The organism is Loktanella salsilacus, assembly GCF_024206795.1.
GTDB classification, from domain to species: domain Bacteria; phylum Pseudomonadota; class Alphaproteobacteria; order Rhodobacterales; family Rhodobacteraceae; genus Loktanella; species Loktanella salsilacus.
The window spans coordinates 1,677,105-1,734,775 of record NZ_CP072994.1 but is presented as its reverse complement, the minus strand read 5'-3'; the positions used below and the strand labels follow the sequence as shown (position 1 = coordinate 1,734,775).

The following is a 57,671-nucleotide window of genomic DNA, read 5'->3' as shown; positions in this document are numbered from 1 at the left end:
CCAGCATAGGACAGCGGCAACAGGACCGAACGGATCGCATTGACCCGCGCGCGGCGTTTATCATCGGCGCGAATCACGGTCCAAGGCGCCGCTTGGGTGTGGGTGCGGTCCAAAGTTTCATTGATCGCGGCGGTGTAGGCGTCCCATTTGCGCAAGCCGTCGACGTCAATTTGGCTCAGCTTCCATTGCTTGAGCGGATCGCTTTCGCGGTCCAAAAAGCGTTGAAGCTGGGTCGCCCGGCCAACGTTCAGCCACAACTTGAATAGCTTGATGCCATCATCCACCAGCAGCTTTTCAAATGCGGTGACTTGATTGAACCAGGCCTCACGCTCTGCCGGGGTGCAAAAGCCGAAAACATGTTCGACAACGCCGCGATTGTACCAGCTGCGGTCAAAGAAAACGACTTCGCCCGCTGCTGGCAGGTGTTTGATATAACGCTGAAAATACCACTCTGTCGCTTCTGTTTCTGTCGGTTTGGACAGAGCGACGACGCGGGCGTGGCGCGGGTTCATGTTTTCGCGAAAGCGCTTGATCGTGCCGCCCTTGCCTGCGGCGTCGCGGCCTTCAAACAAGACGACGATACGCTGGCCGTCAGATTGGGCCGCGGCTTGCAACTTTGCCAGTTCGATCTGCAGGTTTTCCAGCGCGTCCTCATAAGGCTCTTTGCCCCACTTTTCCGTATAGGGAAAACTCGGCTGCAAAATCTCGCCCTTTTTAGAGTCGCGGATGGCGTCGCGCACGGATGGCGTCGCGTGCTGTTCGAAATAGCGGCTGATGCCACCGTCAAAGGGTTTGGGCATGAAGTCCTCCGGCTTTGGGGGCACTATGGCCCCGGCATAAGATCAGCGCAATCCGGCCCGCGCGGCCGCACGGTCAATCGCGTCAATCGCAGCGGCGGGGTCAACGTGGTGCGGCATATGGCCGACCCCGTCCAACCGGGTCAAATGCGCTGATTTCACCAGCGCCGCGACCTTTTCGGAATGGATATCAATTGGAACCGTCGTATCCGCCGTGCCGTGCAGTATTTCGATGGGGAGTGTTAAATCCGGGTAAAGTTTCGCCATTTCGACCGCATAGGGGCGCAAACTATTCACTTGGCGCACATTTGCGCGAAATGCTTCAGGCCGCAGGGCCAGCGCTGCACCGATATAGTCGGCGTAGCCTGCGGGGGCGGGTTGCGGGGCGAAGGCACCCTCGATCGCGTCCTCGACCTTGGATGTCGGCACAAGAGCCGAGATGAGGGGAATCGTCACCGCCCCGCCAAGGGCGCTGGCATTGACGGTGTAATACGGCCCCAGCCCGCCGGGCCAAGGCATGGCCACGCCTGCAAAGCTGACCATCGCAGCCGCGTTAACGTCGTTGTCACCTTGTAGCCCCATCAGCGCCCATTCATAGGCAACGATACCGCCCATGGAATGACCGACGACTACGGGCTGGGTGATGCCAAGCTGGCTTGCAGCCTCGCGCAGCATGGTGGCTTGCTGCAGCGGGCTTTCGCCGGCGGTGGCCAGCGCACCGGTGTCGATGCCGGGGAAGCGGTCTGTATAGCCAAGGCCGGGACGGTCGAAGGCGGTGACGCGGTAGTGGTCGGTCAGTTTGTCAAACAGGTCGAATTTAAAATCGCGCAGGTTGCCGCCCGCGCCGTGGATCAGCACCACGTCGGGGCCGGACCCGGCCTGAATATAGTGGACTTTCGCGCCGCCTTGCACCGTGACGAACTGGCCGATGGGCGGAAAGGCCTGCTCTGCTGCTTGGTCGCGGTAGGTGTCGGTACAGCCGGTTATGATCGCCCCCAAACCAAGGGTCAGGGCGGTCAGGGTGAGCGCTTTAAGTGCCAATTTCATTCAGGTCATACTTCGTCGTCTGGTAGATCTCATTGATCCAATTGCCATATAGAAGGTGCGCGTGACTTCTCCACCTATTTTGGGGGGCGTTCGCGGGATCGTCATGAGGGTAGTAGTTGCAGGGCACGTTGATCGGCGTGCCTTCGGCTACGTCGCGGTCGTATTCTTGTTTCAGCGTGCCGCTGTCATATTCGAAGTGGTTAAAGACATAGAGCGCGCGGTGCTGGGTGTCCTCGACCAAGCAAGGGCCGGACTCGGCACTGGTGATCAGCGTGTGCAGCGCGGGGCGGGCGTCGATTTCGGCCTGCTTCATCTCGGTCCAGCGGCTGACGGGGACGACGATATCGTCGGAAAACCCGCGCAAATAGGGCGAGGCCGGGGCGGTCACCGTGTGGCGAAAGCAGCCAAAGGCCTTGTGGTCCAGCAGATGCTTTTGCACCCCGTGGAAGTGGTTAATCATCGCCATGCCGCCCCAGCACACGCCAAAGGTGGAATGCACATGGGTTTGGGTCCAGGCAAAGACCTGTTCCAACTCCTGCCAATAGGTCACGTCTTGGAACGGCAAATGCTCGATCGGGGCGCCGGTGATGATCAGACCGTCGAACTTCTCTCCGCTTGCCACCACGTCGGCAAAGGGGCGGTAAAACTCCTCCATATGCTCGGCGGCGGTGTTGCGGGTCTGATGTTCGGTCATGCGAATAAGGCTCAGCTCGATCTGCAGCGGCGTCGCGCCGATCAGACGGGCAAACTGGTTTTCCGTCTGGATCTTCTTGGGCATCAGGTTCAGCAGCGCGATCCGCAGCGGGCGGATATCCTGACGGTCGGCGGCATCCTCGGCCAGCACCATGACACCTTCGCGCGACAAGACGGCATAGGCGGGCAGGGTAGAGGGCAGTTTGATCGGCATGGCTTTGATCCTTGATCGCGGGGGATGACAGATAGGCGCGTTAGGCCTGCATCTCAACCCGTTGCAAGGCGCGTGCGACTAATGCGTCAAAATCAGCGGCGGTGCGCACAGCGCCGATGTCGCTGGCGGGAATCGTCAGGCCCCAGCGGTCTGCCATTGCGCGGTAGCGCGGCTGACGGTGGGCAAGCGCGCGCGCATAGGTCCAGCGGATAAAGGCGTCGGGATCGACGTCGTTTTCGGTGCAGTCGTGGGCCCGCAGGTAAGCGGCCCAAGCATCGAGCAGAAAGCCCGGCTGATAGGACATCGGCTTTGGCGCGGCATCAAAGCGGCGCACCAGTTCGGCGGTGTGGGCGTCAGAGCCTTCGATCCAGATCAGCAGGGTGCGCTGCGCCAGATGCTGCATGACGGGATCGTTCGCGTCTTCCGGATCAACCCATTCGCAGATCGACCCGCCTGTGTCGCAGACAAAATGCGGGTAGTTATAAAGGGACGTCGCCCGGTCGATGAAATGACCGGTGTCGAGCAGGGCGGCGACTTCGGCCCGGCGGAACTGGTCCTGACGGCGGGTGTATTCGGCAAAGGGCAGACCGCCAAGCGCCGCGCTGCCGGGTTTGCCAAGGTAGGTCGAGACCGGGTTCAGGTTATCGAAGGTGATGTTCGATCCGATGTAAATGCTGTCCGATAGCAGCAGATCGCGCAGAAAGGGGACCTTCATCGCCTCTGCCTTGGCATTGTCGGCGATCAGCTCGCCCATATACCGCGTGCCGATGCGGTAATCGACAGAGTAATGGAACCAGTCGCCAGTGCGGCGCAGCAGGCTGGCGATATGCGTTTTACCAAGGCCAGACATGCCAAAGAACAAAACACGTTTTTGCGGGGCGGCCAGCCATTCGGCGGAGGATGTATAAATCATACCGCTTGCCTAAGGCGCGGCGTAAAAATCTTCTAGAAGATTTTTGATGCGGGAAAAATTTTAGCTAAAATTTTTCGGATCTGCCGCGATTACTGGCCGCGCCAGATCCAGCCGCCACCCAAGACACGGCTGCTGTCCGGGTCATAGAACACGCAGGCCTGACCGGGGCTGACGCCTTCTTCGGCGACCAGCAATTCGACCTCTGCCTCGGTGTCGGAAATGGGGTGAATCACCGCCTCGACCGGGGGTTTGGTGGACCGGACTTTGACCGCGATATTGCGGGTGCCGCCAGCAAGAAAGCCGCCCTGACCCAGCCAGTTGATTTCGCGGATCGGGACGCGGCGGGTCGCCAGCATTTCCTTTGGGCCGACGATCACATGGCGCGCATCAACGTCCAGCTTGACCACATACAAAGGATCAGCCAATCCGCCGATCCCCAGCCCGCGCCGCTGCCCGATGGTATAGTGCAGCACCCCATTGTGCTGCCCCAAAACCGTGCCGTTCACATCGACGATATCGCCGGGCTCTGCCGCGCCGGGGCGCAGCTTTTGGATCACGGCGGCATAGTTGCCGTTGGGGACAAAGCAGATGTCCTGACTGTCGGGTTTATCCGCCACGGTCAGGCCGAACTTCAGCGCCAGCGCGCGGGTTTCAGCCTTGCTATGCAGGTGTCCCAGCGGAAAGCGCAGGTAATCCAACTGCTCTGACGTGGTCGAGAACAAGAAGTAGCTTTGATCCCGGTTCGCGTCGGCCGCTTGGTGTAATTCGGCCCCATCGGTGCCCATTTTGCGCTGAATATAGTGACCCGTCGCCATGCAATCGGCATCAAGCTCGCGCGCGGTTTGCAGCAGGTCCTTGAACTTGACACGCTCGTTGCAGCGGATGCAGGGCACGGGCGTCGCGCCAGCCAGATAGCTGTCGGCGAACTCGTCAATCACCGCCTCTTTGAACTTGTTTTCGTAGTCGAGGACATAGTGCGGAAAGCCCATCGCCTCGGCCACGCGGGCGGCGTCTTGGATGTCGCGCCCGGCGCAGCACGCGCCTTTTTTCGCCAGCGCCGCGCCGTGATCATACAGCTGCAACGTGACGCCAACGACGTCGTAGCCTTCGCTTGCCAATTGCGCCGCCACAACAGAACTGTCGACGCCGCCGGACATGGCAACCACGACGCGGGTCTGCGCGGGGGGCTTGGCAAAACCAAGGGAATTCAGGGGCTGATCAAGTGACATCGCACACCTTTAGGTCGGCTTAAGCTAATATATAGGAAAATGCCCGATATACCCAAGTGCCGGGGCTTACCAGTCCTTAAAGAATTTGCGCCACCAAGCAGCACGGGGACGCCGAAGGAGGGTGAAGTATGTTTTTGAAGAAAATTGACGGGCCGCGATCCGTGATGCTGCCGGATGGGTCTATTATGACGCGCGCCGATTTACCGCCAGCGCGCACGCGGCGCTGGGTGGCGTCGCGCAAGGCTGCGGTCGTTGCTGCTGTGGCGCATGGGTTAATTGAACGTGAATTGGCACTGAGCACCTATGCACTATCGGACGATGAATTTGATGAATGGGAAAGCGCGGTGCGGCTGCATGGTCAGGACGCATTAAAGACGACAGCGCTACAACGTTATAGACAACTTAAGGGTGAATGATCATAATTTAGTAATCCGGTAACGGAGAGTTAATCATTGGCCGCCAAAGTGACCAGGTCATAACGAAGCGGAGAACCCCGATGCGTGTACTGTTGGTCGAAGACGATCCTACCACCTCGAAAAGCATCGAATTGATGCTGAGCCATGCGAATCTAAACGTCTATTCCACCGACATGGGGGAAGAAGGCATCGATTTGGCGAAACTGTATGATTACGATTTGATTCTTTTGGACCTGAACCTGCCCGATATGAATGGGCATGAAGTGCTGCGCCAGCTGCGTTTGGCGCGCATTGATACACCGATTTTGATTTTGTCGGGCGAGGATGATACCGAAAACAAGCTAAAGGGCTTTGGTTTCGGGGCGGATGATTATTTGACCAAACCTTTTCATCGCGAAGAACTGGTTGCACGAATCCATGCGATTATTCGCCGCTCTAAGGGGCATGCGCAGTCGATCATTAAGACTGGCAGTATCTGTGTGAACCTTGACGCGAAAACGGTCGAAGTCGAAGGCACTGCCGTGCATTTGACCGGCAAGGAATATCAGATGCTGGAACTGCTTAGCCTGCGCAAAGGCACGACGCTGACGAAAGAAATGTTCCTGAACCATCTTTATGGCGGCATGGACGAGCCTGAATTGAAGATCATCGATGTATTCATCTGCAAGCTGCGCAAAAAACTATCCGAAGCCACGGAGGGCGAGAATTTTATCGAAACCGTCTGGGGCCGTGGATATGTGTTGCGCGATCCAGACGCGCAATCGGGCAGGGCACCGCCTCTTGCCGTCGGGGCCTAAGGGTTAGCAATTTGCAGGTTTGACAGCCCAGGCGGGCGTGGCGTCTGGACGTCTGAACGGTGCCGCTTTAGATTTCGGTCGAACCGCACTCGCGGACGAACCCGACCGGAGGCTGCGACATGGCAAGTTCGAAAAGCGCAGGCAAAGCTGCGGCGCATATGGGCGGCGTCGAAGATATGCGCAGCGCGGATCCTGCGACGCTAACCCCGTCGCAGGCGTCCGAGGAATTGTCACGACTGGCAGCTTCGCTAGAGCAGGCGAATGTGGCCTATCATACCGACGACGCGCCGGTCATCAGCGACGCTGACTATGACGCGCTGCGCCGGCGGAATGCGGCAATCGAAGAGGCATTTCCTGCGTTGAAACGCGCAGATTCGCCAAGCGAGCAGGTCGGTGCACCGCTTGCCGACGGCTTTGGCAAAATTGCGCATGCGCAGCGCATGATGTCTTTGGCGAATGCGTTTACGGACGCGGATGTCGACGACTTTGATGCGGGGATTCGGCGGTATCTGGGTCTGCCTAGCGATGCGCCGTTGGCCTATACGGCGGAACCCAAAATCGATGGTCTGTCGCTGTCGCTGCGGTATGAGGGTGGCATCCTGCAACAGGCCGCCACCCGCGGCGATGGCGCAATCGGCGAAAATGTGACGGCGAACGCAAAAACGATCGCCTCTATTCCGCACAGGCTCACCGGCGCGCCTGACATCCTCGAGGTGCGCGGAGAGGTTTACATGCGCCACGATGATTTCGCGGCTTTGAATGCGCGGCAGGAACAGGCTGGGGCAAAGGCCTTTGCCAATCCGCGCAACGCCGCTGCGGGATCGCTGCGGCAACTCGACCCCGGCATCACCGCCGCCCGCACATTGCATTTCTTCGCCTATGCTTGGGGCGAAATTTCCACCCCTTTGGCTGAAACGCAAAGCGGCGCAATTGAACGGCTCGGCGCTTTGGGCTTTGACGTGAACCCGCTCACGCAGCTGTGCGAGAACCCGGCGCAGATGATGGCGCATTACAACCAGATCGCGGCTGATCGCGCATCGCTGGGCTATGACATCGACGGCGTTGTTTATAAATTGGACGATTTGGCGCTGCAACGGCGGCTTGGTTTCCGCTCTACCACGCCGCGGTGGGCCATCGCGCATAAATTTCCGGCGGAACTGGCTTGGACGCAGCTTGATGGGATCGACATTCAGGTCGGCCGCACGGGGGCATTATCGCCTGTCGCGCGGCTTGTCCCGGTGACTGTTGGCGGTGTGGTCGTGTCCAACGCGACCCTGCATAACGAAGACTACATCGCAGGCCGCGCTGGTGACGGCACGGCGATCCGGGGTGGGCGCGATATCCGCGTGGGCGACTGGGTCGAAGTCTACCGCGCGGGCGACGTCATCCCCAAGATCCGCGATATTGACCTTGCGCGCCGGCCTACGGACGCCGTGCCGTTTGCCTTTCCGACGGTTTGTCCAGAGTGTGGATCGGACGCCGTGCGCGAAGATGGCGATTCCGTGCGCCGCTGCACCGGCGGCTTGATTTGTCCCGCGCAAGCCGTTGAAAAATTGCGCCATTTTGTGGGTCGGGCTGCTTTCGATATTGAAGGTCTTGGCGCGAAACAGGTCGAGTATTTCTTTGCCGATCCCAGCCTGCCGATCCGCGAGCCTGCGGATATCTTTACGCTGCAGGCGCGGGATAAGGCGCAGCTTACCAAACTCTCCAACCGCGATGGCTTTGGCGACACCAGCGCCCGTAATCTGTTCCAAGCGATCGACGAAAAACGCGATATCCCCTTGAATCGCCTCATCTTTGCGCTTGGCGTTCGCCACGTCGGCGAAGTCGCCGCTGCCGACCTCGCCCAGCATTTCAGCACGTGGGAGGCATTGGTGGCGAGCATTGATGCCGCCCGTCCAGCGGCGCGCGCGCATCTGGACGCTGACGCGGCCGAGGTAGCAGAGCGGGCCGCCGCTGCGGATGCGGGCCGCCGCGCGCGTATTAAGCCAGTGCGCGATTTGGCATGGCAAGGTACTGATCCGGAAGCAAAATCCGCTTGGGATGCGCTGATCGGGATCGAAGGAATAGGTGCCTCTGTCGCGGTGTCGCTTGTGACGACGTTTCAGCAAGAGGCCGAGCGCGCGTCGATCGATCGCCTTGTCGCCGAGTTGCGCGTGCAGCCAGTCGCCCCGCGTGCGGCGTCGGACAGCCCAGTCGCGGGCAAAACTGTCGTCTTTACCGGCACGCTCGAGAAAATGACCCGCGCCGAAGCCAAAGCCCGCGCCGAGGCGCTGGGAGCCAAGGTTGCAGGCTCTGTCAGCGCCAAAACGGACCTGCTGATCGCGGGGCCGGGGGCGGGGGCAAAGGCGACAAAGGCGGCGGATCTGGGGGTCGAGGTGATCAATGAGGACGACTGGCTCGCCCTGATCGGTGACGCATGACCGGCCGGCCAGAGGTTCTGTTTCCGCTGTTTGGCGCGCTGACCGCGCTAAAAGGGGTGGGCGATAAAACCGCGCAATTACTGGAACATATGGCCATCACCCGGCCCCGCGACATGTTGTTTACCTTGCCGCAGGGCGGTATTGACCGGCAGGTTCGCGCCAGCATCCGCGACGTCGTGCCGCCCTGCACGGTGACCGTCGCCGTGACCATCGGTGCGCATCATGTCCCGGCCAGCAAGAACCGGCCATACCGCGTGACCGTGACCGATAGTGAAACGAGTTTTCAGCTCGTGTTTTTTCACGCCCGCGGTGATTTCCTGCAAAGGCTGCTGCCAGAGGGCGAGCGGCGCATCATCTCTGGCCGGATCGAATTGTTTGACGGGGTCGGCCAGATGGCGCACCCCGACCATGTCGTGACAGAGGATGCGGCGGCGGATATTCCCGCGTTCGAGCCGGTTTATCCGCTGACCGCTGGGGTGACGCAAAAGTTGATGTACCGGGCCACGCGCGGCGCGCTGGAAATGGCACCGCCGCTGGCGGAGTGGATCGACGGCCCTTTGCTGACGCGCGAAGGGTGGCCCGATTGGAAGGCTGCCCTGCAAGCCGCCCATGCGCCGCAAAGCACAAGCGATCTGTCAGCGCTTGCCGTGGCGCGGGTACGCCTGGCCTATGACGAGCTTTTCGCGCATCAACTGACCCTTGCCCTGGCGCGCCAGCAGATGCGGCGCAAACCGGGACGGGCAACGGTCGGGACCGGCGTGTTGCAAGACCGTGTGCTGGGGGCGCTGCCCTATAAACCGACTGCGGCGCAAAGTCGGTCTGTTGCCGAAATCTCTGCCGATTTAGCGGCCCCGCACCGGATGAACCGTTTGCTGCAAGGCGATGTCGGGTCCGGTAAAACTCTTGTTGCCTTGATGGCGCTGCTGATCGCGGTTGAGGGCGGCGGGCAGGGCGTGATGATGGCCCCGACCGAGATTTTGGCGCGGCAACACCTCGAAGGCTTGCAGCCTTTGGCCGCCTTGGCTGGCGTCCGGCTTGAGATTTTGACAGGCCGCGACAAGGGTAAAGAGCGCGCGGCAAAGCTGGCGGCGCTGGCCTCTGGCGAGATACAAATCCTTGTTGGCACCCATGCGGTGTTTCAAAAAGACGTGCATTTTCATGATCTTCGCTTGGCTGTTGTGGACGAACAGCACCGCTTTGGCGTGGCGCAGCGGATGGAGCTTGGGGCCAAGGGGCAGGCCGTCGATGTGCTGGTGATGACCGCGACGCCGATCCCGCGCTCGCTCAGCCTTGCGCAGTTCGGAGAGATGGACCTGTCGGTCTTGGACGAAAAGCCGCCCGGCCGCACCCCCGTCACCACAGCGCTGGTCAGCACCGACCGCGTGGACGAGGTGATTGCAAAACTGCGCGGCGCGATTGCCGAAGGGCGGCAGGCCTATTGGGTTTGCCCCCTGGTCGAGGAATCCGAAACCATCGACATGACCGCTGCCGATCAGCGGTTCAAATCCCTGCGTGCCGCCTTTGGTGAAGGCGTCGTCGGGCTGGTCCACGGCCAGATGCCGCCTGCGGAAAAAGACAGCGCTATGGCGCTTTTCGCAGCGGGTGAAACCAAGGTTCTGGTCGCCACTACGGTGATCGAAGTCGGGGTGAACGTGCCCAATGCCTCGATCATGGTGATCGAGCGGGCCGAGAGTTTTGGCCTTGCGCAGTTGCACCAGCTGCGCGGACGGGTCGGGCGCGGATCGGCGGCCTCTACCTGTTTGCTTCTGTATCAAGCGCCCATGAGCGAGACAGCGCAGCGGCGGCTTGCGATCCTGCGCGAGACCGAGGACGGATTTCGCATCGCAGAAGAGGATCTGGCAATTCGCGGGGCCGGCGACATGATTGGCACAGCGCAATCAGGCCTGCCGCGGTTTCGAATCGCCGATCTGGAACGGCAGGCCGCACTGATGGAAGTCGCGCAATCCGACGCCCGCGCCTTGCTTGCGATGGATCCTGCACTGGAAAGCCCGCGCGGCAAGGCGGCGCGCGTTCTGCTTTGGCTGATGGAACAGGATCGTGCGATCCGTTTAATTTCAGTCGGTTAGAACAGGTCGGAACATTTTGTTCACAAATGTTCTCAAAAAGTTCTTTACAGGCGGTTAATGAAATGGAACAAAGAGGCAACACCACAGCAACCAAAGGAGAGACCCCATGGCCAAGGACATCAAGACCGCGATCCACCGCAGCCGCGATACCATCCTGGCCGACGCAATCGGGGTCGCCGCACTGGTTGTTATGCTGTTTGCCGGATTGTCACTGCCTGCGATGATCTGATCTGTTTGCGCCCCGGCGGCGTTGCGTTTTGCCTGTCCCACACGTCAGACGCTGACTGCCTGTCCTAAGAATGATCAAGGGTTGCCTGCCCCGATCACCGCCGCTGGGATGCATCACTTACCGCCGCCACCTTCCCGGGTGAGCGGCGGTTTTTTTATGCAGGGTCGATTTTAGGCCGGATCAGGCGGTTGCGGTCGCATCGTCCAGTGCGGCAAGGGTGGCGTCAAAGGCCAGCATGATCGACGCATGGCGGTTCTTATAATCGCGCGCAGGCTCTAACACAGCAAGCCCGTCAAAGGGGGCAGTCGGGGCAGGGCCATTGGCGGTCAGCATCGCATGCAACTGATCGCGGCCTGTTTGCACAGCGGTCCGGTCAAGGCCCACAATCGCATCGCCCACGACAGAGGCCGCAGCCTGACCCAGCGCGCAGGCCTTCACGTCTTGGCCGAACGCAGCGATGCGGCCGTCCGCAAGCGTCACATCGACGGTCACCGTTGACCCGCACAGCGGCGAGCGTTTGCGCGCGGTGCCATCCGGCGCATCAAGGCGGGCGGTGTGGGGGATCTGCGAGGCCAGCGCCAAAATGCGCGTGGAATACAGTTTAATCATGTCGGTCTCGGCGCTCACCGGTTTGCCCTTTCACTGGTTGGTCCATAGATAGGGCGCAACAGTTGTTTTGGAAAGGTGACACCCATGTCCTTCGACCCCGCCAGCCTGCGGTTTAACGACGCCGGCTTGATTCCCGTGATCGCGCAGGACGCGCAGTCGGGCGAAGTCTTGATGCTGGCCTGGATGAACGCCGAGGCGATCACGCGCACGCTGGAGACAGGCGATGTGACCTATTGGTCCCGTTCCCGGGCTGAATTCTGGGTCAAGGGCGCGACATCCGGCAATGTGCAAAAGCTGATGGAGTTCCGTTTGGACTGCGACCGCGACTGTTTGTTGGTCGAAGTCGATCAAACCGGGCCTGCCTGTCACACCGGGCGGCGGTCTTGTTTCTATACCAAGGTCGAGGGCGGCGAAGAGGTTGTGACCGACGCGCCGATGGAGAGCTAAGATCGCCTGCAGCGGGCGCGTCTTTAGGAAAAACCGAGGATCAGGCGGATCGCGGGCAGTTTGCCATGCGGCGGGCGGGGTATGAGTTTATTTCGCCAGATGAAGGGGGAGCCCGACCATCTGGCGAATATCAGCGGGCGTCGCGCCGCCCTCCCGATAAGTGGCGATGGCGCGGGCGTCGTCGCGTTTGGCAAGGCGTTTGCCGGCATCGTCGCGGATCAGGCGGTGGTGGTGGTAGGTGGGCGTTGGCAGCTGCAGCAGATGTTGCAGCAGAACGTGGATTGGCGTCGCCTCGCGCAGGTCTGCGCCGCGCACGACGTCGGTGATGTGCTGGGCCGCGTCGTCGATCACGACAGACAGGTGATAGGATGTGCCCATATCCCGCCGAGACAGGACGACGTCGCCGATGTTGTCCGTCATGTGCCGATTGCCTGCGCCATAGAATGTTTCAGTATCAACGGCTTGCAGGGCTTTGTTCATGTCGAGGCGGAGTGCGGTATCCAGTGGGCGCGGGCCAGTGCGGGACTGAACGCGGCAGGTGCCGGGATAGATGATCCCGTCGGGGCCCATGGCCGCGCCTTCCTGCGGGGCGCTGGCGGCGGCGAGGATATCGCGGCGGTTGCAGGTGCAGGGATAGAGCAAGCCGCGGGCCCAAAGCGTGTCGAGGGCGGCGGCGTAGGCGGGCAATCGGTCCGACTGGCGCATCACCGGCGTGGGCCATGTGAGGCCAAGCCAGGCAAGGTCATCGTATATCTGCGATTCCCATTCCGGGCGGGCGCGGGATTGGTCAATGTCTTCGATCCGCAGCAGGAACGTGCCGCCCGCCGCCCGTGCCATGTCATGCGCAAAAAGCGCGGAATAGGCGTGGCCCAAATGCAGCGGGCCAGTGGGCGACGGGGCGAAGCGCGTGATCAAGCGGGGACGGTTTCCGTTTGGGCCAGCCAAGCGGTCCAGTCTTCTTTCGCGCGGTCGGTATAGGCTTTGTAGCGTTCTTTGCGGCCGCGGCGCCCGCCTTTGATGCCGGTGCCTTCGAGCGGGGGAAACAGACCGAAGTTCACGTTCATCGGTTGGAAGGTTTTCGCATCCGCGCCGCCGGTGATATGCGTGACAAGCGCGCCCATTGCCGTGGTGTTCGGCACGGGCGGCAGATCGATGCCATGCGCCTGTGCGATCGCAAGCCGGGCGGCGAGCAGGCCCATGGCGGCACTTTCAACGTAGCCTTCGACGCCGGTGATTTGGCCGGCAAAGCGGATGTTGGGTTGGGATTTCAGCCGCATCTGTCCGTCCAGAAGCGTCGGAGAGTTGATAAATGTGTTCCGGTGAATACCGCCAAGGCGCGCAAACTCCGCGTCCTGCAGGGCAGGAATCGTTTTGAAAACAGCCTTTTGCGCGCCGTACTTCATCTTGGTCTGGAAGCCGACGATATTGTACAGCGTCCCCAGCGCGTTGTCGCGGCGCAGCTGCACCACGGCATAAGCCTTGGTTTCCGGATCGTGCGCGTTTGTCAGGCCAACGGGCTTCATTGGGCCAAAGCGCAGCGTCTCGCGCCCGCGTTCCGCCATGACTTCGATCGGCAGGCAGCCGTCAAAATAACCTGCGGTCTCGCCCTCTTTGAACTCTGTCTTTTCCGCAGCCAGCAGGGCGTCGATAAAGGCCTCGTACTGGTCCTTGGTCATCGGGCAGTTCAGGTAAGCGGTGCGCTCGTCCTCGGTCTCTCCCTTATCATAACGGGACTGCATCCAAGCGACGTCCATATCGACAGTCTCGGCGTAGACGATGGGCGCGATGGCGTCGAAAAACGCAAGCTGGTCGGCGCCGGTTTTGGCGCGGATCGCCTCTGCCAAGGTGCCAGAGGTCAGCGGGCCGGTCGCGATGATCCACTGGCCCTCATCGGGCAGCTCTGTGATTTCTTCGTAGGATACTGTGATGTTCGGATGCGCCTTGAGCGCGGCGGTCACGCTGACGGCAAAGGGATCGCGGTCCACGGCCAATGCGCCGCCTGCGGGCAGGCGGTGCTGCGCTGCGGTCTGCATGATCAGACCGTTCGCCTGACGCATTTCCCAATGCAGCAGGCCAACCGCATTTTGTTCGTGATCGTCAGAGCGGAAGGAATTGGAGCAAACCATTTCCCCCAAATCGCCCGTGCGATGGGCAAAGGTCGCAACCTTGGGCCGCATTTCGTGAATGGTAACCGTAAGGCCCGCGTTCGCGGCCTGCCAGGCTGCCTCTGATCCGGCCATGCCGCCGCCGACGATGTGCAAATGATGTGTCATGCCCGCGATGTAGGACACCGCGGGCTGATTTGCAAAGGGTCAGAAGCGCGGCAGTGATTCAAACGCAGAACGGGTGCCGAATGTTGTGCCGCGTGCGGCGCCAAAGGACACGCTGGCACCAATGCCGATAAAGGTTGAAGTGTCCGTGTTCAGCGCACTTTCTTCACGGGTGGATCCGATTTTGGCGTAGAATTCCGGCCCTTGCTGCATCGCGTATTTCGCGCCGATGCTGACTTGGCTGTTGGTCACGTCGTTGTTGGTCAGCAGATCCAAGCCACCGATCGCCGAGATCCCGCGCGCAAAGGCGTATTCGCCGTCGACGCCCAGCACGGTAAAGGTATCATCACCGTCCAAACGGCCGATATAACCGCCGATATCGCCGCCCATGAAATCGGTGCCAGCTTCGATGCCGATGGTGCTGTTCGTGTAGGTCGCGCCGTCGTCACCTTCTATGCCGTCAGAGGCCGAGAATAGGCCAAAGGACGCGATGTTGCTCATGTGATATGTCAGGTGAAGGGTCGCGTTTGCCGCCGTCGTGTTGATGTTTTCCAGCTTGTAAGCGGACAGGTTCAGCGCGACGCTAAAGTTACGTGCAAAGCCATATTCGACGCCGCCGGTATAGGTCGTGCCGCCGAAATCGCTGCCATCGGTGGGCGCGTTGTATTCGATCCCAAGATCACCGCCAGTGAAGCCTTGGGCGAATGCGGAAAGGGGAAGAGTCGCCAAAAGAATGGCGACGGGAACTGCGCGGTTAATCATGTCTCTGCCTCGTTGTTTTTTGGATGAGGCTTTTTGCCTCTTAGGCGCAAAAATACGGGGAATGTCTGATTTGTGCAAGTTCGGTCATGCCGGGCGGATGTGCCCGGCATGATCTGTGGCGCAAAGGCGTCAGAAGCCAGTGAGCGTGTGGGCGGAATCCCGCGCGCCGAAGGTCGCGCCGCGTTCTGCACCAAAGGTGTAGGTCGCGCCGATATTGGCATAGGTCACGTCGTCGGACTCGCCGGCCAGATCAAGGCTCAGGCGGCCAAGTTCTGCGGACAGGCCGATGTTATTGCCCAGATCGGCGGAAACACCTGCGCCGATACGGTCAAAGGACACAGCGTCGGTGAAGTGAATTTGGTCATAACGACCCATCACGGTGAACATCTCGTTCACGTCATAGCCAACCTGAACGCCAGCTTGGTTCAGCTCGAAATCACCAATGATTGCGCCGTCTGCGGCAAAGTCGGTCCCAGCAAAGGCGTCGCCCAGATCGATTGCGGAAATACCGAAGTAACCTTCGACTTTCAGCTGTGCAGCCTCGTATCCGCCTTCAACACCGTAGTATTTCAGATCGTCCCCGTCAGAGGATTCCTGACCGTAGTACATGCCAAAAGAGGCAAATTCATTCGCGTGATAAATGGCGTGGCCAGTGAACGCGATGGTGTCGCTGCTGAGCAGGCCCAGATCGGTGTCGGTGTAGCTTAGGTCGCCCTGAAGCGCGAAAACCCGGTCAAAACCGATTTCACCGCTGGCGGACAGATTGTAGCCCGAGGCATCGTAATCGCTGTCGGTCAATCCGCCGTAGGTGGCTGTCACGTCGCCGCCAGTCAGGGATTGGGAGGCTGCCGCAGTCGCCGCAACACAAAAGCCAGCAGATAACATAGCCTTGAAAATATTAGTCATTCTAACCCTCAATAAAAGGGCGACTCGTGGTTGGTCGCCCTCTACCTTGGGTAGAGCGGGCCATCCGGAAGGTGAATTGTGTGCGTTAACTTTTTGTTAACAATTCACCTTCCGTGGCACCTAGGTCACGCTTCGGGCTCACCCGCTTCTGGATCGGTCTCTGGCTGTTCGGCGATCCAAGCGACACTGACGACTTCTTCGCCCTTGGCGGTGTCAAACACCTTCACGCCGCCCGCCCCGCGAGAGCGGAAGCTGATGCCGTCGATGGGCACGCGGATCGATTGACCGGTCGAGGTGACCAGCATGATCTGGTCGGACAGATCGACAGGGAAGGACGACACCAGTGGGCCGCCGCGCATCGCCTTGTCCATCGCCGTGACGCCCATGCCGCCGCGTCCGCGCACAGGATAATCGTGGCTAGAGCTGAGCTTACCGGAGCCTTTTGATGTGATCGTCAGGATCAGGTTTTCAGCCGCAGACATTTCCGCGTAGCGTTCCTGGCTGATCGCGCCGGGTGTCACGTCGTCCTCGTCGTCGGACACCTCAGCGTCGTCGGCAAGGCCCGCCATTGCGCGGCGCATTTTCAAATATGCAGCACGTTCAGAGGCTTCCGCCTCGAAGTGGCGGATAATCGACATGGAGACGACCTTGTCGTCGCCGTTCAAACGAATGCCGCGCACACCGACAGAGCCGCGCGAGTTGAACACCCGCACGTCGGTCGCAGGGAAGCGGATGGCACGGCCAGAGTTCGTGACCAGCATAACGTCATCATCGTTTGACGCGATGCGGGCATTGATCAGCGTGTTGTCGGCCTGATCGTCCTCGAACTTCATCGCGATCTTGCCGGCGCGGTTCACATTGGTAAAGTCAGACAGCTTGTTGCGGCGCACAGTGCCCTTGGAGGTGGCAAAGACCACCTGCAGATCGTCCCACTCGGCCTCGTCCCGGTCGACAGGCATGATCGCCGCGATAGAGATGCCGGGCACGATGGGCAGGATGTTGACGATGGCCTTGCCTTTGGCGGTGCGGCTGCCGAGTGGCAACTGCCAGCACTTCAGCTTGTAAGCCATTCCGTCTGTTGTGAAAAACAGCAGCTGGGTATGGGTGTTGGCGACGAAAAGGGTCGTGACGACGTCCTCTTCCTTCGTGGCCATCGACGACAGGCCTTTGCCGCCGCGCCGCTGCTGGCGGAAGTCGGTCAGCGCGGTGCGCTTGATGTAGCCGCCAGAGGTGACGGTGACGACCATCTCTTCGCGCTCGATCAGGTCCTCGTCGTCCATGTCGGCGGCCCAGTCGACGATTTCGGACCGGCGCGGCACGGCGAACTGGGTTTTCACCTCGTTCAGCTCGTCGCGGATGATCTGCATGATGCGGTCGCGAGAGCCGAGGATTTCAAGGTAGTCGCGGATTTTCGTGGCCAGATCTTTCAGCTCGTCGGTGACTTCTTTCACACCGATCTGCGTCAGGCGCTGCAAACGCAGTTCAAGGATCGCGCGGGCTTGCGCCTCTGACAGGTTGTAGGTGCCATCGTCGTTCGCCGTGTGGGTCGGATCGTCGATCAGGGCGATGTATTCCAAAATGTCCTGCGCCGGCCATTTACGCGTCATCAAAGCCTCGCGCGCTTCGCTCGCGTCAGAGGATTTCCGAATAGTGGCAACGATTTCGTCGATGTTCGTCACAGCCACGGCCAGACCGCACAGGATGTGGGACCGTTCCCGCGCCTTGCGCAATTCGAACGCGGTGCGACGGGCGACAACGTCTTCGCGGAAGTCGATAAAGCAGGACAGGAACCGCACCAGCGTCAGCGTTTCCGGGCGGCCGCCGTTCAGCGCCAGCATGTTGCAGGCAAAGTTTGTCTGCATTGGGGTAAAGCGGAACAATTGGTTCAGCACGACTTCTGCGGTGGCGTCGCGCTTCAGCTCCACCACGACGCGCACGCCGTTCCGGTCGGATTCGTCCTGCACGTGGGCGATGCCTTCGATCCGCTTTTCGCGGGCGGCCTCGGCAATGCGGTCGATCATTGACGATTTATTAACTTGATAGGGGACATCGTCGATGACGATGGCCCAGCGGTCCTTGCGGATTTCCTCGGTATGGGTGCGGGCGCGCATGATGACGCTGCCGCGACCCTCTAGGTACGCTTTGCGCGCGCCAGACCGGCCAAGGATGACGCCGCCGGTGGGAAAGTCCGGGGCGGGGATGTATTCGATCAGCTCTTCACTGGTCATGTCGGGGTTGTCGATCAGCGCGAGGGTCGCGTCGATGACTTCGCCCAGGTTATGCGGCGGGATGTTGGTCGCCATGCCGACAGCGATACCGCCAGCGCCGTTGACCAGCATGTTGGGATATTTCGCAGGCAAAACCGTCGGTTCGCGGTCTTTGCCGTCGTAGTTGAACTGAAAATCGACCGTATCTTTGTCGATATCGTCCAGCAGATAGTTCGCAACCTTCTGCATCCGCACTTCGGTATAACGATAGGCCGCGGCCTTGTCGCCATCCATGGAGCCAAAGTTGCCCTGACCGTCGAGCAGTACCAGCGACATCGAGAAATTCTGCGCCATCCGCACCAGTGCGTCATAGATCGCGCTGTCGCCGTGCGGGTGGTATTTACCCATCGTCTCGGCCACGGGGCGCGAGGATTTGCGGTAGGGTTTGTCGTAGGTGTTATTGGTGTCGTGCATTGCGTAAAGAATGCGGCGGTGCACCGGTTTCAGACCGTCACGCAGGTCTGGAATAGCGCGGCTGACGATGACGGACATGGCATAGTCAAGATATGCTGTCTTCAGCTCATGCTCGATCGTGACCTGCGGCCCGTCATACGTCCACTTTGGAGTGGCGTTTTCATCATCGTTTTCAGGAGTTTCCGGGGTATCGTTCACGTGAATGCCTTATCCGATGGGACGTCTATATTTTGATCAGTTGATCTTAGCAGATACCTGATCTGGTGCGCAACGCCTAGCAGGGCGAAACGCAGGATCTGAGCGCTGCTGGGGGCGATTTTTTGCGTGAAAACCAGATTTGGGGGGCCAGCCCCCCAAGCCCCCCGCGGTATTTTTGACCAGAAGAAAAGGACCGTCAGGCGTGGCTGCGCGTTGGCCGATCAAAGACGCGGCGGCCAAGCAGGGAAGCGGTCAAATCCACCATCAGCGAGGCGGTTTTGCCGCGATCATCGAGGAAGGGGTTGAGTTCCACCAGATCGAGCGAGGTCACAAGGCCGCTGTCGCAGAGCATTTCCATGACCAGATGGCCTTCGCGCACGGTGGCACCGCCGGGGACAGTGGTGCCGACGGCGGGCGCGACAGAAGGGTCGAGGAAGTCCACATCAAGGCTGACGTGCAGCATCCCGTCCACGGCGGCCACGCGGTCAAGGAAGGCGGCCAGCGGCGTGCGGATGCCGCTTTCGTCGATCACGCGCATATCGACGACGTCGACGTTGATATCCAGCAGGGCTGCGTGTTCGGCGCTGTCGACTGAGCGCAGGCCGATCATGCAGATGTTGGCCGGATCGACGCGGGCGGGCAGGGCGGGGAAGGCCTCGAACCCGTCGCGGCCGATGACGTAGCCGACGGGCGTGCCGTGCAGGTTGCCGCTGTCGGTGGTATTGGGTGTGTGGATGTCGCTATGCGCGTCAAGCCAGAGGGCAAAGAACGGGCGGCCTGTTGTTTGGGCGTGGGCGGCCATGCCGGCTACAGTGCCTAAGGCCAGCGCGTGATCGCCGCCAAGAAAGATCGGCAAGCCGCGCGGTGCGGCCTGCTGTGCGGCGGCCATCAGGGTTTGCGTCCAGCCGACGTTTTCGGCCAGTGCGTAGACCTTGTCATTGGCGTGGGGCGCGACTTCCACTGCGGCGGGGGCGAGGTTGCCAAGGTCTTCGACCGTGTGCCCAAGGGCGGTGATCGCCTCTGCCAGGCCAGCGGTGCGGTAGGCGTCCGGGCCCATCAGGCAGCCGCGGCGGCGTTTGCCGCAATCGACGGGGGCCCCAATCAGGATGCAATGAGTCTGTGTCATGGTGATACCTTTCAGGTGCGGGCCGGTTCAGGTGCGGGCGCGTGCGGCGGCGATCCAGATCAGTACCAGCGCGGCAGACAGCAGGGCGTTCCACCCGGCCATAGAGATCGTAAACAGCTCCCAGCTGACCTGATCGCACATGATCAGGCGCGGGCCTTCGGTGGACAGCAAATCGCCAGCCAAGCCGCCGCCACCGCCGCCCGTGCAGGACGTGGGGCCGGGCCACCAGCCTTTTTCGACGCCTGCGTGAAAGAAGCCGATGCCGCTGGTGATGGCTGCGGCCACTGCGCCAAGCCATGGCCAGATGCGGTGCGGCACGGTGAGTGCAAGAACGCCGATCAGGGCCGCGGCGGCATGGGGCCAGCGCTGCCAGAGGCACATCTCGCACGGCAGGTAGCCGAAGAATTGAAAGACGAAAGCGCCGGCCAACAATAAGGCAGAGCCGCCAGCGGCGATCAGGATCAGCGTGTTACGCATTAAAGCACCTTTAAGACAGCGAAGCCGCCAACGAGCAGCACCATGAACACGGTAAAGACGAGGCCCAAGCGGCGCTCGATGAAGTCTTGGATCGGCTGGCCGAATTTCCACAGCAAGGCGGCAACAAGAAAGAACCGAAAGGCGCGGGCGATGATAGACGCCACGATGAACACCGGCAGCGATAGGCCCGTGACGCCAGAGGCGATGGTGATGACCTTGAACGGGAAGGGCGTGATGCCTGCGATCAGCACGGCCCATGCGCCCCAGTCATTATACTTGACCGCGAAAGCGTCGAAATATTCGCCCTTGCCGTAGAAATCGAGCACGGGCTGGCCAATCGTGTCGAACAGCGCCGCGCCAATGTAATAGCCCAGCAATGCGCCCAGCACCGAAGCCACCGTCGCGATACCCGCGATCAGGAATGCGCGGGACGGGCGGGCGATAATCATCGGGATCATCAGCACGTCTGGCGGGATCGGAAAGACGCTGCTTTCAATAAAACTAACGATAGCCAGTGCCCGCAGGGCGTGGCGAGAGCGAGACAGGGACATCGTCCAGTCGTAAAGGCGGCGGATCATGATGGCATCCTGTTGGTTTCAGGCGCGGTTAGGCCATGGAACCGGCGCGAAGGTCAAGTCGTCGGCGCGCAAAGCAGGCCTTGCGCATTGCAGCGACGCGATGTCGCACTATTGTTACCGCCAAGTGGCGAAAGGCCAAGGTTTAGAAGGGGTTTGTGATGAAGTGGCAAGGACGGCGGGTCAGCCGCAATATTGAGCGGCGCAGCGGCGGTGGCGGCGGGCGCGCGATTGGTGGCATCGGTGGGATCGGCGGTGTGTTGATCTTGTTGCTGGGCTGGTATTTCGGCGTCGACGTGTCGGGCATCGTCGGCAGCACGGGCGGCAGCAGCACGCAGCAGGTCGATACCGGCCAGATCACCGAAGCCGATCCCGAGGTCGAGCAGTTCGTCGGTGTTGTGCTTGCGGATACCGAAGACGTCTGGGCCGCCATTTTTAATGCGCAGGTTGATGGTGCCTATGTGCCGCCAAAGCTGGTGCTGTTCGACGGGATCACCCGTTCTGCCTGCGGCAATGCCAGCGCGCAGACCGGTCCGTTCTATTGCCCGTCCGATCAGGACGTTTATCTGGACACCGCGTTTTTCCGCACCATGCAGCAGCAGCTGGGCGCGGGCGGTGATTTTGCTGCGGCCTATGTTATTGCCCACGAGGTCGGCCACCACGTGCAGGACGAGCTGGGAATCTTGGGCCAGACCAACAGCATGCGTGCCCGCATGAGCGAGGCAGATTCAAACGCATTGTCGGTGCGGATTGAATTGCAGGCTGACTGCTATGCCGGGATTTGGGCGCAGGGCACGCAGGCAATGAACGGCACGTTGGAACCTGGCGATATTGACGAGGCGATGAATGCGGCTGCCCGGATTGGCGACGATGCCTTGCAGCGCAACGCCGGCCAGGCCGTCAGCCCCGACAACTTTACCCACGGCACCAGCGCGCAGCGCCAGCGGTGGTTTATGCGCGGATATCAGAGCGGTAACATGACCGACTGTGATACGTTTTCAGCGACGCAACTTTAATCAAAAATTACGCGCGGGCCCGATTGACGCGGGCCCGCGCCTTGGATACGTCAGCGTCACTGGCCGGTGTGGCGGAATGGTAGACGCAGGGGATTCAAAATCCCCCGATTGCAAGATCTTGTCGGTTCGAGTCCGACCACCGGTACCAAAAATCTCTGACATATTCGCCCCTTGGGGGCCAAGCGTGCCCTTTACGGGGCACTGTTCGATTCTGGGTGCAGGATGGCTATTGTGTATTGTTGTAAGACAATCAGGTGACTGTCGCGCGCTTGTTGCTGGGATCGCAACAAAGGTGGCGGTAACCATCTTAGATCTGCCACAATTTCCAGCATCAACCTTAAGTGGTTATTGCGTTTCCAAAAATTTCGCCTTGCATGCAGCAATGCAGGGCCCGGAAACCGAACTATACGAAAGAATAGTCAAGTTTTATTAAGAATTAAGCGTATCGCACAGATCGCCACTTGGCCGCACTGTTTTCGTAGATGAAACAATGTCGCGCCTTTCGAGGTATAATTCGTTTCGTATACGACCGTTTGAGGTGCATTTACGCGCGTTTTGTTGCTGGATGACACATTTTCTCCTTTTTTGGCCTCGTAAGGCAGAGTAATGCTTTAGGTGCCCAACTGGGGGGCAAAACCGGTCGATTGGGGCGGCCGGGCCGACATTTATAAGTGTCAGCGAATTTTGGTGTCTGCGGCAAAGGGTTCTTCCCATGCTAAAGATTTTAGTTGCCGCGCATAAGTGCGGTGAGGATTTTGGCACGTAATCCGTCCGGGGTTACGGCCGTCGAGCATGTGAAGACGCGCTGAGCGTCGTTAAGTGGAGATTTAAGATGACGAGTGTCACAACCGTAAATCTGATTTATTTAGGCAATTACGCCGACGTCGATCTGAACGAATGCGACTACAATGCCGAGATGGCGAGCAAGCTTATTGGCGTGTCCAAGGGTGCGGATGATTTGTCGCTGGTGAAGGCCACGCTGACGGACCCGCAGCATGACGGCGTCATTTCTGACAACGAATGCGGTTACGACACGGTTGCGTACAACACCGGCAGTGGCTCTGTCACGAACAAGACCGACAGCACCATGACGGCCAAGCTGAATGTCACGCTGACTGATGGATCTGTCGTTCAGATTGAAGCTGTGATGATCCAGCAGACCAACGGCGACCTTTTTGTCACCGACCTGCTGAACCAAGGCACGCTGGATAACCTGTCGATCGCCAACATCGAAGTGGCCCAGATCACGGGTGCGAATTATTCCGGTTGGTATTCCAACCAGTCCGTCGACAACACGACCTTTGCAAATGTTGTGTCGCTTGATGGCACCGTCGAAGGTACTGCTGGGAACGACGTGATCGGTTCCAACTACACGGGCGACCCCGAGGGCGACCGCATCGACAACAACGATGCCATCGCGTCCGGCGCGCAGCCCAATGACGATCTGGTCTACGGCTACGGCGGCAACGACACCATCTACGCTGGCGCGGGCAATGATGTTGCCTTTGGCGGCACCGGTAACGACCGGATTGATGGCGGTACTGGCGATGACACGCTGCACGGCGATTCTGGCTGCGACGTGATCACAGGCGCAGACGGCAACGACACCATTTATGGCGGCGCTGATGCGGATGCTGTTTACGGCAACGCAGGTAACGACGCGGTTTATGGCGGCTCTGGCGATGACTATGTCTACGGCGGCTCCGGCGATGACAAGGTTTATGGCGGTACTGGCGACGATAAAGTCTATGGCGGCTCCGGCGACGACAAGATCTATGGCGACGACGGCAACGACAAGATCGAAGGCGGCGTGGGCAACGACTACATCGAAGGCGGCGCAGGCAACGATTCTATCGACGGCGGCGCTGGCAACGACGTGATCTATGGCGACAGCGCTGATGGCTCTAACGGGCCGACCTATGTGCGTGAAAGCTTTGAGTGGTCCAAGGCGGCCGATCCAAGCGGCGACGGCACGGCCATCGACGACGGCGACAACCTGAAGGGCGGCTTTAGCCAAGACACAGGCAACGTCACCGTGACGTTCAGCCAGTCCGCCGCGAATGAATATCCCGCGACGACGTTTGAGACAGAGGCCGAAAACGTCTCCGGCATCAATTCCGGCACTGAAACGGTGAACACCCACAGCTCGCTCGACTCTGTCTTGGACAAAGACGGCGAGAAGGTGACGTACAACCTTGGCTTCTCTGATGACGTTCAGAACATCAGCTTCCGTATCAACGACATCGACTACGCCTCCAAAGTGCAGGTCTATGCCTATGACATGGACGGCAACCGCGTTGCGGTCGATATCTCGGCTGGCAGCAACGTCACCGTGCAGGATCTGGACGGCGTCGGAGGCACGGAAACGCTGCTGGCCAGTGGCGGCGGCGGCAGCACTGAGACTGACGGCAACTATTCCGCGCTGGTCAACATCGCGGGCCCGATTTCCCGGATCGAGATCGTGCACACCAAGGTGCAATCGCTGAGCCCGGGCAACAACGCTGGTATCAACGTCACCGACGTCTTCTTTGACGCACCGGTCGAAGGCTCTGGTGTGACGGGTGGCAACGACATCCTGAACGGCGGCCTTGGCGACGACATCATCTATGGCGAAGGTGGCACCGACTCTCTGTATGGCGGCGCTGGCAACGACGCGCTGTATGGCGGCGCGGGCGCTGACAAAGTCTATGGCGGCGATGATCGCGACACCATCTATGGCGGCGCAGGCGACAGCGTCGACGGCGGCGCAGGCGGCGATGATTACGACGTCCTCGTGTTGAACGATGGCGAGATCTACATCACCACTGGCCCAGATGGCACCGGCTCTCCTGTGTTGGACGCGGACGGCAACAGCTTCTCTGGTCGCGTGGTCTTCACCGACGCGAATGGCGTGCCGACTGGCGAATACATCGACTACACCGAGATCGAAGAAATCCGTGGCGGCACCCCGCTGCGTGATGGCACCGTGTTCGGCACCGAAGGCAACGACACCATGGGCGTCGGCTATGCCGATCCGTCCGATGGCGACTTGATCGACGGCAATGACGCGATCCTGGCTGGCGATACCGGCAATGACGACCTGATCTACGGTCTGGGCGGCAACGACACCATCAATGCCGGCGAAGGCAATGATGAAGTCTATGGCGGCATCGGCAACGACTCGATCACGGGCGGCAACGGCGCTGACACGGTTTACGGCGATGCTGGCAACGACATCGTCCGCGGCGGTAACGGCAACGACACCGTTTACGGCGGCGATGGCGACGATACCGGCTTTGGCGGTGACGGCGATGATTTGGTCTATGGCGGCGCTGGCAACGATCAGCTGAACGGCAACGCTGGCAACGACACCATCTATGGCGGCGCAGGCAACGATACCGTGTCCGGTCAAACGGGCGACGACGTGCTGTACGGCGATGCCGGCAACGACATCATCAACGGCGACGCCGGCAATGATGTAGCCTACGGCGGCGACGGTGACGACTATATCGACACCGCAAACCACGTCGATCCGGGCTTTGACAATCCGTATCCCGGCCTGACCGGCGATGCGAACACCCAGAACGATCTGGACACCGTCTTTGGCGGCGCTGGCAACGACACGATCATCACCGGCGACGATGCCGATGTGATCTATGGCGGCACCGGAAATGACCGGATCGATGCGGGCATCGACAACGACTACGTCGAAGGCGGCGAGGGCGATGATACGATCATCGGCGGCGAAGGCGTGGACACCATTTATGGCGACGCTGGCGACGACCTGATCTATGGCGGTCTGGCCAACGACACGCTGGACATCGTGGACCACGATGCAAACGGCAACCCGGTTGATCTGCTGCCAGACAACAACAAAGACACCATCTATGGTGGCGACGGCAACGACACGATCTTTGGCCGTGACGATGACGACACCATCTATGGCGACGCTGGCAACGACACGATCTTTGGCGGCATCGACGACGACGTGATCTTTGGCGGCGACGGCAATGATGTCCTTAGCGGCGATCAGGGCAACGACGTGATCAGCGGCGACGCTGGCAACGACGTGATCTCTGGCGGCATCGGTCTGGACACCATCTACGGCGGCGACGGCGACGACACGATCGCGTCGGGTGCGGATGCTGACGCTGTGTTCGGCGGCCTTGGCAGCGACCGGTTCACCGATGTGTCCTCTGGCGATGTGATCACCGGCGGTGAAGACCCCGATGGCACTGACGTCGATACGTTCAACTTTGATCAGGAAACTCTGGACAAGATCGACCGTATCGAGCGCAACGGCGGCGCTGGCGACAGCGAAGAGCTGCGGGAATCCGGCACCATCTACTTCAAAGATGGCACCACGGCGTCCTTTAGCCAGATCGAGGCACCGTGCTTTACGCCCGGCACCACGATCGCCACGCCAAAAGGCGAGCGTCTGGTCGAAGACCTGCGCGCTGGTGACAAGATCATTACCCGCGACAACGGCATTCAGGAAATTGCTTGGGTCGGCTCGAAAGAGATGACCGGCAAGGAACTGGCCGCCAAGCCGCACATGAAGCCGATCTTGGTGAAAGCCGGATCGCTGGGTCATGGTCTGCCAGAGCGTGACATGCTGCTGTCGCCCAACCACCGCGTTCTGGTGGCAAGCGAGAAGACGCAGCTGTACTTTGAAGAGCGTGAAGTGCTGGCAGCCGCCAAGCACATGACCGGCGCACAGGGCATCCATACTCTGGACGTGATGCGGACGACCTACATCCACTTCATGTTCGAGCGCCACGAAGTCGTGTTGTCGAACGGCGCTTGGACCGAAAGCTTCCACCCCGGCGATTATTCGCTGAACGGTCTGGGCAATAGCCAGCGGAACGAGATTTTCGAATTGTTCCCGGATCTGGCGACAACAGCAGGCGTAGAAGGCTATCAGGCGGCGCGTAAGTCCCTGAAGAAGCACGAAGCGCGTCTGTTGATGAAGTAAGTTCGCAGCCGCCGGTCGGCGGTGTGCTTGAAAGCGACATGAATGCAGGCTGCCTCTGGTAGCCTGCATTTTTTACAATTTGTTCACGCTTTTATGTTCCTAGGGTACGCATACTATCTATTTGGATAGCTTTAGGTCGTATAAGAATAGGTGATATATTTTACGTGCGTAAATAGTTCAAATCAGACTAGGCGCTTGACCAAGGACCACATGAATGGCGAATATTTCTGGTACGTCTAATCGCGACACGATTAACGGGACCTCTGGCGATGACACCATTGATGGCGGTGCGGGGTCCGACCTGATTTATGCCGGCGGCGGCAATGACACCATCTATGATAACGACAATTCCCCCGATACCGTCTATGGCGGCGCGGGCAATGATGTCTGGATCCCCTCGACCAACTCTCAAAATGGTGGCAGCGATCAGGTCTTCCTAGAGGATGGCGACGATACCGCCTACCTTGGCTACCTGACCGTCGGTCAGAACGAGACGATTGACGGCGGCGCTGGCAATGACACGTTCAACTTTTCCAATTTCCAAAACGCAGCGCTGAACGTCACGATTGAAAATAGCGGTACGTTGAATTTCAACGGGCAGCTGGCGTCGGAAAACGTTTATCTGAACTTTGAAAATATTACGGGTAACGCGGCCCAGAATACCCTGACGGGTAATGATAAAACCAATATTCTGGACGGCGGCGGCAATGACGACAAGCTGTATGGCATGGGCGGCGATGACACGCTGATTGGCGGCGCTGGTAAGGATTCGCTTTATGGCGGCACCGGAACCGACACTCTTTATGGCGGCGACGCCGAAGACCTGCTTTTCGGCGGCGACGGCAATGATGCGCTGTTTGGGGGCACCAGCCAAGATATGCTTTATGGCGGCGCTGGCGACGATACCGTGAATGGCGGCGACGGTGACGACAAGCTATATGGCGACGCGGGCAACGACACGCTGCTGGGCGGTCAGGGGCAGGATTCGCTGTATGGCGGTGATGGCGACGATGTGCTGGACGGGGCCGATGGCACCGGTCAGGACAACGATGACCGGCTATATGGCGGCGCTGGCAACGATACGCTGATCGCACGCGACGTACAGGACAGCCTGTATGGCGGAACGGGCGACGATTATCTGACGATCCTGAAGGACGGCAATATCGGTACGATCACCGCTGACGGTGGCACCGATCCGGACAATGGCGACTTTGACCAACTGGATTTGAAGTCAGGGTTGGATAACGGCGACTGGACCAGCGTTCGCATTTACAACACAAATGGGACGCTGATTTACGACAGCCTGAACCCCGTTCAGGGGCAGAATTACGATACGCTGCCAGAAAATGGCCGGGCAGAGCTGTTGAATGGCAACAACATCATTGGCCGCGTCAACTTTACCGAAATCGAAAAGCTGGTGATTTGCTTCACCCCCGGCGCGCGCATCATGACGCCAAAAGGGCAGATCGCTGTGCAGGACCTGCGCGTGGGTGATCTGGTGATGACCCGCGACCACGGCATGCAGCCGATTGCGTGGATCGGCCAGCGTAGTCTGTCCGCCGCTGATCTGCGCCGCGCACCCAAGCTGCAGCCCGTCCGCATCGCAGCCGGATCGCTGGGCGATGGTCTGCCGGAACGCGATCTGGTGCTGTCGCCGAACCACCGGATGCTGATCCAATCCCATCGTGCGGCCTTGCTGTTTGCCGAAAACGAAGTGCTCGCGCCGGCGAAACACATGGTTGGCACCGCTGGAATCACCCAGGCTGACGTGTCCGGCGTCACCTATGTGCACATCATGTTCGAGCGGCACGAGGTCGTGCTGTCCGACGGCGTTTGGTCAGAAAGCTTTCAGCCCGGCGATCACAGCCTTGGCGGTTTGGCGCAGAACCAACGGGACGAGATCTTTACGCTGTTCCCGGAATTGAAAACCACCGCTGGCGTCGAAGGCTATCAAGCTGCGCGTAAGTCATTGAAAAAGCACGAAGCACGCCTGTTGCTGCGGTAAGTTCGCGGCCTGCTAAACGGGGTTTGCCACCGAAATAGAAATGCGGGCCGCAGATACGTCGGCCCGTATTTTACGTCTGAACGCTGTGAATTTCTGTCGCTTCACAGCCTCCTATCCCCTTGGATAGCTAAGTGTAGCAACCGACTAGGCCCGGTTGTTTGAGTTTTCAACTGTGCAATATCTCGCTGTGACACCTATTTGGGGGAATAGCGGTATGGTAAATTTCAACACTTCGAACACTTTACTTAACGAAACGGTGGGCGGCGATTTTGCCGATGATCATGCCGATGATCACATTGACGGGCGCGGCGGATCGGACCCGAACCGTGGCGCCGCTCGGAACGACAATCTGACCCATCGTAGCGACGCGTCGCTGGACGCAGTCACTACAGACGGCGGCTGTAAAATCAGCGACATTGACGTGTTGGCCCTGCAGGCCGGGATCGACCGGGGTGATTGGACGGGCGTGCGTTTTTACTGCAGCGACGGTGAACTTATCTATGACAGCACGAACCCGGTCGCGGGTCAGGACGACAGCACCTTGCCGGAGAATGGCCGGGTCACGTTGATGGATGGCAATAACGTCGCATGCCACGTCAGCCTGTCCGAGATTGAAAAGCTGGTCAGCGGTTTTGACTTGGGCGACCGCATTGCCGCGTCGGGCCAAGAGGTGACCGACCTGGCCGTCGACGATATGTTTCTGACGCAAGATACGGATACACTCCCGATCATGCAGAACGATCAGCGCAAGTTGTCCCCAAGCGACCTGCACCGCGCGACCCAATCACAGACCAATCACGCGGCCGCCGGATCGCTGGGTGATAGCGTGCCAATGCATGATCGGGTGCTGTCACCGAAGCACCAGCTGCTGATAGAGGCTCAGCGCGGCGCGTTGCTTTTCGCAGAACTGGACCGAAAGCTTTCCGTCCAGAAAGAGCATGGTTGGCGGCGTGGGACCGGCGCCGGGGGCCGGAAATTTTGGACGGTTCGCAAAGTCGGGTACAAGATTTTGGGGCGGTGGATTTCAACCAGTTCGCACGTCGTTGAAAAATCGCGAAGCGTGCAAGGTGCGCGCGTGATCAAACACTTCAGCCGTTGAACGCGGCCCATGCTTCTGGCGTATCAAGGTCAAAGACCGCGCGGTCATCCGTAAACGGCACCAAGATTGTACGGGCGCGCAAGGGCCTCACCACACTTGCCCCGCCGTCATCGCCGCTCAGATCCGCGAATGCAGGCCGTAGGCTGGCGTCGAACAGGACCGGGTGACCCGGCGTGCCATCTGGTGCCGCGCCGCGCCAGATCAAAGCGTCCGGGTTCGCATCGCGGGCTCCTAGCACCACCGCCAAATCATCCGATGTGATCAGCGGCAGATCCGCCAAAACCATCATGAAAGCCGGGCAGGGCGGCAATTGCGCCACGGCCCCGCGCAGGGTGCCTGACTGGCCTTCTGCGGCCTCAGGCACCAAAAGCGGCGTGATGGGCAGACCGTCCAGCAAGGCCAGACGCTCTGCCGCGCGGTGGTTTAGCGCGACAAAGGTGTCGCCGACCGCCGCCGCCTGCATCGCAATGCGCCGCAGCAGCGGCTGGCCGCCCACCATCATCGACAGCTTATCCGCGCCGCGCATGCGCGACGATGTCCCCGCGGCAAGGATCAGGATTGGGATCATGTCACCTGACCCAGCGCGCATCTTAAGGAATGATACGCGTGTATTTCGTGCCTTCCAGCGTCGCGCCGATGCGCAGACCGGTTTGTGCAAAGACCACGGCGATCACGGGGGACAGGGACGTAATCGTCTCGGCCCGCAGCACGTCGCCTTGGTCGGCGGCAACATATTCAAGGTCAGCGCCCGCAGCCCAACCCATCGAGGCCCGGAAATCCGCCAGCGCGTTTTGCGTCATGAAAAACAGCACATGGCTGTATTGCTGCGCGCCAATCTGCAGTCCCGCAGAGCCGGAGGCGGCAGAGTAATAGTCAACAGTGGACCCGTTAATCTGCAACGCACCGCGCCCGTATGACCCGCCAAGGCCAAGGCCCAGTTCGGTCACCAGCGGCATTACCAATACGCCAGCGGCCTTTTGCCCCAGATCGCGCGTACCGGGATAGGTGTCGTACATGAACGACAAGGTGCTTGCGACCCGCGCGTCGATGGTCGATCCGCCGTTCTGGTTCACGCCATTGCCGCAAGCCGCCAGCATCGTCGCCGCGCCTGCCGCCACAAAGTGCCGCCGTGTTAAGTTTGTCATAATTGTCTGCCTCTATACTGCCATCAGCGCGTTTTCCGCACCTGTTATGGCGCAAACTATAGGTGGATCAATCTTTGCTGTCACACGCTAATTACAGCGCAGGCGGTTACATGCGGTTTAGCAGCTTTGCGGCTTCTGGGGCAAAGTAGGTTAGAATGCCGTCGCAGCCCGCGCGTTTGAACGCCAAAAGGCTTTCCATCATCACTTTGGGACCGTCCAGCCAGCCGTTTTGGATCGCCGCCTGCATCATCGCGTATTCACCGCTGACTTGGTAAGCATAGGTCGGCACACCGTACATGTCTTTGACCCGGCGGCAGATGTCCAAGTACGGCATGCCCGGTTTCACCATGACCATATCCGCGCCTTCCATCAGGTCGCGTTCCACCAGCCGCAGCGCCTCGTCGGCGTTGCCCGGGTCCATCTGATAGGTGTTCTTGTCGCCCGTCAGCGCAGCCGATGCACCGACCGCATCGCGGAACGGGCCATAAAAGGCGCTGGCGTATTTGGCGGTATAGCTCAGGATCGCGACGTCGATATGACCCTCGGCCTCTAACGCTTTGCGCATTGCGCCGATGCGGCCATCCATCATGTCCGACGGGCCAAGGATATCGGCGCCCGCCTCGGCCTGCGCCAGCGCCATCTTGACCAGCGCATCGACAGTGCGGTCATTCACAATGCGGCCATTTTCGACAAAGCCGTCGTGGCCGTTGATGTTGTAAGGATCGAGCGCGATATCCGTCATGATCGCGATCTCTGGCACCGCGTCTTTGATCGCGCGGATCGCCTGATTGCTGATATTGTCCGGTGACCACGCCAGCGCGCAATCCTCTGTCCGCTCTTCCATGCCGGTGTAGGGGAAGATGCACAGCGCCGGGATGCCCAGTTTATGCGCCTCTTGCGCGGCCTTCACGGCGCGGTCGACGGTTTTGCGCGTCACGCCGGGCATAGACGAAATAGCATGTTCGTCGTCTTTGCCGGCCATCACAAAGATCGGCCAGATCAGGTCATCGACGCTTAGCCGGTGCTGGCGCGACAAGCGGCGGATCGCGGGTTTCGCCCGCAGGCGGCGCAGACGTGTGGCGGGAAAGGGGGCAAGGGTCGGTTTCATGGCATCACTCTCATCTGGCTGGGCCTTTCTGTCACACATCTTGACCTTGCACGGAAAATTCCGCGCGGCAAGTCTGGGCATCCCCGCGCGGCGACACTAGGGTCTGAAAAACGTGAAGCAAGCCAGAGAGTCCGCGCAGTGAACTGGAGCAATATCCTCTTTCAGGTAATCGACCTGCGCTCGTTTTCGTCGGTGTGGTATTGGATCATGCTGGCGGTCCTGTGGTCGTCGGTCAGCTATTACGTGCTGGGTGTTCCGTTTGACCTGATTACCAAGGCGCGGCGTCATGGCGGCCAGCAGCAGGACGATATGATCGACCTGGTGCGCATTAACGTGAACCGCCTGCTGGGCATCGCCCATACCGCGGGCTTGATCATGACAGGTTTCGCATTCTTCGCCCTGACAACGCTGGCGCTGCTGGGCTTTTACTATGACGTGGAAATGGCGCAGGCGCTGTTTCTTGTCGCGCTGCCGCTGTCCATTGTCGGTGCCGTCAGCCTGTCCAGCGCGCGGAAAATCCGCACCGCTGATCCAGAGCCAGACCAGCTTTATGCCATGTTGATGCGCCATCGGCTTTGGACGCAGATCATTGGCATGTGCGCGATCTTTGTGACCGCTATGTTTGGCATGATCCAAATGATGGCGGTTGTGCGGGGACTTTAGGCCGCAGCCAGACCCCGTGCCGCGCCTTGACACCGGGGCGGATGCGGATACTTCACCTGTCATGGTCAAACACATCACGCTCGCCGGTGCGCCCGAAGGGTTCGACGCCCAACTGATCCTCAAGGAAATGGAGAGTTCCGGCCAGCCGGTCCTTCATGTCGCCCGCGACGACAAGCGCCTTGCCGCGATGCAGGCGGCGCTGGGTTTTTTTGCGCCGGGGATGCCGGTGTTTACCTTTCCCGCGTGGGATTGTTTGCCTTACGACCGGGTGTCGCCCAACGCCGATGTGTCTGCCGCACGCATGGCGACGCTGGCGGCGCTGGTGCACGGGATGCCGCCGAAGTTTGTGCTGCTGACATCGCTGAATGCCGCGACCCAGCGCGTACCTGCACGCGCCACGCTGCGCGAGGCGGCCTTTACCGCCCGCGTCGGGTCCCGCGTGGATGAAGCTGCGCTGCGCAACTTCCTAACGCGCATGGGTTTTTCCCAAACCGCCAACGTGATGGAGCCGGGCGATTACGCCGTACGCGGCGGCATTATCGATATCTTTCCGCCGGGCCAAAGCGGGCCGATCCGCCTTGATCTGTTCGGCGACACGCTCGACGGCGCGCGCCGCTTTGATCCCGCCACCCAGCGCACGACCGAAAAACTGACCGAGATCGAGCTGGCCCCCGTCAGCGAAGTCATTTTGGACGAGGCCGCGATCACGCGCTTTCGCCAAAGCTATCGCATCGAATTTGGTGCCGCTGGCACCGACGATCCGCTGTACGAGGCCGTCAGCGCAGGCCGCAAACATGCGGGCGTTGAACATTGGCTGGGCTTTTTTCAGGACGATCTGGAAACGCTGTTCGACTATCTGCCGCGCGGCACGATCACGCTGGACGACCAGACCAGCCCGCAGCGCCTTGCGCGGTGGGAATCGATTGCGGACCAATATTCCACCCGGATGCACGCCCTGACGCAAAAGGGGCGGATGGATTCCGTCTATAAACCTGCGCCGCCGCAGCAGCTGTATCTGGACGATGCAGCCTGGGACAAGGCCGTCGCAGATCGCCGCGTGGTGCAGTTCGCGCCGCTGCCGCAGGCGACAGGCCACGGCGTGCTGGATGCGGGCGGGCGGCCCGGGCGCAATTTCGCGCCGGAACGCCAGCAGGAAAACCTAAGCCTTTTCGGGGCTTTGGCAGGTCATGTTAAGGCGAAAGTCGCCAAGGGTCCGGTGATCATCGCGTCCTATTCCGAAGGTGCGCGCGAACGTCTGACCGGCCTGATCGAAGACGAGGGCATCGGAGAGGTCATTCCGGTCAGCGACTGGTCCCGCGTTGGCAAATCCGGCGTGCATCTGGCCGTCTGGGCGCTGGAAGCAGGATTCGAGGCACCGGGCGTCACCGTTATTTCCGAGCAAGACGTGCTCGGCGACCGTCTGATCCGTCAGAACAAGCGTAAGCGCCGGGCCGATAATTTCCTGACAGAGGCAAACGCGCTGTCTCCCGGTGATCTGGTCGTGCACGTCGATCACGGCGTCGGCCGCTTTATCGGACTAGAGGTCGTCACCGCCCTTGGCGCGGCGCATGAATGTCTGACGCTGGAATATGCCGAAAGCAGTAAACTTTACCTACCTGTTGAGAACATTGAGCTTCTCAGCAAGTTTGGCCACGAGGAAGGCTTGCTCGACAAGCTGGGCGGCGGTGCATGGCAGGCGAAAAAGGCCCGCCTGAAAGAGCGGATTCGCCAGATTGCTGAACGGCTGATCCGCGTCGCTGCCGAACGCGCCCTGCGCAAGGCGCCTGTGCTAGAGCCGATGGACGGCATCTGGGATCAGTTCCTTGCGCGCTTTCCTTATGCGGAAACTGACGACCAGCTGGCGGCGATTGACGATGTGCTGACCGATCTGGAAAGCGGCCAGCCGATGGATCGCCTGATCTGCGGCGACGTCGGGTTTGGTAAGACAGAGGTCGCGATCCGCGCCGCCTTTGTCGCCGCGCTGGCCGGCGTGCAGGTCGCCATCGTGGCCCCGACAACCTTGCTGGCCCGCCAGCATTATCAAAGCTTTGCAGAGCGTTTCCGCGGCTTTCCCGTCGTCGTGCGGCCCTTGTCGCGCTTTGTGTCGGCCAAAGACGCCGCCGCCACCCGCGAGGGGCTGACGAATGGCACCGTCGATATCGTGATCGGCACCCACGCGCTGCTGGCAAAGTCGGTCAAATTCCGCAACCTTGGCTTGCTTGTCATTGATGAGGAACAGAAATTCGGCGTCCAGCACAAAGAACGCCTGAAATCGCTGCGCACCGATGTGCATGTGCTGACCCTGACAGCCACGCCAATCCCGCGCACCTTGCAGCTGTCGCTATCGGGCGTGCGCGATCTGTCGATCATCGGCACGCCGCCCATCGACCGCCTTGCGATCCGCACCTACGTCAGCGAATTCGACACGATCACGATCCGCGAAGCCTTGCTGCGCGAGCATTATCGCGGTGGCCAGTCGTTCTTTGTCGTGCCGCGCATTTCAGACATGGACGAGATGGTCGAATGGCTGAAAACCGAGGTGCCAGAGGTCAGCTTTATCACCGCCACCGGCCAGATGGCGGCAGGCGAGCTGGATGACCGCATGAACGCGTTTTACGATGGGAAATACGACGTGCTGATGGCCACGACGATTGTGGAATCCGGCCTTGATATCCCGACAGCCAACACGATGATCGTTTGGCGCGCCGACATGTTCGGCCTGTCCCAGCTGTACCAAATTCGCGGCCGCGTGGGCCGGTCCAAGACGCGGGCCTATGCGTACCTGACGACCATGCCGCGGCAGAAACTGACTGATACCGCACAGAAACGTCTGCGGGTGCTGGCCAGCCTAGATAGCCTTGGCGCAGGCTTTACGCTGGCGTCCCAGGACCTTGATATTCGCGGCGCGGGTAACCTGCTAGGCGAAGAACAGTCGGGCCAAATGCGCGAAGTTGGCTACGAGCTGTATCAGCAGATGCTAGAGGACCAGATTAACGCGATCCGGTCTGGCGCGGCAGAAGGGTTGCAGGACGATGGCGAATGGTCACCGCAGATCAACCTTGGTGTGCCGGTCCTGATCCCAGAGGATTACGTGCCCGATCTGGACGTCCGCTTGGGCCTGTATCGCCGTCTGTCCGATCTGACGACCAAGGTCGAACTGGAAGGTTTCGCCGCGGAAATGATCGACCGTTTTGGCAAATTGCCCAAAGAGGTCAACACGTTGATGCTGGTCGTGCGGATCAAAGCCATGTGCAAAAAGGCGGGCATTGGCCAGCTGGACGCCGGGCCAAAGGGCGCGACGATCCGGTTCCACAAAGACAAATTCGCCAATCCGACCGGGCTGGTGGACTTTATCGGTGATTACAAAGGACAGGCCAAGGTGCGCGACAATAAGATTGTCGTCATGCAGGACTGGACGCGAGAGCGCGACAAGATCCAAGGCGCGTTCAATATCGCCCGTGATCTAGCTGCAAAACGCGCCGAGGCGTTGAAGAAATAGATTGGCAATACAACCAAAGGGATTAAGGGATTAAGGGGTTAAGGGTTTATTAACCTTTCCCTCTTTGGTGTGTTCATGTTGCGATTTGTTTTGGCTTTGGCCGTGATGCTGCCCGGTGCAATCAGCGCGCAGGAAATCGTGCCGCTGTCGCCGCCGTCCTTGCAAATATTTTTGGATATGGTGCGTCCGGTGCAATCATTCGATTGCAGTGATCGCAGCTGCAAGGCGCTGTCCAGCTGCGAAGAGGCCTGCCACAAACTGCTGGTTTGCGGTCAGGCCAAGCGCGACGGCGACAATGACGGTATCCCTTGCGAGAACCTGTGCCGCCGCCGCTGCTAAGACTTAGGGGTTCACGATAACCGTGCCGATCATGCCTTGGCCAACGTGCGGCTCGCAAAAGTACTGATAGGTGCCGGGTGTGGTGAAGGTCTGCGTAAAGGTCGCGCCGGGTGCGATTTCGCCGGAATCAAAAGGGTCTGCGCCGTTTGGCAGTTTGACGGCCTGCGCTTCAATTTGCGTGTCTGCAACAGTCGACACCGTATGTGTAAAGGTCGAGATGTTGCGGAATTCCACCGTGTCGCCCGAATTGATCGTGACCGCATTGGGCGCGAAGTTCAGCGTTGCGGTCATGTCGACGATTTTGTCGACGCCAGCAGGCGTGATGCCATCGACGGCAGGGCCGCTACCGGCACAAGCTGCGGCAAATGCTAGCGGGGCGAGGGCGAAAAGGACGCGCATAGGGGAACTCCAATAATATGATATCACCGGATGAACGCCTGCTGCGCGGCCTTTGTTCCCCTTAGGCGTCTTTTGCGATTTGGCTTTGAATATCGGTTATGATCTGAACCCACATTTCTGTCGGCTGCGCGCCGGGCACGGCGTGCTGGTTCGCGATAATGAAGGTTGGCACAGCGGAAATTCCCATTTCGCGGCTATGCGCATCGCGGGCGCGGATGTCATCCAGATCGGAATCGCTGGTCAGCAGGCGGGCGACGATGGCCGCATCTAGGCCTGCCTCGTCCGCCAGATCGGTCAGCACTTCGTTGTCGCCAATATCGCGGCCTTCGACGAAATAGGCTTTGAACAGCAGGTCCACCATCGGCGTTTGCTGCTTTTCAATGCCCGCCCAATGGATCAGGCGGTGCGCATTGATCGTGTTCGGCGTGGTCTTGATCAAATCAAGATTGATCGTCAGGCCTGCTTCTTCGGCCTTGCCGACGACGGGGGAATAGGCCTTGACCGCTTCCATCTTGCCGCCGAACTTGCCTTCTAGATAGGCGCGGCGGTCCATGCCTGCGGCGGGCATATCGGGGTTCAGCTGGAACGGGTGCCATTCGATCACAAAAGGATGGTCGGGAATTTGTTCTAATGCTTTGAACAGGTTGGCCTTGCCAATATAGCACCACGGACAGATTGGATCGGACAGAATATCAAGCTTGACCATGTGCGGCCTCCCATTCGGTGCGCAGCGCGCGGCGCAGTAGTTTATTGTTTGCGCCGCGTGGCAGCGCGGAGCGGTGGACATAAATGCGGGGTACTTTGTAAGCGGCAAGGTGCGCGCCAGCAAATTTCCCTAATGCGCCGTCGTCTATCACGTCTGGCCCGGTATAAAAGGCTGCAATCAGCGTCAGCGTGCTGGACACGCGCACTTCGGCGCAGGCGACTTCGGTGATGCTGGGGTGGCGGGCCAAGACGGCCTCCACCTCTCCCGGGCTGACGCGGGTGCCGCCAGCGTTCATCATATCGTCGGCGCGGCCTGCATAGGTGATGGCGCCGCTGGCGTCGCGGGTGGCTTCGTCCCCGGTTAGGAACCAGTCGCCTGCATAGCGGGCGGCGGTGTCCTGCGGCTGGCCAAAGTAGCCCAGCATCAGGCCGGGATCGCTGCGGTGGATCGCGATTTGGCCTGCATCGCTTGGTCCATCCGCGCCAATCAGCGCAATTTTCCGTCCCGGTTGCGGATAGCCCAGCGCGCCGGGCGGCGCAGGCCGCTGCGGGCTGCCAGAGATGAAGGTCGAGCATTCTGACATACCAAACGCCTCGTAGATCGCGGTGCCGGTCTGGTCCTGCCACGCAGCGCGCAGCGGCTCTGGCAGTTTTTCACCGGCAGACAACCCGTGGCGCAGGCTTGGGATCGCGGGCATCTGATGCCTCAGCATCCGCCTGTAAACCCCCGGCGCGGCTGCGAAAATCGTTGCATGGTGTGCGGCCATCAAGGCGGGCAGGGCACCGGCATCGGTGCCATCGCGCGGAATGATCGCGGTGGCGCCGATGCTCCATGGATCCATCAGGCCGGTGCCAAGGGTATAGGTCCAGTTGAACGCACCCGCGTGCAGCAGGCGGTCGTCTTGGGTCAGGACATACCAGCCGTCCCACATCATCCGCCGCGCCCAGATTGCGCGGTGCGCATGGACCACGGCGCGGGCATGGCCGGACGTGCCAGAGGTATAGACGATATAGGCCGGCCGGTTCGGATCGCCCATGGCGTAATCCGCCGGCGGCAGCGTTTGCAGGGCGGCCAGATCCAGTTGCGCCAGCACGGGCCAACTGCCACTTGGCGCGGCAACGCCGCCCGCTTGCACAATCAGCGCAGGGCGCAGTTCTGCCGCCATCTTGTCGACCTCGGGCACCGTCAACTGGGACGACGTCGGTACCGGGATTAGGCCCGCGGCGATGCAGGCAAGGTAGGTGATGGGAAAGTCAGGCGTATTGCCCAGCCGCAGCAGCACATGATCGCCGGGGCTTGCGCGCCCTAGCAAACCCGTCGCCAGCCCGCGCACGGCGCGTTCCAGCGCGGCATAGGTCCACACGTGCAGGCCCGGCACGATCAGCGCAGGATGATCCGCGCGCAGCTGCGCCTGCGACAGGACATAGGCTGCCATGTTGAATGATAAGGGGGGCGGGTTTTGCATGATCCTTGGCTAGCATGGCTGGGATCGGTTGCAAGTGCGCGATTGCGGCGCGCGTCATGGGCGTTGGTCTAATGGGGGTATCTCAGCAGGTTTATGCAACCCGCTGAGACGGTATTTCGGATCTTACGCGCGGCCCACGGGGGCGGCAGCGGCAGTGTCGTCGCCGAACTTGGCGTCGTCATCGCTGACGTCTTCGCCAGCAGGCACATTCGCGGCAGAGCCGAGGATGTTCGCGTTGTCGTTCTGCTCGGCCATCGTGACGTCGATCGGCTCGCCGCCCATCAACCAGTCAGCAAGCTCCATCTGGGCTGCGACGCGGTCTTCGCCTTTGGATTTGGACAGGTAGTCCAGAAAGCCGTCCTGATCGCCGTCAATCGACAGCACTTCGGATTCGTTCAGGTTTGGCCACTGCGTCAGAATGCGCGGGGTGTAAGCGGCCCAGTTCTGTGAAACGTCTCTCCATTGCATGGGTATATTCCTTCTTGTTGTTCGTTGCGGGACCAACGGGCCGGGTGTCACTTCTGTTCCGATCAAACAGGCGCAAAAGGCCAGCAGCACCCGGTGTAACCCCGGCGCCGCATGATTGCGCAAGAATGAACGTCGGTCGTAGGACCTGATTTAACCCCGCAAAGGTGCCATGGGCGGCGCGGGGGACAGCGTGACTGCCGGATTGGCAAGGCTGGTCGATGAAGGCCACCAATAGGCCCCCCCATAACAAAGTGCAACCTGTGTCAGGGGGGGCTTGGCGCGGCTTAGATCACAACGTCGGCAGCACCAAGGGCAAGCTGCCCCGCGCCAATCGCGGTATTGCCCACAACGCGCAATGGCGTGCAGGCGCTGATGGCGGCAAGCGCCAATAGCAAGGCGGCTGCGCGGATCATTCCTGCCACCACCAGACGTCAGGCTGCCATCCGTTCCAGTCACCCCAGCTGGGGATGACATCGGGGTATGTCAGCTGCTTGGCATGGGCGAGGCGGCTGATATTCCACTGATAAATTGGAATGTAATAGCGGCCAGCCGTCAACACCCGGTCCAGCGCCTTGACCAAGGCCACAAAGTCCTCTTGGTCGGTCGAGGTCAGCAATTGCCCGATCAGCGTGTCGATCGCCGGGGATTTAACGCCCATCAGATTGCGCGATCCCGGCACGTCGGCGGTCTCGGACCCCCAGTACAGATACTGCTCGTTGCCCGGCGACAAGGACACGGCGACGCGGCCATAGGTCATGTCGAAATCCAGCGCATCGGTGCGTTCCTTGTACTGCGCGGAATCGATGGCCGTCACGGTTGGCGAAATGCCGATCCGCTTTAGGCTTTGCACATACATGTCGATGATCGACTGATTTTCCGACGCGCCGCTTTCCAGCAAGATGTCAAAAGTGAACGCCTTGCCTTCCGCGTTTTTCATCACGCCGTCTTGCACGGTCCACCCGGCCTGAGACATCATATCCAGGGCCTTGGCTGTCCCCGCGCGGTTCCGCTCTGATCCGTCAGAGACAGGCAGCGCGTAGCCTTCTAGCGTGCCGGGGATAAGCTCGTCTTTGAACGGCTCTAGCATCTCGGCCACGCGGCCTGTGGCGGGGCCTGCGTCCATGCCCAGATCAGAGTTCGACCAATAGGACGTGATGCGCGGCTGCGCGCCGCCGGTCATCGCCTCGTTAATGAACTCAAAGTTAAAGGCCTGCAGCATCGCGTCGCGGACCTGCCAGTCAGCGAACTGATCGTGGCGCGTGTTCATCACGAAGCCGGTCATGCCGGATGGGCGTTCGTGGCCCAGCACCGATTTAACCACATCGCCGCTTTGCACGGCGGGAAAGTCATACTGGCTTTCCCAGCGGGCGACGTTGAATTCACGGGTCGATGTGACTTCGCCTGTTTTGAACGCCTCGAACGCGGCGGTTTCATCGGCAAAGAATTCGATCCGCACCTCGTCCAGATTGTGCAGGCCCTTTTCCACCGGGATCGCATCCCGGCCCCAGTAATCCGGGTTCCGTTTCAGCGAGATAAAGCGCCCCGCCTCGAAGTCGTCGATGACATAGGGGCCGGATGTGATGGGGACCAGATCAAGCCCGCCTTCAGCGAAATCCACGCCGTCCCATTGGGCCTTTTTCAGGATCGGGCGCAGACCGGCCAGCATGACCAATTCGCGGTCTTCCACGTTAAAGGTCAGACGCACCGTACCGGGGGCGACCTCTTCGATCTTTTCGACCTTTTCCCAGAAACCGCGATAGCGGCCATGGCCTTGGGTGCCCAGCGTTTCAAACGACCAGATCACGTCTTCGGTCGTCACAGGGCTGCCGTCGGAAAATTTGGCCGCCGGGTTCAGCACATATTGCACCCATTCGCGGTTTGGTCCGGTTTCCACCGACTGCGCCAACTGGCCGTATTCAGTAAATGGTTCGTCTAAGGACCGCACCATCAGGCTTTCGCCGACCAAAAACCGCAACTGCCACGGCACGTTACCCTTCAGCACATAGGGGTTCAGGCTGTCGAAGCCGCCGACCTCTGCCGTGACGATCCGCCCGCCGGTGGGGGCGTCCGGATTGGCATAGGGCATGGCGGTGAAATCCGCGGGCAGGGCGGGTTCGCCATACATCGCGATGCCGTGGGCGGGCTCTGCGCCAGCCATGCCAGCTGTAGCAATTATCAAAGCCGCCAGCCCGGCGCTGCGCGCTAGGTGCCTTAGTGTCGTCGTCATGGTGCCATGTCCCCGTTCGTGATCATTGTTTCGCCCCACGCTAAAGAGGGTTTCGAGTCTTATCAAACTTTTAGCTTGGATACCGGTGCAGAGAAGATTATACAGAACTCACTGCTCGATAGGTTTCTTGCCTGTATGAAACCTGCCTCAATAACTACACCCCGGCTTCGCGCCGGGGTTTTTTTTGTCCAAAATTACGCGAAAACCCTTATTTTGTGGGTTATCAGGGCTTTACGAGGTGTTCCTCAGATCTGCAAGTCCTGACGATTCGTGCGAATCCAAAAGGCGGGAATCGGCCAAGAATCGGTCTTTGGGCGCGATGTTATTTGCGGGGTAGAGTGAATCAATTCGCTAATTCGGGGGCAGCTTGTTCCGCGTCGGTCAAAATTGGCCGACGGCTGAAACACACCTGAAACAGCCTGTGTTGTTGAACCTGCTGCGATGATGTTTGGACTTTTGCAATCAGATCGGGCATCATTGTGCAGGTGCAGCATTTTGCGAGGGCAAGGCGATGCGGGCAGATCAGGCAAAGCGGCGCGGGTTCAGCGGGCACAGGTGCAGCCGATGATCCGCATTAACCTTGGGCTGCAAGGCGGCGGCGCACATGGCGCGTTTACCTGGGGCGTGCTCGACCGCCTGATCGAAGAAACCGACATCGAAATCGCAGCAATTTCAGGCACATCCGCTGGCGCGATGAACGCCGCCGCCTATAAGGCCGGGCTGATCGAGGGCGGGCGCGACGGGGCCAAGGCACGGCTGGATTGGTTCTGGGAAAAGGTCGGTGCGGTCAACACGCCCTTTTTACAGGACTGGCTATCCGCGCTGTCGCCGACGGTGCGCGGCATCGCGACTCTGCTGGAATTATCCCCCGGCTATCAGGCGTTCGACGCCGCCTCTCGCGTCGTGTCGCCCTATATCTACGGCCCGCTTTTGCGCAATCCGCTGGCTGCGATCTTGGCCGAGATGAGCTTTGATCACGTGTGCAGTACCAAAGGCCCGCAGCTGTTCGTCGGCGCCACCAACGTGCGCACCGGGCGCATCCGCGTGTTTTCCGGGACCGAAATCAGCGACGCTGCCCTCATGGCCTCTGCCTGTTTGCCGACGCTGTTTCAGGCGGTCGAAATCGACGATCCGTTGACCGGCGAAAAAGAGGCGTTCTGGGACGGCGGCTATACTGGCAACCCGGCGCTGTTCCCTTTGTACGACAAGGACTTGCCGAACGATCTTGTCATCGTTGGCATCAACCCCATCATCCGCCGCACCTTGCCGCGCAGCACAGAGGCGATCGCCAACCGGATCAATGAAATCGGCTTTAACGCGTCCCTTTTGGCAGAGCTGCGGGCCATCGCCTTCGTGCGCGATTTGCTGGACACAGGGGTGATGCAGGCGGGCACGATGAAGCGGGTCATGCTGCATATGATTGAAGACGACGCGCTGATGAATGACCTGAACGTCGCGACCAAGACAATCCCCGTGCCAGTGGTCCTGAAACAGTTGAAATCAGCGGGACGGGCGGCGATGGATACGTTCTTGATCAATCACAAGGACGATCTGGGAAAGCGTGAAACCCTTGATCTGAATGGGATGTTCAACTGATCAGCTTGATCGCCAGCGCCCACATGACAAGGCCGATGCCGGTGTCCAAAACGCGCCATGCGCGGGCGGATTGCATCACCGGACCCAGCAGCCGTGCGCCATAGCCGAGCGAGAAGAAGAACACGAAAGACGCCGCCACCGCGCCGCTGCCAAAGGCCCATTTGAGCGCCGCGCCGTGGAAATCCGTCGATACCGCGCCGACCAGCCCCAGCGTGTCCAGATAGACATGAGGGTTCAGCCAGGTAAAGGCGGCGGCCGTGGCAAGAGTGGGCCATAACGCCTTGGTTTTGCCTGTTAATTGCAGCGCATAGTCACCGCGCCACGCAGCAATCAGGCGCTGTAGGCCGTAAACCGCCAAAAATGCCGCGCCAGCGTAGGCCATGATCTGCGGCAGCGACGGAAACAGTGCGACCATCGCGCCAAATCCAAGCACACCCGCCGCAATCAGCAGCGCGTCAGAGGCGGCGCAGAACAGGCACAGCCAGAACACATGCGCCCGCGCCAGCCCTTGGCGCAGGACAAAAGCATTCTGCGCGCCAATCGCTAAAATTAATGAAAACCCGGTAATGAAACCTGTAAATGCGGCCGATATCATGCGGTGACAGGGGGCAACTTAGGATCCTTGGGGTTCGGATACACAAGCCCCGCCGAGATGACGAGCTTGGCCGCATCCTCGACGTTCATATCCAGAATGATGACTTCGGATCGGGGCAAAAATAGCAGGAAGCCAGAGGTCGGGTTGGGCGTCGTGGGCAGGAAAACCGTCGCGATTTCGGCCTCTCCCGGCAGTTTCGCGGCGATTTCGCCCTTGGCCGCGGTCGAGATGAAGGCGATGGCCCAAATCCCCTTGCGCGGATATTCCACCAGACAGGCGTGATCAAAGGACGTATCGCGCTGGCTGAACACGGTTTCGGCGATCTGCTTTACGCCGCTATAGATGCTGCGCACGACGGGCGTCCGATCAACCAGACGTTCCCCAAAGCGGATCACGGCGCGGCCGATAAAGCCTTTGCCCAGCCAGCCTGTGATCACGGTGAAAATCAGGAAAACAAAGACGCCAACGCCGCGAACATTCACGGCGATAGGCGGCGCGCCGTCTGTGCCGAACCAGCGATTGATCAGCTCGTCAGGATGCCAGCGGTTCGGCACAAACGGCCAAACCCAGCCGTCCACCCAACCGACAACGGTGTAAATCAGCCAAAACGTCAGGCCAATCGGGGCGACAATGATCAAGCCGGCCAGAAAATTGCCGCGCAGCCGGGCGATCACGCCGGGGCGGCGCGGGCGCTTGTTATCGTCGGGGTGGGGATCATGGGTCATGTCAACATCCGTCAGGTCCAAGCGCAGAAATAGGCTGTGCTGCCCGCACTCACAAGCGCGGGCAGCATGGCGGGCAGCTTATTCGGCGGCGTTGACCATCTCATTGGCAATCGCGGCGGCCAGACGGGCGTTATTGCGCACAAGTGCGATATTCGACGTCAGCGAACGGCCTTCGGTCAGCGTAAAGATCCGGTCCAGCAAGAAGGGCGTCACCGCCTTGGCGCTAATGTTTTGCGCGGCGGCATCGGCCAGCGCCTGATCAATGATCGGGGCCAATTCGTCAGCGGGGATCTGGTCCGCTTCCGGGATCGGATTGCAGACCAACTGGCCGCCGGGCAGGCCCATGATATTGCGCACGATCAGCGCGGCGGCGATGTCGCGGGCCGTGTCCATGCGCAGCGGGGCGTTCATGTGGGACGTGCGCGACCAGAACGCGGGCAGGGTGTCCTGACCATATGCGATCACGGGAACGCCAAGCGTTTCAAGCACTTCGTAGGTTTTGTTCAGATCAAGGATCGCCTTGGCACCTGCGGCGACGACGGTCACGGGCGTCTGGGCCAGTTCCTGCAAGTCTGCGCTGATGTCAAAGGACAGTTCTGCGCCGCGGTGTACGCCGCCGATGCCGCCCGTCGCGAAAACGCTGATGCCGGCCAGATGCGCGGCGATCATTGTGGCTGCCACAGTTGTCGCGCCCGTGCCGCCGATGGCGATGCAGGCGGCGATATCGGCGCGGGACAGTTTCGCGACATGCTCGGCTTGGCCAAGGGCGGTCAGGGTGTCGTCCTCTAGTCCGATGTGCAGCGTGCCGTCGATGACGGCGATCGTGGCCGGGGTCGCACCTGCATCGCGCACGTCTTGTTCCACCAGACGCGCGGTTTCCACGTTCTGCGGGTACGGCATGCCGTGGGTGATGATCGTGCTTTCAAGGGCGACGATGGCGGTGCCGGCGTCCAGCGCTTTTTGCACTTCTGCGCTGTAAGTCATTGGGATCATAGGGGAGTCTCTCCGGATACGTAGGTTGCCGCCGCATCTAGCGCGCGGGCAAGGGCGGCGGGGCGATCAAGGCCCTGCCGTTCGGACGCGATATGCGCGGCCATGAAGGTGTCGCCAGCGCCAGTGACGCGGGTGACAAGGACGGCGGGCGGGTGGGCTGTAATCACATCGCCAGCGGTGCCCTCGGACGCGGCGCGGCCGCCGTCGGTGACCAGCACCCGGTACGCACCGCGTTCCAGCAAGGCGGTGCAGGCGCTGGCACTGTCGTCGAAATGGGTCTGGCACAGCAGACCCGCTTCTTCGAGGTTCACGTAAAGCGTCGCGGACGGATGGCCCAGCAGGGCAAGCAGGCGTTCCGCTTTCCCCGGCGATGCAGGTGCCACGCGCAGATCGGCGGCGGCGAACAAAGGCGAGGCGGCGATGATACGCAGCAGATCGTCGGTCAGGTTGCCGTCGAGCGCGATCAGGCCCGCATAGGGTGCCTCTGCCGTGCCAAGGCGGCCATCGGCCATGGCGCGCAGAATTTTGTCGCCCGCCGCCTCGAGCGAGTGGGCGTCGGCGATGGCGGCGATCAAGCCGTTGGCCGCCTCGATCGCCATATAGACGTCTGTGGGCAGGTCATCGGATCGATACAGGAAATCGCAGTTCAGGCCCATGTTCTGGGATTCGGCGATCAACTCGTCACCTTCGGTATCGCGGCCGATGACGGTCAGCAGCGCGGGCTGCAGGCCAAAGCGTTTCAGCGTCATGGCAATATTCATCGCCACACCGCCGGGAAGGCGGGTGATACGGCCGGGCACGTCGGACCCGGTCCGCATGTGGCTGGCGGTGCGTCCGATCACGTCCCACAGGACGGAGCCGATGCACAAAATGTCGGGTGTCTGATTCATGCCGCCCTTGTCGCCCGACCTATCGCCGGGCGCAAGACGCGCGGATCATTCAGGCCAAGACCGTTATTCAGGAACCGCCCAAGTCATGTTCGCCCAAAGCGTTTCCCATAGCGCGCCGGTTTGGTCGGCCATCGCCTTGGCCGGTTCGCGGATCACCACGGCGTCGGCCATATAGGTATAGCCGGGTTTCACGGGGACGGTGACCATGCCCTGTGCGTCCGTTTTCAGAAACGTCTGCGTCACGGTGCCATTTGGTGCGCGGTCGTACACTTCGAACCGGACGTTGGCGCGGGGGGCGTCGCGATACCACAGCTGGAACCGCATCCCGTTCGACACGTCGTCCGTGTAGGGATTCGTCAGCGCGACGATTTCAGTCTCTAACCCCGTGCGGCTGTCCTGACCTGCACCATCGCCCACAGCGACAAGCGACTTGGAATAGCGCGAATAGATTTCTTTGAACGCCTCCTCTTTCAGGCCGCGGGCGCGGTGTGCGTCGATGATGCCCGTGAAGTCTTTATGTTCGGTAAACCGCACAAAGGTGTCCCAGTCTTTATAATCGACGGTGGCGTTGCGGGCTTGGTACACCAGCACGTTCAGACCCTCTGCCGGGTTCGCCATTTGCACGGCGGGCACATCGCCCACGCGCCCCGGCACGGCGGTGACCTGTCCGTCGACGACGTCGTCAAAACGCACGAAACGCTGGGGCAAAAACGGAAGGTTCGTGCCCGTATAGTCCGATCCATTGACAATCTGGGCGACCAAGGTAGCGTCCGGGGCAACGGTGAAATCCGTCGGCTCAATCCAGTATTCATGGGCGCTGACAGGGGACGCCAGAATGGCAAGTAACAGGGTAAGACGACGCATGATGAGTTCCTTTTGGTTGAAAAGCAGGGTGAGGCTTGCGCAGATATTGTCAAGCTTTGCCCTTGTCCTGCTCACGCTGGTGTCACCGGCACGCGCGCACGAGGTGCTGCCGTCAATCACTGATATGACGCAGGATGGATCGACGCTGGTCTTTGATATGCGTTTGAATATCGAAAGCTTTCTGGCGGGCATTAACCAAGCGGATGTGACCGACACGAACGAATCCGCGCAAGCGGCGAGTTATGACGAATTGCATGCGCTACCCCCTGATGCGCTGGACGCCCGGTTCCGCGATTTCTGGCCGGATATGGCGCAGAACATCACCGTACAGGTGGGTGATCAGGCGCTGCCTGTGACGCTGACGAATGTGCAAGTCGCAGATGTCGTCGACGAAGACGTCGCGCGCCTGTCCGACATCCAATTCACCGCGCCGCTGCCTGCGCAGGCTGATGCCGTGCAGATCGGCTGGGTTCGCCCCTATGGCAGCCTTGTCGTGCGCCAGATGGGCGTCGATGACCCCTATGACGGTTTCCTAGAGGCCGGAGAGATGTCGGCCCCTATCGCCTTGACCGGTGGCAACGCCATGGGCGCGTTGGCGACGTTCATCAACTATGTGCCCACGGGCTTTGACCACATTGTGCCCTTGGGCGTGGATCATATCCTGTTCGTGTTAGGCCTGTTTTTCCTATCCTCCGCGCTAAAGCCGCTGCTGTGGCAGGTGTCGGCCTTTACGCTGGCGCATACGATCACATTGGCGCTGGCCGCGCTTGGCTATGTCACCGTGCCCGCCAGCATCGTAGAGCCGCTGATCGCACTGTCGATCGCCTATGTCGCGGTGGAAAACATCTTTCTGCGCCGCCTGTCGCCGTGGCGCCCGTTCATCATCTTTGGCTTTGGTCTGCTGCACGGCCTTGGTTTCGCATCCGTGCTGGCCCAGTTCGGTCTGCCAGAGGCGAACTTTGTCCCTGCGCTGGTCGGCTTTAATATCGGCGTCGAAATCGGCCAAGTCTGCGTGATCGGTGTGGCCTATCTGTGCGTCTACATGGCCCGCGAATACAGCGAGAAGGGCACGCGCAGCGGCATGGCGGCGGCGCTTTATCTGGCCGCAGCAGCGGCAGTGCTGGCGATTGCGGTGCCGCTGTCGATCTTTGCGCCAGACCTGCTGGGTGATGTGTTCCCGCTGCTGGCGATCATCGCCGTTATGCTGGGCCTGTCCGGTGCGGCTGTGAACGTGGGGCAATACGACACCTATACCAACATGGTCGCGATGCCCGCGTCCGTTCTGATCGCGCTGGTTGCGGTCTATTGGGTGATCGAGCGGGTGTTCCTGTAACGCCCCAGCGCTTTGCGGCTTGACCGCAGGGCGCCCATTTGTGACTTTCCGCCCCAAGTTATGCGGGGCGGAGGCACATTCATGCTCAAGACATTCATCGGGGCCGCGGGCCTTGCCGCGCTGCTGGGCTGCGCATCGCCTGTACTGCAAAAGGCGGCGCCGCCGATGGACCGGGCGGCGCAGGCCGCGGCCTTTGCCGCCTCAACCCAGACCTATCTGGTTGGCACACTTGATCCCGCGCTGGACTATTGCATTGCCCATCAAAGCGGCGGAATCGCTGATCGGGCGGGGCTGATCGCGGCAGGTTTCGCCGCGACCAACAGCGCCACGATGACCAAACCCATCGCTGGCAATATTGGTAATCCGCCCACGGACGGCTCTGCCTTTGTGGTCCAGACCAGCGGCTGCACGATCCGCACCAACGGCTTTTCCATCGGCGGGCGCGATCTGAATGACGCTGTCGATGCACGGTTTGTTGCGATGGGCTACACCGCTGTTACCGCTAAGGAAAAGGGTCGCATGGGCATACCTGAGCCGTACCGCGGTTTCCGGCGGGGCGAACGGGTGCTTGGCGTCACGAACAGCACCTCTGGCGCGTCTGGTGTACCTTTCGTGTCCATCAATATGCAAAAGCTTTGACGCGGCGCGGCGCTGTGCCTATCCGCGCACATGTCGCGCCTTGCAATCGGCGCACGCGCCTTTTATAGGACGCGCACGTATCCCGCAGGCGGGGGCGGGTGAGGCGGGGAGAAATCCCGCACCATCCACCGGTTGGACCACAACGGTCTGATACCCCCGCTGAGGCTAAACCGGAAAAGGATAAGACCATGGCTCTTCCCGAGTTCTCCATGCGTCAGCTGCTTGAAGCTGGCGTTCACTTCGGCCACCAGACCGCACGCTGGAACCCTAAGATGGGTGAATACATCTACGGTTCGCGTAACGGCATCCACATCATGGACCTGACGCAGACCGTTCCTATGCTGGAACAAGCGCTGCAGCTGATCCGTGACACAGTCGCCAAGGGCGGCCGCATCCTGTTCGTCGGCACCAAGCGTCAGGCCCAAGGCCCGATCAAGGACGCCGCTGAAAAGTCCGCTCAGTTCTACATGAACCACCGCTGGCTCGGTGGCACGCTGACCAACTGGCAGACCGTGTCCCAATCCATCAACCGTCTGAAGCAGATCGACGAAGCTTCTGAAAACGGTTTCACCGGCCTGACCAAGAAAGAGCGTCTTGGCATGGAGCGTGAGCAGGGCAAATTGACTGCGTCCCTCGGCGGTATCCGCGAAATGGGCGGCGTGCCTGACCTGATCTTCGTCATCGACGTCAACAAAGAAGACCTGGCCATTCTGGAAGCACAGAAGCTGGGCATTCCTGTTGTCGCCGTCGTCGACACCAACTGCTCGCCCAAGGGCGTTGACTATGTCATCCCCGGCAACGACGACGCAGCCCGCGCGATCCAGCTGTATTGCGATCTGGCCGCCCGCGCTGCGCTGGACGGTATGTCCGCTCAGCTGGGTGCTGCTGGCGTTGACATGGGTGCCATGGAAGAGCTGATGGCTGAAGAAGAGGCTGCTTCTGCTGTTGACGCATAAGCGTCACGCGTAGCTGTCTATATCCATCGGGGCAGGGGCCTAAGGCCTCTGCCCTGTTTTCAAAGAATTTCCCCTATTCAGGAGAGTGAACATGGCAATCACCGCTTCAATGGTCAAAGAACTGCGCGAATCCACCGGCGCAGGCATGATGGACGCGAAAAAAGCGTTGACCGAAACCGATGGCGACATGGAAGCAGCAGTCGATTGGCTGCGCACCAAAGGTCTGGCCAAAGCTGCTAAGAAGTCCGGCCGCACCGCTGCCGAGGGCCTTGTTGCCGTCGCAACCGAAGGCGGCAAGGGCGTCGCTGTGGAAGTGAACTCGGAAACCGACTTCGTCGGCAAGAACTCCGACTTCCAATCGATGGTCAGCAAGATTGCAACTGCAGCAATCGCAGTGAACACCGTCGAAGAGCTGAAAGCCACGTCCGTTGATGGCAAGACCATCGAGCAGACCGTGACCGACGCCATCGCCATCATCGGCGAGAACATGTCCGTGCGCCGCATGGCGACGCTGAACGCATCGAACGTCGTGTCCTACGTGCACAACTCTGTTGCACCCGGCATGGGCAGCATCGGTGTTCTGGTCGGCTTTGACGGCGACAACGAAACGTTCGCGCGTCAAGTTGCCATGCACATTGCCGCAGCAAACCCTGCCGCACTGGGCGAAGCTGATCTGGACCCGGCCATGGTCGAAAAAGAGAAGTCCGTGCAGATGGACATCGCGCGCGAGTCCGGCAAGCCAGAAGCTGTGATCGAAAAGATGATCGTGGGCCGTATGGCAAAGTTCTTGGCCGAATCCACCCTGTTGGGCCAGGCATTCGTCGTGAACCCCGACCTGACCGTCGAGAAAGCTGCTGAAGAAGCTGGCATCAAGATCACCGGTTTCGTGCGTCTGGAAGTCGGCGAAGGCATCGAAGTCGAGAAAGAAGACTTCGCAGCCGAGGTTGCCAAGCTGAAGGGCTAAGCCCTTTTATCGATACGATATTTAAGGCGCGCTGGGTTTAGGCCCGGCGCGTTTTTTTGTGTTTGGGGGGGGCATTGTGATCCGCCCAATTGCGGACGAAGCAGGGCCATATATGGGGGCCTTGCCCGCCGCCGGCTGGTTCTTGAACCAGTGGCGCACCAACCGCCGGCCCCCCAGGATATTTTTGACGAGAAGACGTGGGCAAGCGGACGCCGTCGGGGCAGGGCGCTGTTTACCCCAGATAAATTTGTCCGGCGGGGTATTTCACACGCGGGGCGCTGCGGGTGGCGAGGAAAAATCCGATGGTCAGCGGGCCGACGCGGCCGAAGAACATCATCACCATGATCATCGACAGACCGAACGTATCCAACTCTCCGGTTGTGCCGCGTGACAGGCCGACCGTGCCGAAGGCAGAGGTGACCTCGAACATCAGGTCGATGAATTCGCCGTCGTGATTGATCGTCATGGCAAAGATGCCGCCGGCGACCATGATCATGCTGACAGTGGTCAGGGCCATGACCTTCATGATTTCTTCAAGCTTGAGGCTGCGGCCGAAGACGTGCAGCGACGATTGGCGGCGAAAGAACGCAACCGTGGCGAGGATGAGCACGATGAGCGTCGTGACCTTGATGCCGCCAGCCGTCGATGTGCTGCCGCCGCCGACGAGCATTAACATCATGGTCATAAGTGTGGTGCTATCGTGCATTGCGCCTGTGTCGATGGTGTTGAAACCAGCGGTGCGCGGCGTGACGGCTTGGAACCAGCTGGCCCATAGCTTTGCGCCCGGTCCCTTTAATCCGCCAAGGGTGCCGGGATTGGACCATTCTAAAAAGGCGAACATCACAAAGGCAAACGCAATCAGGCTGCCTGTACCGACGAGCATCAGCTTGGAATGAAGCGTCAACGCGCCCCAACGCCGTTTCTGATAGATGTCGCCGACGACGATAAAACCAAGGCCGCCGAGGATAAACAGGGCAGGGATGGTTATATTGACAATAGCGTCGTCCACAAAGGCACTCAGGTTGCCGGGGAAAAGCGCAAAGCCTGCGTTGTTAAATGCCGATACGCTGTGAAAGGCCGCATACCACAGGCCTTGCGCCCAGCCGAATTGCGGCACCCAAACGATGGAAAGGGCCAGCAGGCCGACGACCTCGCATAGGATCGCGACTGAAAAGATAACGCGCACGAGCACTGTCAGATTGTTCAGGGCCGTTTGGTTCAAATCTTCGCGCAGGATCAGGCGCTGCGGCATGCCGACCGGGATGCCCAAGGCTGACAGGACAAGCACGGCAAAGGTCATCAGGCCAAGGCCGCCAAGTTGGATCAGGATCATGATCACAGCTTCGCCGAACACGGTAAACGTCGTGCCGACATCGACCGTCGAAAGGCCCGTCACCGTGACCGCAGAGGTTGAGATAAAGAGCGCTGTGAACAGCGATACAGGCTGCTGGACCGAGATCGGCAACCACAAGACGCCGCCGCCGATGAGGATCGAAAACAGGTACAACAATGCCAGTGTCGCGGGCGGCGGCAGGCGAAACGTTTGCAATCCCAGACGGCCACGGGCGCTTTTGCGTGCCACGGTCACAGGCTCTCGGCGAAGTCGTGCAGATCTTTGCGTTGCCCAAGCAGCAGCAGCAAATCGTCACCTTGCAACGTGCAATCCGTGCTATCTTGGCCCGCGAATTCCGTGCCGCGCATGACGCCGACACACCGCAAATTGTAATCCTTGGTGTGGGGCAAATCGGACAGCTTGCGACCTTCAAGGCTTTTGGGAATGCGAAAGTTTACAACGTGATAGCCATTGCCAAGGCTGACATAATCACGCACCAGCGGGTTGTTCAGCACCTGCGCGATATGTTGGCCGACCTCCAGCTCTGGATGAATGACGCGGTCAACGCCAAGCTTGAGTAGGATACGGTGATGGGTCTTGGTCCGCGCTTTTGCCCAGACGATGGGCACGCCGATCAGTTTCAGGTTCATGACCGCAAGGATCGACGCCTCTAGATCGTCGCCCATGGCGACCAAGCCAACGTCGCAATCGCCGATCCCAGCCTCGCGCAGCGCCGCATCATCACGGGCGTCGACAATCATGGCCTGAGATATCTTGTCCGCCATATTGGTCACGGCTTGTTCGTTCACGTCGATGCCGATGATATGGTTTCCAAAGCGCGCTAGCTCGTTCGCGACGGTGCTGCCAAAGATGCCAAGGCCGATGATGCCGAAGGTGCGTTTGCCGTATGCCATGACGATCTGTCCTGTTTCGTGCAGTTCAAGGCAGTCATAATACTTTGGGGGCGCAGTGAAAGTAAGAAGTTCAAAGCAACTGTGGCAAGGCTATATATCACATAATACTGATTATACGTCCCATGGATCTGCACAGGGCACATTCTAAACTGGGTTGCGACAAATCCCCTATCTTGCTGGAAAGCAAGGAGAACGGAAGATGGCCCACACAGAGTTAGGTTTGCGTGAGAGACGCACAATTGAAGATATGTTGAATGCGAAGATGTCGGTAGACAAAATCGCTGCTGAGATCGGCAGGCATCGTTCAACCGTGTTCCGAGAGATCAAACGGAACAGGTTCGTCGATCATGAGTTGCCGAAGCTGAATGGCTACTACGGAATGAATGCGCAGCGGTCAGCAATGACTCGGCGTGCGCGGCGTCGCAAGCTGGTGCGGTTTGTGGACTTGCGAAAGCACGTGATCACGCAGCTGGTGGCCGGATGGTCACCGGAACAGATCGCCGGTCGTTTGCAATATGATGGCCAACCATTGCGTGTGAGCCACGAGACGATCTATGCCTATGTTTACGGCCCGGATGGCCAGGCGGAAGAGTTGGCTCGTCACCTTCCGCATCGGCGCAAGAAACGGCAGCCACGCCGCCGACGCACACCGCGTGGCCTTGTTTTCCCGCCCGATCGGTCAATCCACGAACGGCCAGACTACGTTAAAACGCGTGAGACATTTGGCGATTGGGAAGGCGATCTGATGATCTTTGAGCGCGCGCAGGGCAAGACTAATGTCGCTTCGTTGGTCGAACGCAAGACGCGCTTTGCCGTGTTGTTCCGCAACAACGACCGCAGCACAACGCACCTGATGAACAAGCTGATGAGCGTGATCGAACCCCTGCCCCAATTGGCGCGCAAATCGATCACGTTTGACCGTGGGATCGAGTTTAGGAACTGGCGTAAACTCAAGCCAGGGATCGGAACGGAGGCATGGTTCTGTGATCCGCAGGCGCCGTGGCAGAAGGGATCTGTCGAGAATCTGAACAAGCGCGCACGGCGATATCTGCCAAGGGACGCGCCCGTGGCCGCACTCTCAAATCGAGATATGAAGTCGATTTGCGACCGCTTGAATGGCACGCCCAGAAAGTGCCTTGGATGGAGAACGCCAACTGAAGCATTCAGGGAAGAACTGATGAAACTGAGATAGCGGGACCTGTCGCAACGTACCTTGAGATTCCAACAGCAGCAAAGCCGAAATGTCACCTGCCTGTCAGCATCGCGATGCGTCAGACCCTTGCAGGAAAAGCGCCGTGCTTGTCTCCCGCTCAGAACCACCCGAACGTCACGCCAGCCACCAGCACGGCTGAAAACGCCGCCAGCCCGACAAGTCCAAACACGCCGTTCCAGCGCAAGCTGACAACCAACGGGCTGCGGTTCACGATCGCGCCGACGTAAGTGGCCGTCGTCGCCAGCGGCGCCAGGCATACGGTCAGCGTCCAGCCTGTCAGCAGCGCCAGCAATGTCGCCTGTTGAGAGATAAGCGGCGTGCGGGCCATGAATTCGGCCAGGATCACCACGCTAATGATCGGATGAAAGCCGACCATCGCCAGCGCCAGTGTCGCCCAGGCCAACGCCAAAACCAAGGCGACCGGGCCGCCGAAATCGACAATGGCCAGCAGCACTGGGTCCAAAGCGTCTTGTGGGACCATCGCGACCAGCAATGCGCCGATCAGGCCAGCCAGCGCGAAAACGCCGACTTCGTTCACGTAGCGCGCTGAATTTGCAACAAAATCGCCGCGCAGGCGTTTTGGGCCGAACGTGCCAAAACGTGCGAACGCCCAGATCAGGGCATAGATCGGCACGACCGTGACCAGCACCTCTTGGAAGGAAAATGGCAGGATCACATCGCCGCCGACGACCAGCAAGCCAAGCCCGACCAGATGTGCCAAGACCGCCCAAAGCCCCGCCGCGTCCCCCGGCGATGGTGGCACGACCACGGGCTTGGGCAAGATGGGGAATATGCGCCGTTCGATCACATCCATAACGGCCCCTAACGCGAGAAAACCAAAGGAAAACGCAACGCCCCACGGGGCGGCATCGGCCCAGTGCAGATCCGTCAGGATCAGCAGCAAGGTGTTCAGCGCGATGCCAAAGGGCGACCAGAACGCGATGGTTGCAAAGCCGCGCACGATGGCCGTCACGATGCGCCGCTCACGCACGTCATGCACGGCGCTGCTGACGCCGTTTGCGGCCTCCATTCGGCGTTGGCCCGCCAGCGTCATTTCGATCAGCAGGCCAAGCCCGCCAAGGTTCAGCAGCACGCCAAACAGATTGCCGCCGATCCCAAGCGAGACATAGCGCCGCGATGGCGGCTGGCTGGCCAGAAACCCGCCCGCCGCAGCAAAGGCCGCGTCATGCTGTGCCACGAGCCGCAAAAAGATTAACGCCACAAGGATCGAGGTCAGAAATGCCACGCGCCCTGCCGCCACGCCGTAGTCTGCCAGCGTGATTGTGCCGCTGACCCAGCCTGCCAGCGCGATCAGCACAGAGGCCGCCGCGAACATCTGCACAATGCGCGATGCACGGCCAAGGTTCAGCGCGATAAAGCACAGGATCAGCAAGGCGCTCAGGTCCGTCGCCAGCGGCTGATCCAGTAGGATGGACGCGATATAGGCAAAAAAGCCCCCCGCGAGCAGGATTGCACCTAGAACAGAGCCCGCAGGCGGCCGCGCCACTGCGCCGCGCAGGTCTGCCTGTGTCTGCGTCGCCATCCCCGCGCCCTGCCCTTAGCTGCCTGTGCCGCGCCGGTAGCGGAACGTGCCTGAGCCAGTTGCGATGACCGTGCCCAGTTCGTCCGTCACGGTGCCTTCGGCAAAATACGTGGATTTTCCGCCACCTACGCGGCGACCTTCACCCGTCAGGATCACGCCTTGTGGCCGCGCAAGGAAATTCGTCGTCAGCGTCAGGGTCATCACCATCTGCTTGCGCGCGGCGTCCCCGGTATAAGAGCCCGCATATCCCATCACCGTATCCAGAATGACCGCATAGAGCCCGCCATGCGGGATGCCGTAGCGGTTCATCAGCTCTGGCCGAAGGGGCAAGCGAAAGCGCGAAATCCCCTCGTCCCAATGGGTCATGGTCATGCCGATCAGCGATTGCATCGGATAGCTATCCTCGACCAATGCGGGGTCTAGGTGGTCTGCTGTGTGTGTCATCATTCGTCCTGCGTGGCGTTAAGACCCTGCTGCGCGAAGAGCGGCACATAAGCCCCGAGCTTCGCAGCCTTTTCCGGGTTAGAGGCATTCCCCTCCATCCCGCGTTTCTTAACGCCTTGCAAGATCGCGCCCATGCGGAAAAAGCAAAACGCGAGGTAAAAGCCGAAACCATTGATCCCGTCCAGCCCGCGCCGCTTGCAATAGGCCGCGATGAAATCAGCGTCGGATGGCAGACCCAACGCGGCCCGATCGACACCCGCCAGCCCCCGCCCATCCGCGCCCGGCGGCATGCGCCACTGCATGATCACGGCGGCCAGATCGGCAAAGGGGTGACCCAGCGTCGACAGTTCCCAATCCAGCACGGCCACAACATCGGTGCCATCCTTGGCAAACAGCAGGTTGTCGATGCGATAATCGCCATGCACCAGCGTGCGGCGGCCATCATCGCCCGGCGTGTTCGCCTCGAGCCAAGTGATCAGATCCTCCATTGCGGGGATCTCTTCGGTCGCGGTGGCGCGGTATTGTTTGACCCAGCGCCCGATTTGGCGCGCATAGTAATCACCGCCGGGGCCGTAGTCTGACAGGCCAACCGCCTGCAAATCGACATCATGGATCGCCGCAAGCGTCGCGTTCATGGAATCGATAATCGCCGCGCGTTGCGGCGGTGTCTGGTCTGGCAG

Annotated in this window: 52 protein-coding genes and 1 tRNA gene (2 of these 53 cut by a window edge); 20 read left to right on the top strand and 33 right to left on the bottom strand. The window is 60.2% G+C overall.

Features of this window, described 5'->3' with window-relative positions; translation table 11 throughout:
* The 5 genes from ppk2 to mnmA form a co-directional block, all read right to left on the bottom strand.
* Positions 1-800 carry the 5' portion of a polyphosphate kinase 2 gene (ppk2, locus tag KBW81_RS08475; protein ID WP_090187722.1) on the bottom strand. 70 nt of this gene lie to the left of the window's left edge, so only the first 800 of its 870 coding nucleotides appear in the window; its start codon is at positions 798-800; the stop codon falls past the left edge of the window.
* A 42-nt stretch (positions 801-842) separates the two neighbouring features.
* Positions 843-1,844: an alpha/beta fold hydrolase gene (locus KBW81_RS08470; protein WP_254246876.1), complete on the bottom strand. Its 1,002-nt coding sequence runs from the start codon at positions 1,842-1,844 to the stop codon at positions 843-845.
* Positions 1,828-2,751, bottom strand: a complete 924-nt coding sequence (locus tag KBW81_RS08465) for a homoserine O-succinyltransferase (RefSeq protein WP_254246875.1) — start codon at positions 2,749-2,751, stop codon at positions 1,828-1,830. Before KBW81_RS08465 ends, KBW81_RS08470 begins: the two co-directional genes overlap by 17 nt.
* Before the next feature lie 40 nt (positions 2,752-2,791).
* Positions 2,792-3,664: an ATPase gene (locus KBW81_RS08460; RefSeq protein WP_254246874.1), complete on the bottom strand. Its 873-nt coding sequence runs from the start codon at positions 3,662-3,664 to the stop codon at positions 2,792-2,794.
* An 89-nt stretch (positions 3,665-3,753) separates the two neighbouring features.
* Positions 3,754-4,893, bottom strand: coding sequence for a tRNA 2-thiouridine(34) synthase MnmA (mnmA, locus tag KBW81_RS08455; protein WP_254246873.1), 1,140 nt, complete (start codon positions 4,891-4,893; stop codon positions 3,754-3,756).
* A 128-nt stretch (positions 4,894-5,021) separates the two neighbouring features.
* Here mnmA and sciP point away from each other — a divergent pair, with 128 nt between their 5' ends.
* The 5 genes from sciP (at position 5,022) to KBW81_RS18755 (ending at position 10,845) form a co-directional block, all read left to right on the top strand.
* Positions 5,022-5,309 carry a CtrA inhibitor SciP gene (sciP, locus tag KBW81_RS08450; protein WP_090187732.1) on the top strand — a complete coding sequence of 96 codons (288 nt, stop codon included), beginning with the start codon at positions 5,022-5,024 and terminating at the stop codon, positions 5,307-5,309.
* 80 nt (positions 5,310-5,389) lie between these two features.
* Positions 5,390-6,106 (top strand): response regulator transcription factor CtrA, encoded by a 717-nt coding sequence (ctrA, locus tag KBW81_RS08445; protein WP_254246872.1) that lies wholly within the window; start codon positions 5,390-5,392, stop codon positions 6,104-6,106.
* A 176-nt stretch (positions 6,107-6,282) separates the two neighbouring features.
* Positions 6,283-8,529, top strand: a complete 2,247-nt coding sequence (gene ligA, locus KBW81_RS08440) for an NAD-dependent DNA ligase LigA (protein ID WP_254249024.1) — start codon at positions 6,283-6,285, stop codon at positions 8,527-8,529.
* Complete coding sequence (gene recG / locus KBW81_RS08435; protein ID WP_254246871.1) at positions 8,526-10,616, top strand: ATP-dependent DNA helicase RecG; 2,091 nt, start codon at positions 8,526-8,528, stop codon at positions 10,614-10,616. Before ligA ends, recG begins: the two co-directional genes overlap by 4 nt.
* Before the next feature lie 106 nt (positions 10,617-10,722).
* Positions 10,723-10,845, top strand: a complete 123-nt coding sequence (locus tag KBW81_RS18755; protein WP_281245352.1) for a hypothetical protein — start codon at positions 10,723-10,725, stop codon at positions 10,843-10,845.
* 180 nt (positions 10,846-11,025) lie between these two features.
* Here the strand turns inward: KBW81_RS18755 and KBW81_RS08430 are convergent, their stop codons facing one another.
* The gene (locus tag KBW81_RS08430; protein WP_254246870.1) at positions 11,026-11,472 is read right to left on the bottom strand and encodes an iron-sulfur cluster assembly scaffold protein; all 447 of its coding nucleotides are present in this window, start codon (positions 11,470-11,472) and stop codon (positions 11,026-11,028) included.
* 66 nt (positions 11,473-11,538) lie between these two features.
* On the opposite strand from KBW81_RS08430, the gene hisI reads away from it, so the two are divergent.
* The gene (gene hisI, locus KBW81_RS08425) at positions 11,539-11,901 is read left to right on the top strand and encodes a phosphoribosyl-AMP cyclohydrolase (protein WP_254246869.1); all 363 of its coding nucleotides are present in this window, start codon (positions 11,539-11,541) and stop codon (positions 11,899-11,901) included.
* 87 nt (positions 11,902-11,988) lie between these two features.
* On the opposite strand, the gene gluQRS is transcribed toward hisI, so the two are convergent.
* From gluQRS to KBW81_RS08385, 8 genes are all read right to left on the bottom strand, one after another.
* A complete protein-coding gene (gene gluQRS, locus KBW81_RS08420) occupies positions 11,989-12,816 on the bottom strand; it encodes a tRNA glutamyl-Q(34) synthetase GluQRS (protein WP_254246868.1) in 828 nt (275 codons plus the stop codon).
* Positions 12,813-14,174, bottom strand: a complete 1,362-nt coding sequence (gene trmFO, locus KBW81_RS08415) for a methylenetetrahydrofolate--tRNA-(uracil(54)-C(5))-methyltransferase (FADH(2)-oxidizing) TrmFO (RefSeq protein WP_090191181.1) — start codon at positions 14,172-14,174, stop codon at positions 12,813-12,815. Before trmFO ends, gluQRS begins: the two co-directional genes overlap by 4 nt.
* Positions 14,175-14,213: 39 nt before the next feature.
* Positions 14,214-14,933, bottom strand: a complete 720-nt coding sequence (locus KBW81_RS08410) for a hypothetical protein (protein ID WP_254246867.1) — start codon at positions 14,931-14,933, stop codon at positions 14,214-14,216.
* 129 nt (positions 14,934-15,062) lie between these two features.
* A complete protein-coding gene (locus KBW81_RS08405; protein WP_254246866.1) occupies positions 15,063-15,839 on the bottom strand; it encodes a hypothetical protein in 777 nt (258 codons plus the stop codon).
* A 125-nt stretch (positions 15,840-15,964) separates the two neighbouring features.
* Entirely contained in the window at positions 15,965-18,718 is a 2,754-nt protein-coding gene (gene gyrA, locus KBW81_RS08400; RefSeq protein WP_254246865.1) for a DNA gyrase subunit A, read from the bottom strand.
* Between the two features lie 196 nt (positions 18,719-18,914).
* Positions 18,915-19,844, bottom strand: coding sequence for an arginase (gene rocF, locus KBW81_RS08395; protein WP_090191162.1), 930 nt, complete (start codon positions 19,842-19,844; stop codon positions 18,915-18,917).
* A gap of 27 nt (positions 19,845-19,871) precedes the next feature.
* Positions 19,872-20,321 (bottom strand): disulfide bond formation protein B, encoded by a 450-nt coding sequence (locus KBW81_RS08390; protein WP_254246864.1) that lies wholly within the window; start codon positions 20,319-20,321, stop codon positions 19,872-19,874.
* Positions 20,321-20,899, bottom strand: coding sequence for a YqaA family protein (locus KBW81_RS08385; protein WP_090191159.1), 579 nt, complete (start codon positions 20,897-20,899; stop codon positions 20,321-20,323). Before KBW81_RS08385 ends, KBW81_RS08390 begins: the two co-directional genes overlap by 1 nt.
* Before the next feature lie 158 nt (positions 20,900-21,057).
* On the opposite strand from KBW81_RS08385, the gene ypfJ reads away from it, so the two are divergent.
* From ypfJ to KBW81_RS08360, 5 genes are all read left to right on the top strand, one after another.
* A complete protein-coding gene (gene ypfJ / locus KBW81_RS08380; RefSeq protein WP_090191158.1) occupies positions 21,058-21,912 on the top strand; it encodes a KPN_02809 family neutral zinc metallopeptidase in 855 nt (284 codons plus the stop codon).
* Positions 21,913-21,974: 62 nt separating this feature from the next.
* A tRNA-Leu gene (locus KBW81_RS08375) sits at positions 21,975-22,060 on the top strand.
* 684 nt (positions 22,061-22,744) lie between these two features.
* Positions 22,745-26,866: a Hint domain-containing protein gene (locus KBW81_RS08370; protein WP_254246863.1), complete on the top strand. Its 4,122-nt coding sequence runs from the start codon at positions 22,745-22,747 to the stop codon at positions 26,864-26,866.
* Between the two features lie 214 nt (positions 26,867-27,080).
* Positions 27,081-28,871: a Hint domain-containing protein gene (locus KBW81_RS08365; RefSeq protein WP_254246862.1), complete on the top strand. Its 1,791-nt coding sequence runs from the start codon at positions 27,081-27,083 to the stop codon at positions 28,869-28,871.
* A gap of 214 nt (positions 28,872-29,085) precedes the next feature.
* The gene (locus tag KBW81_RS08360; RefSeq protein ID WP_254246861.1) at positions 29,086-29,970 is read left to right on the top strand and encodes a Hint domain-containing protein; all 885 of its coding nucleotides are present in this window, start codon (positions 29,086-29,088) and stop codon (positions 29,968-29,970) included.
* On the opposite strand, the gene KBW81_RS08355 is transcribed toward KBW81_RS08360, so the two are convergent.
* The 3 genes from KBW81_RS08355 to hemB all read right to left on the bottom strand — a co-directional run bounded on the left by KBW81_RS08355 (position 29,960) and on the right by hemB (position 32,223).
* Positions 29,960-30,538, bottom strand: a complete 579-nt coding sequence (locus tag KBW81_RS08355; protein WP_254246860.1) for a nucleotidyltransferase family protein — start codon at positions 30,536-30,538, stop codon at positions 29,960-29,962. The two genes, KBW81_RS08360 and KBW81_RS08355, sit on opposite strands and share 11 nt — an antisense overlap.
* 22 nt (positions 30,539-30,560) lie before the next feature.
* Positions 30,561-31,115: a lipid-binding SYLF domain-containing protein gene (locus tag KBW81_RS08350; protein WP_090191151.1), complete on the bottom strand. Its 555-nt coding sequence runs from the start codon at positions 31,113-31,115 to the stop codon at positions 30,561-30,563.
* Positions 31,116-31,221: 106 nt separating this feature from the next.
* Positions 31,222-32,223, bottom strand: a complete 1,002-nt coding sequence (gene hemB / locus KBW81_RS08345; protein ID WP_090191149.1) for a porphobilinogen synthase — start codon at positions 32,221-32,223, stop codon at positions 31,222-31,224.
* Positions 32,224-32,361: 138 nt separating this feature from the next.
* Here hemB and KBW81_RS08340 point away from each other — a divergent pair, with 138 nt between their 5' ends.
* The 3 genes from KBW81_RS08340 to KBW81_RS08330 all read left to right on the top strand — a co-directional run bounded on the left by KBW81_RS08340 (position 32,362) and on the right by KBW81_RS08330 (position 36,724).
* Positions 32,362-32,886: a component of SufBCD complex gene (locus KBW81_RS08340; RefSeq protein ID WP_090191148.1), complete on the top strand. Its 525-nt coding sequence runs from the start codon at positions 32,362-32,364 to the stop codon at positions 32,884-32,886.
* A 61-nt stretch (positions 32,887-32,947) separates the two neighbouring features.
* Positions 32,948-36,385, top strand: a complete 3,438-nt coding sequence (mfd, locus tag KBW81_RS08335) for a transcription-repair coupling factor (RefSeq protein WP_254249023.1) — start codon at positions 32,948-32,950, stop codon at positions 36,383-36,385.
* 75 nt (positions 36,386-36,460) lie between these two features.
* Positions 36,461-36,724: an excalibur calcium-binding domain-containing protein gene (locus KBW81_RS08330; RefSeq protein ID WP_254248975.1), complete on the top strand. Its 264-nt coding sequence runs from the start codon at positions 36,461-36,463 to the stop codon at positions 36,722-36,724.
* Between the two features lie 3 nt (positions 36,725-36,727).
* On the opposite strand, the gene KBW81_RS08325 is transcribed toward KBW81_RS08330, so the two are convergent.
* The 6 genes from KBW81_RS08325 to KBW81_RS08305 form a co-directional block, all read right to left on the bottom strand.
* Positions 36,728-37,123, bottom strand: coding sequence for a cupredoxin domain-containing protein (locus KBW81_RS08325; protein ID WP_254248974.1), 396 nt, complete (start codon positions 37,121-37,123; stop codon positions 36,728-36,730).
* A 61-nt stretch (positions 37,124-37,184) separates the two neighbouring features.
* The gene (locus tag KBW81_RS08320; RefSeq protein ID WP_254248973.1) at positions 37,185-37,829 is read right to left on the bottom strand and encodes a DsbA family oxidoreductase; all 645 of its coding nucleotides are present in this window, start codon (positions 37,827-37,829) and stop codon (positions 37,185-37,187) included.
* Positions 37,816-39,294 carry a class I adenylate-forming enzyme family protein gene (locus tag KBW81_RS08315; RefSeq protein ID WP_254248972.1) on the bottom strand — a complete coding sequence of 493 codons (1,479 nt, stop codon included), beginning with the start codon at positions 39,292-39,294 and terminating at the stop codon, positions 37,816-37,818. Before KBW81_RS08315 ends, KBW81_RS08320 begins: the two co-directional genes overlap by 14 nt.
* A 123-nt stretch (positions 39,295-39,417) precedes the next feature.
* Positions 39,418-39,762: a hypothetical protein gene (locus tag KBW81_RS08310; protein ID WP_090191137.1), complete on the bottom strand. Its 345-nt coding sequence runs from the start codon at positions 39,760-39,762 to the stop codon at positions 39,418-39,420.
* 284 nt (positions 39,763-40,046) lie between these two features.
* On the bottom strand, positions 40,047-40,175 hold the full coding sequence (locus KBW81_RS18750; protein WP_302059363.1) for a hypothetical protein: 129 nt from the start codon (positions 40,173-40,175) through the stop codon (positions 40,047-40,049).
* Positions 40,172-41,989 carry an extracellular solute-binding protein gene (locus tag KBW81_RS08305; RefSeq protein WP_411914381.1) on the bottom strand — a complete coding sequence of 606 codons (1,818 nt, stop codon included), beginning with the start codon at positions 41,987-41,989 and terminating at the stop codon, positions 40,172-40,174. Before KBW81_RS08305 ends, KBW81_RS18750 begins: the two co-directional genes overlap by 4 nt.
* Before the next feature lie 564 nt (positions 41,990-42,553).
* Between KBW81_RS08305 and KBW81_RS08300 the strand changes: the two genes are divergently transcribed.
* The gene (locus KBW81_RS08300) at positions 42,554-43,585 is read left to right on the top strand and encodes a patatin-like phospholipase family protein (protein ID WP_254248971.1); all 1,032 of its coding nucleotides are present in this window, start codon (positions 42,554-42,556) and stop codon (positions 43,583-43,585) included.
* Here the strand turns inward: KBW81_RS08300 and KBW81_RS08295 are convergent.
* The 5 genes from KBW81_RS08295 to KBW81_RS08275 all read right to left on the bottom strand — a co-directional run bounded on the left by KBW81_RS08295 (position 43,578) and on the right by KBW81_RS08275 (position 47,652).
* Entirely contained in the window at positions 43,578-44,180 is a 603-nt protein-coding gene (locus KBW81_RS08295) for a LysE/ArgO family amino acid transporter (RefSeq protein ID WP_175499396.1), read from the bottom strand. The two genes, KBW81_RS08300 and KBW81_RS08295, sit on opposite strands and share 8 nt — an antisense overlap.
* Complete coding sequence (locus KBW81_RS08290) at positions 44,177-44,905, bottom strand: DUF502 domain-containing protein (protein ID WP_254248970.1); 729 nt, start codon at positions 44,903-44,905, stop codon at positions 44,177-44,179. Before KBW81_RS08290 ends, KBW81_RS08295 begins: the two co-directional genes overlap by 4 nt.
* A 78-nt stretch (positions 44,906-44,983) precedes the next feature.
* On the bottom strand, positions 44,984-45,898 hold the full coding sequence (locus KBW81_RS08285; RefSeq protein ID WP_090191130.1) for a pseudouridine-5'-phosphate glycosidase: 915 nt from the start codon (positions 45,896-45,898) through the stop codon (positions 44,984-44,986).
* Complete coding sequence (locus KBW81_RS08280; RefSeq protein WP_254248969.1) at positions 45,895-46,788, bottom strand: PfkB family carbohydrate kinase; 894 nt, start codon at positions 46,786-46,788, stop codon at positions 45,895-45,897. The genes KBW81_RS08285 and KBW81_RS08280 overlap by 4 nt, the downstream gene beginning before the upstream one ends.
* 63 nt (positions 46,789-46,851) lie before the next feature.
* Complete coding sequence (locus KBW81_RS08275) at positions 46,852-47,652, bottom strand: DUF4198 domain-containing protein (RefSeq protein WP_254248968.1); 801 nt, start codon at positions 47,650-47,652, stop codon at positions 46,852-46,854.
* A gap of 46 nt (positions 47,653-47,698) precedes the next feature.
* Between KBW81_RS08275 and KBW81_RS08270 the strand changes: the two genes are divergently transcribed.
* The 4 genes from KBW81_RS08270 to tsf all read left to right on the top strand — a co-directional run bounded on the left by KBW81_RS08270 (position 47,699) and on the right by tsf (position 51,544).
* Entirely contained in the window at positions 47,699-48,985 is a 1,287-nt protein-coding gene (locus KBW81_RS08270) for a HupE/UreJ family protein (RefSeq protein ID WP_254248967.1), read from the top strand.
* Between the two features lie 81 nt (positions 48,986-49,066).
* Positions 49,067-49,624: a hypothetical protein gene (locus KBW81_RS08265; protein ID WP_254248966.1), complete on the top strand. Its 558-nt coding sequence runs from the start codon at positions 49,067-49,069 to the stop codon at positions 49,622-49,624.
* A gap of 188 nt (positions 49,625-49,812) precedes the next feature.
* Positions 49,813-50,580, top strand: coding sequence for a 30S ribosomal protein S2 (gene rpsB, locus KBW81_RS08260; RefSeq protein ID WP_090191122.1), 768 nt, complete (start codon positions 49,813-49,815; stop codon positions 50,578-50,580).
* Positions 50,581-50,671: 91 nt separating this feature from the next.
* A complete protein-coding gene (gene tsf, locus KBW81_RS08255) occupies positions 50,672-51,544 on the top strand; it encodes a translation elongation factor Ts (protein WP_090191121.1) in 873 nt (290 codons plus the stop codon).
* A 232-nt stretch (positions 51,545-51,776) separates the two neighbouring features.
* Here the strand turns inward: tsf and KBW81_RS08250 are convergent, their stop codons facing one another.
* Positions 51,777-53,126 carry a TrkH family potassium uptake protein gene (locus KBW81_RS08250; RefSeq protein ID WP_254248965.1) on the bottom strand — a complete coding sequence of 450 codons (1,350 nt, stop codon included), beginning with the start codon at positions 53,124-53,126 and terminating at the stop codon, positions 51,777-51,779.
* A gap of 2 nt (positions 53,127-53,128) precedes the next feature.
* Entirely contained in the window at positions 53,129-53,791 is a 663-nt protein-coding gene (locus KBW81_RS08245; RefSeq protein WP_090191119.1) for a potassium channel family protein, read from the bottom strand.
* A 199-nt stretch (positions 53,792-53,990) separates the two neighbouring features.
* Between KBW81_RS08245 and KBW81_RS08240 the strand changes: the two genes are divergently transcribed.
* Positions 53,991-54,983, top strand: coding sequence for an IS30 family transposase (locus tag KBW81_RS08240; protein WP_254248964.1), 993 nt, complete (start codon positions 53,991-53,993; stop codon positions 54,981-54,983).
* Positions 54,984-55,101: 118 nt separating this feature from the next.
* On the opposite strand, the gene KBW81_RS08235 is transcribed toward KBW81_RS08240, so the two are convergent.
* The 3 genes in view from KBW81_RS08235 to KBW81_RS08225 are tightly spaced (at most 15 nt apart) and all read right to left on the bottom strand, a layout consistent with a single transcriptional unit that may run on beyond the window.
* Entirely contained in the window at positions 55,102-56,547 is a 1,446-nt protein-coding gene (locus KBW81_RS08235) for a hypothetical protein (protein WP_254248963.1), read from the bottom strand.
* Between the two features lie 15 nt (positions 56,548-56,562).
* Positions 56,563-56,994, bottom strand: coding sequence for a PaaI family thioesterase (locus tag KBW81_RS08230; RefSeq protein WP_335641145.1), 432 nt, complete (start codon positions 56,992-56,994; stop codon positions 56,563-56,565).
* Positions 56,991-57,671 carry the 3' portion of a phosphotransferase family protein gene (locus KBW81_RS08225; RefSeq protein WP_254248962.1) on the bottom strand. It continues 342 nt past the right edge of the window, so 681 of the gene's 1,023 nt are visible here — the last part of the coding sequence; its start codon lies beyond the right edge, outside the window; it ends in the stop codon at positions 56,991-56,993. Before KBW81_RS08225 ends, KBW81_RS08230 begins: the two co-directional genes overlap by 4 nt.

Coding starts and splice junctions, on each gene's coding strand:
- mfd (WP_254249023.1), top strand. CDS start 32,948: ATGGTCAAACACATCACGCTCGCCGGTGCGCCCGAAGGGTTCGACGCC.
- KBW81_RS08350 (WP_090191151.1), bottom strand. CDS start 31,115: ATGACAAACTTAACACGGCGGCACTTTGTGGCGGCAGGCGCGGCGACG.
- KBW81_RS08275 (WP_254248968.1), bottom strand. CDS start 47,652: ATGCGTCGTCTTACCCTGTTACTTGCCATTCTGGCGTCCCCTGTCAGC.
- KBW81_RS08360 (WP_254246861.1), top strand. CDS start 29,086: ATGGTAAATTTCAACACTTCGAACACTTTACTTAACGAAACGGTGGGC.
- KBW81_RS18755 (WP_281245352.1), top strand. CDS start 10,723: ATGGCCAAGGACATCAAGACCGCGATCCACCGCAGCCGCGATACCATC.
- KBW81_RS08410 (WP_254246867.1), bottom strand. CDS start 14,933: ATGATTAACCGCGCAGTTCCCGTCGCCATTCTTTTGGCGACTCTTCCC.
- KBW81_RS08465 (WP_254246875.1), bottom strand. CDS start 2,751: ATGCCGATCAAACTGCCCTCTACCCTGCCCGCCTATGCCGTCTTGTCG.
- KBW81_RS08300 (WP_254248971.1), top strand. CDS start 42,554: ATGATCCGCATTAACCTTGGGCTGCAAGGCGGCGGCGCACATGGCGCG.
- KBW81_RS08405 (WP_254246866.1), bottom strand. CDS start 15,839: ATGACTAATATTTTCAAGGCTATGTTATCTGCTGGCTTTTGTGTTGCG.
- KBW81_RS08245 (WP_090191119.1), bottom strand. CDS start 53,791: ATGGCATACGGCAAACGCACCTTCGGCATCATCGGCCTTGGCATCTTT.
- KBW81_RS08265 (WP_254248966.1), top strand. CDS start 49,067: ATGCTCAAGACATTCATCGGGGCCGCGGGCCTTGCCGCGCTGCTGGGC.
- KBW81_RS08285 (WP_090191130.1), bottom strand. CDS start 45,898: ATGATCCCAATGACTTACAGCGCAGAAGTGCAAAAAGCGCTGGACGCC.
- KBW81_RS08370 (WP_254246863.1), top strand. CDS start 22,745: ATGACGAGTGTCACAACCGTAAATCTGATTTATTTAGGCAATTACGCC.
- KBW81_RS08240 (WP_254248964.1), top strand. CDS start 53,991: ATGGCCCACACAGAGTTAGGTTTGCGTGAGAGACGCACAATTGAAGAT.
- KBW81_RS08290 (WP_254248970.1), bottom strand. CDS start 44,905: ATGACCCATGATCCCCACCCCGACGATAACAAGCGCCCGCGCCGCCCC.
- KBW81_RS08295 (WP_175499396.1), bottom strand. CDS start 44,180: ATGATATCGGCCGCATTTACAGGTTTCATTACCGGGTTTTCATTAATT.
- KBW81_RS08365 (WP_254246862.1), top strand. CDS start 27,081: ATGGCGAATATTTCTGGTACGTCTAATCGCGACACGATTAACGGGACC.
- KBW81_RS08315 (WP_254248972.1), bottom strand. CDS start 39,294: ATGCAAAACCCGCCCCCCTTATCATTCAACATGGCAGCCTATGTCCTG.
- trmFO (WP_090191181.1), bottom strand. CDS start 14,174: ATGACACATCATTTGCACATCGTCGGCGGCGGCATGGCCGGATCAGAG.
- ctrA (WP_254246872.1), top strand. CDS start 5,390: ATGCGTGTACTGTTGGTCGAAGACGATCCTACCACCTCGAAAAGCATC.
- ligA (WP_254249024.1), top strand. CDS start 6,283: ATGCGCAGCGCGGATCCTGCGACGCTAACCCCGTCGCAGGCGTCCGAG.
- KBW81_RS08280 (WP_254248969.1), bottom strand. CDS start 46,788: ATGAATCAGACACCCGACATTTTGTGCATCGGCTCCGTCCTGTGGGAC.
- KBW81_RS08470 (WP_254246876.1), bottom strand. CDS start 1,844: ATGAAATTGGCACTTAAAGCGCTCACCCTGACCGCCCTGACCCTTGGT.
- rpsB (WP_090191122.1), top strand. CDS start 49,813: ATGGCTCTTCCCGAGTTCTCCATGCGTCAGCTGCTTGAAGCTGGCGTT.
- hemB (WP_090191149.1), bottom strand. CDS start 32,223: ATGAAACCGACCCTTGCCCCCTTTCCCGCCACACGTCTGCGCCGCCTG.
- tsf (WP_090191121.1), top strand. CDS start 50,672: ATGGCAATCACCGCTTCAATGGTCAAAGAACTGCGCGAATCCACCGGC.
- KBW81_RS08325 (WP_254248974.1), bottom strand. CDS start 37,123: ATGCGCGTCCTTTTCGCCCTCGCCCCGCTAGCATTTGCCGCAGCTTGT.
- hisI (WP_254246869.1), top strand. CDS start 11,539: ATGTCCTTCGACCCCGCCAGCCTGCGGTTTAACGACGCCGGCTTGATT.
- KBW81_RS08390 (WP_254246864.1), bottom strand. CDS start 20,321: ATGCGTAACACGCTGATCCTGATCGCCGCTGGCGGCTCTGCCTTATTG.
- mnmA (WP_254246873.1), bottom strand. CDS start 4,893: ATGTCACTTGATCAGCCCCTGAATTCCCTTGGTTTTGCCAAGCCCCCC.
- sciP (WP_090187732.1), top strand. CDS start 5,022: ATGTTTTTGAAGAAAATTGACGGGCCGCGATCCGTGATGCTGCCGGAT.
- recG (WP_254246871.1), top strand. CDS start 8,526: ATGACCGGCCGGCCAGAGGTTCTGTTTCCGCTGTTTGGCGCGCTGACC.
- rocF (WP_090191162.1), bottom strand. CDS start 19,844: ATGACACAGACTCATTGCATCCTGATTGGGGCCCCCGTCGATTGCGGC.
- KBW81_RS18750 (WP_302059363.1), bottom strand. CDS start 40,175: ATGATCCGCGCAGCCGCCTTGCTATTGGCGCTTGCCGCCATCAGCGCC.
- KBW81_RS08460 (WP_254246874.1), bottom strand. CDS start 3,664: ATGATTTATACATCCTCCGCCGAATGGCTGGCCGCCCCGCAAAAACGT.
- KBW81_RS08235 (WP_254248963.1), bottom strand. CDS start 56,547: ATGGCGACGCAGACACAGGCAGACCTGCGCGGCGCAGTGGCGCGGCCG.
- ypfJ (WP_090191158.1), top strand. CDS start 21,058: ATGAAGTGGCAAGGACGGCGGGTCAGCCGCAATATTGAGCGGCGCAGC.
- KBW81_RS08385 (WP_090191159.1), bottom strand. CDS start 20,899: ATGATCCGCCGCCTTTACGACTGGACGATGTCCCTGTCTCGCTCTCGC.
- KBW81_RS08320 (WP_254248973.1), bottom strand. CDS start 37,829: ATGGTCAAGCTTGATATTCTGTCCGATCCAATCTGTCCGTGGTGCTAT.
- KBW81_RS08330 (WP_254248975.1), top strand. CDS start 36,461: ATGTTGCGATTTGTTTTGGCTTTGGCCGTGATGCTGCCCGGTGCAATC.
- KBW81_RS08305 (WP_411914381.1), bottom strand. CDS start 41,989: ATGACGACGACACTAAGGCACCTAGCGCGCAGCGCCGGGCTGGCGGCT.
- KBW81_RS08310 (WP_090191137.1), bottom strand. CDS start 39,762: ATGCAATGGAGAGACGTTTCACAGAACTGGGCCGCTTACACCCCGCGC.
- KBW81_RS08230 (WP_335641145.1), bottom strand. CDS start 56,994: ATGATGACACACACAGCAGACCACCTAGACCCCGCATTGGTCGAGGAT.
- KBW81_RS08355 (WP_254246860.1), bottom strand. CDS start 30,538: ATGATCCCAATCCTGATCCTTGCCGCGGGGACATCGTCGCGCATGCGC.